At 40.9% G+C, this 56,968-nt stretch carries 62 protein-coding genes and 2 riboswitches (1 of these 64 cut by a window edge); of the genes, 16 read left to right on the forward strand and 46 right to left on the reverse strand.

What is annotated here, in order from left to right:
• Window positions 1-723: 723 nt before the first annotated feature.
• Window positions 724-1,620: a molybdopterin-binding domain-containing protein gene (locus K8O68_RS11345; protein ID WP_230897006.1), complete on the reverse strand. Its 897-nt coding sequence runs from the start codon at window positions 1,618-1,620 to the stop codon at window positions 724-726.
• Between the two features lie 242 nt (window positions 1,621-1,862).
• Here K8O68_RS11345 and K8O68_RS11350 point away from each other — a divergent pair, with 242 nt between their 5' ends.
• Complete coding sequence (locus tag K8O68_RS11350; protein ID WP_230897007.1) at window positions 1,863-2,453, forward strand: biotin transporter BioY; 591 nt, start codon at window positions 1,863-1,865, stop codon at window positions 2,451-2,453.
• Between the two features lie 73 nt (window positions 2,454-2,526).
• Here the strand turns inward: K8O68_RS11350 and K8O68_RS11355 are convergent, their stop codons facing one another.
• From K8O68_RS11355 to K8O68_RS11370, 4 genes are all read right to left on the reverse strand, one after another.
• The gene (locus K8O68_RS11355; RefSeq protein WP_230897008.1) at window positions 2,527-3,870 is read right to left on the reverse strand and encodes a Na+/H+ antiporter family protein; all 1,344 of its coding nucleotides are present in this window, start codon (window positions 3,868-3,870) and stop codon (window positions 2,527-2,529) included.
• Between the two features lie 170 nt (window positions 3,871-4,040).
• Window positions 4,041-5,144 (reverse strand): DctP family TRAP transporter solute-binding subunit, encoded by a 1,104-nt coding sequence (locus K8O68_RS11360; RefSeq protein WP_230897009.1) that lies wholly within the window; start codon window positions 5,142-5,144, stop codon window positions 4,041-4,043.
• A gap of 53 nt (window positions 5,145-5,197) precedes the next feature.
• Complete coding sequence (locus K8O68_RS11365) at window positions 5,198-6,469, reverse strand: TRAP transporter large permease (RefSeq protein ID WP_230897010.1); 1,272 nt, start codon at window positions 6,467-6,469, stop codon at window positions 5,198-5,200.
• A 55-nt stretch (window positions 6,470-6,524) separates the two neighbouring features.
• A complete protein-coding gene (locus tag K8O68_RS11370; RefSeq protein WP_230897011.1) occupies window positions 6,525-7,088 on the reverse strand; it encodes a TRAP transporter small permease in 564 nt (187 codons plus the stop codon).
• A 747-nt stretch (window positions 7,089-7,835) separates the two neighbouring features.
• Here K8O68_RS11370 and K8O68_RS11375 point away from each other — a divergent pair.
• Window positions 7,836-8,312: a divergent PAP2 family protein gene (locus tag K8O68_RS11375; protein WP_230897012.1), complete on the forward strand. Its 477-nt coding sequence runs from the start codon at window positions 7,836-7,838 to the stop codon at window positions 8,310-8,312.
• A gap of 45 nt (window positions 8,313-8,357) precedes the next feature.
• Here the strand turns inward: K8O68_RS11375 and K8O68_RS11380 are convergent, their stop codons facing one another.
• The 4 genes from K8O68_RS11380 to K8O68_RS11395 form a co-directional block, all read right to left on the reverse strand.
• Window positions 8,358-9,035: a 3D domain-containing protein gene (locus K8O68_RS11380; RefSeq protein WP_230897013.1), complete on the reverse strand. Its 678-nt coding sequence runs from the start codon at window positions 9,033-9,035 to the stop codon at window positions 8,358-8,360.
• Between the two features lie 84 nt (window positions 9,036-9,119).
• The gene (locus tag K8O68_RS11385) at window positions 9,120-9,440 is read right to left on the reverse strand and encodes a YuiB family protein (protein WP_230897014.1); all 321 of its coding nucleotides are present in this window, start codon (window positions 9,438-9,440) and stop codon (window positions 9,120-9,122) included.
• Window positions 9,441-9,644: 204 nt separating this feature from the next.
• A complete protein-coding gene (locus K8O68_RS11390; RefSeq protein ID WP_230897015.1) occupies window positions 9,645-9,773 on the reverse strand; it encodes a YuiA family protein in 129 nt (42 codons plus the stop codon).
• Window positions 9,774-10,029: 256 nt separating this feature from the next.
• Window positions 10,030-11,238 (reverse strand): NAD(P)/FAD-dependent oxidoreductase, encoded by a 1,209-nt coding sequence (locus tag K8O68_RS11395; RefSeq protein WP_230897016.1) that lies wholly within the window; start codon window positions 11,236-11,238, stop codon window positions 10,030-10,032.
• 440 nt (window positions 11,239-11,678) lie between these two features.
• Here K8O68_RS11395 and K8O68_RS11400 point away from each other — a divergent pair, with 440 nt between their 5' ends.
• Window positions 11,679-12,674, forward strand: a complete 996-nt coding sequence (locus K8O68_RS11400; protein ID WP_230897017.1) for an NAD(P)/FAD-dependent oxidoreductase — start codon at window positions 11,679-11,681, stop codon at window positions 12,672-12,674.
• A gap of 491 nt (window positions 12,675-13,165) precedes the next feature.
• On the opposite strand, the gene K8O68_RS11405 is transcribed toward K8O68_RS11400, so the two are convergent.
• Window positions 13,166-13,516, reverse strand: coding sequence for a HesB/IscA family protein (locus tag K8O68_RS11405; protein ID WP_230897018.1), 351 nt, complete (start codon window positions 13,514-13,516; stop codon window positions 13,166-13,168).
• A 267-nt stretch (window positions 13,517-13,783) separates the two neighbouring features.
• Here K8O68_RS11405 and mqnE point away from each other — a divergent pair, with 267 nt between their 5' ends.
• Window positions 13,784-14,878, forward strand: coding sequence for an aminofutalosine synthase MqnE (gene mqnE, locus K8O68_RS11410; protein WP_230897019.1), 1,095 nt, complete (start codon window positions 13,784-13,786; stop codon window positions 14,876-14,878).
• Window positions 14,879-14,994: 116 nt separating this feature from the next.
• Here the strand turns inward: mqnE and K8O68_RS11415 are convergent, their stop codons facing one another.
• The gene (locus K8O68_RS11415) at window positions 14,995-15,231 is read right to left on the reverse strand and encodes a hypothetical protein (RefSeq protein WP_230897020.1); all 237 of its coding nucleotides are present in this window, start codon (window positions 15,229-15,231) and stop codon (window positions 14,995-14,997) included.
• Window positions 15,232-15,363: 132 nt separating this feature from the next.
• Window positions 15,364-15,600 (reverse strand): YuzB family protein, encoded by a 237-nt coding sequence (locus tag K8O68_RS11420; protein ID WP_093055351.1) that lies wholly within the window; start codon window positions 15,598-15,600, stop codon window positions 15,364-15,366.
• A gap of 256 nt (window positions 15,601-15,856) precedes the next feature.
• On the opposite strand from K8O68_RS11420, the gene K8O68_RS11425 reads away from it, so the two are divergent.
• A complete protein-coding gene (locus tag K8O68_RS11425; protein ID WP_230897021.1) occupies window positions 15,857-16,930 on the forward strand; it encodes an NAD(P)/FAD-dependent oxidoreductase in 1,074 nt (357 codons plus the stop codon).
• Between the two features lie 56 nt (window positions 16,931-16,986).
• On the opposite strand, the gene K8O68_RS11430 is transcribed toward K8O68_RS11425, so the two are convergent.
• Entirely contained in the window at window positions 16,987-17,301 is a 315-nt protein-coding gene (locus K8O68_RS11430; RefSeq protein WP_342740480.1) for a YuzD family protein, read from the reverse strand.
• A gap of 163 nt (window positions 17,302-17,464) precedes the next feature.
• On the opposite strand from K8O68_RS11430, the gene K8O68_RS11435 reads away from it, so the two are divergent.
• Window positions 17,465-17,701, forward strand: a complete 237-nt coding sequence (locus tag K8O68_RS11435; RefSeq protein ID WP_093055345.1) for a NifU family protein — start codon at window positions 17,465-17,467, stop codon at window positions 17,699-17,701.
• A 52-nt stretch (window positions 17,702-17,753) separates the two neighbouring features.
• Here the strand turns inward: K8O68_RS11435 and K8O68_RS11440 are convergent, their stop codons facing one another.
• Complete coding sequence (locus tag K8O68_RS11440; protein WP_230897022.1) at window positions 17,754-18,728, reverse strand: 2-hydroxyacid dehydrogenase; 975 nt, start codon at window positions 18,726-18,728, stop codon at window positions 17,754-17,756.
• 85 nt (window positions 18,729-18,813) lie between these two features.
• Complete coding sequence (gene yutH / locus K8O68_RS11445; protein WP_230897023.1) at window positions 18,814-19,863, reverse strand: spore coat putative kinase YutH; 1,050 nt, start codon at window positions 19,861-19,863, stop codon at window positions 18,814-18,816.
• 135 nt (window positions 19,864-19,998) lie between these two features.
• Between yutH and K8O68_RS11450 the strand changes: the two genes are divergently transcribed.
• On the forward strand, window positions 19,999-20,493 hold the full coding sequence (locus K8O68_RS11450) for a phosphatidylglycerophosphatase A family protein (protein WP_230897024.1): 495 nt from the start codon (window positions 19,999-20,001) through the stop codon (window positions 20,491-20,493).
• Window positions 20,494-20,728: 235 nt separating this feature from the next.
• Here the strand turns inward: K8O68_RS11450 and K8O68_RS11455 are convergent, their stop codons facing one another.
• The 3 genes from K8O68_RS11455 to K8O68_RS11465 form a co-directional block, all read right to left on the reverse strand.
• On the reverse strand, window positions 20,729-21,499 hold the full coding sequence (locus K8O68_RS11455; protein WP_230897025.1) for a TIGR01457 family HAD-type hydrolase: 771 nt from the start codon (window positions 21,497-21,499) through the stop codon (window positions 20,729-20,731).
• 69 nt (window positions 21,500-21,568) lie between these two features.
• Window positions 21,569-22,210, reverse strand: a complete 642-nt coding sequence (locus K8O68_RS11460) for a helix-turn-helix transcriptional regulator (protein ID WP_230897026.1) — start codon at window positions 22,208-22,210, stop codon at window positions 21,569-21,571.
• Window positions 22,211-22,336: 126 nt separating this feature from the next.
• Window positions 22,337-22,783, reverse strand: a complete 447-nt coding sequence (locus K8O68_RS11465; protein ID WP_230897027.1) for a DUF86 domain-containing protein — start codon at window positions 22,781-22,783, stop codon at window positions 22,337-22,339.
• Between the two features lie 180 nt (window positions 22,784-22,963).
• On the opposite strand from K8O68_RS11465, the gene glpX reads away from it, so the two are divergent.
• The 3 genes from glpX to K8O68_RS11480 all read left to right on the forward strand — a co-directional run bounded on the left by glpX (window position 22,964) and on the right by K8O68_RS11480 (window position 24,562).
• Window positions 22,964-23,941, forward strand: a complete 978-nt coding sequence (glpX, locus tag K8O68_RS11470; RefSeq protein ID WP_230897028.1) for a class II fructose-bisphosphatase — start codon at window positions 22,964-22,966, stop codon at window positions 23,939-23,941.
• Window positions 23,942-23,963: 22 nt separating this feature from the next.
• On the forward strand, window positions 23,964-24,230 hold the full coding sequence (locus tag K8O68_RS11475) for a DUF3055 domain-containing protein (RefSeq protein ID WP_230897029.1): 267 nt from the start codon (window positions 23,964-23,966) through the stop codon (window positions 24,228-24,230).
• 80 nt (window positions 24,231-24,310) lie between these two features.
• Entirely contained in the window at window positions 24,311-24,562 is a 252-nt protein-coding gene (locus K8O68_RS11480; protein ID WP_230897030.1) for a hypothetical protein, read from the forward strand.
• A gap of 64 nt (window positions 24,563-24,626) precedes the next feature.
• Here K8O68_RS11480 and K8O68_RS11485 read toward each other — a convergent pair whose 3' ends face one another.
• Window positions 24,627-24,920 carry a YutD family protein gene (locus K8O68_RS11485; protein WP_230897031.1) on the reverse strand — a complete coding sequence of 98 codons (294 nt, stop codon included), beginning with the start codon at window positions 24,918-24,920 and terminating at the stop codon, window positions 24,627-24,629.
• Window positions 24,921-25,061: 141 nt separating this feature from the next.
• Here K8O68_RS11485 and K8O68_RS11490 point away from each other — a divergent pair, with 141 nt between their 5' ends.
• Complete coding sequence (locus tag K8O68_RS11490; RefSeq protein ID WP_230897032.1) at window positions 25,062-25,664, forward strand: YhcN/YlaJ family sporulation lipoprotein; 603 nt, start codon at window positions 25,062-25,064, stop codon at window positions 25,662-25,664.
• Window positions 25,665-25,736: 72 nt separating this feature from the next.
• On the opposite strand, the gene lipA is transcribed toward K8O68_RS11490, so the two are convergent.
• Window positions 25,737-26,615 carry a lipoyl synthase gene (lipA, locus tag K8O68_RS11495; protein WP_230897033.1) on the reverse strand — a complete coding sequence of 293 codons (879 nt, stop codon included), beginning with the start codon at window positions 26,613-26,615 and terminating at the stop codon, window positions 25,737-25,739.
• Between the two features lie 241 nt (window positions 26,616-26,856).
• On the opposite strand from lipA, the gene K8O68_RS11500 reads away from it, so the two are divergent.
• Window positions 26,857-27,864: a M23 family metallopeptidase gene (locus K8O68_RS11500; protein WP_230897169.1), complete on the forward strand. Its 1,008-nt coding sequence runs from the start codon at window positions 26,857-26,859 to the stop codon at window positions 27,862-27,864.
• Between the two features lie 264 nt (window positions 27,865-28,128).
• On the opposite strand, the gene K8O68_RS11505 is transcribed toward K8O68_RS11500, so the two are convergent.
• The 22 genes from K8O68_RS11505 to K8O68_RS11610 all read right to left on the reverse strand — a co-directional run bounded on the left by K8O68_RS11505 (window position 28,129) and on the right by K8O68_RS11610 (window position 50,829).
• Window positions 28,129-29,472 (reverse strand): sodium-dependent transporter, encoded by a 1,344-nt coding sequence (locus tag K8O68_RS11505; RefSeq protein ID WP_230897034.1) that lies wholly within the window; start codon window positions 29,470-29,472, stop codon window positions 28,129-28,131.
• Window positions 29,473-29,790: 318 nt separating this feature from the next.
• The gene (locus K8O68_RS11510) at window positions 29,791-31,356 is read right to left on the reverse strand and encodes a Na+/H+ antiporter NhaC family protein (protein WP_230897035.1); all 1,566 of its coding nucleotides are present in this window, start codon (window positions 31,354-31,356) and stop codon (window positions 29,791-29,793) included.
• A gap of 129 nt (window positions 31,357-31,485) precedes the next feature.
• A riboswitch (Lysine riboswitch) is annotated at window positions 31,486-31,667 on the reverse strand.
• Between the two features lie 76 nt (window positions 31,668-31,743).
• Entirely contained in the window at window positions 31,744-32,550 is an 807-nt protein-coding gene (yunB, locus tag K8O68_RS11515) for a sporulation protein YunB (RefSeq protein ID WP_230897036.1), read from the reverse strand.
• A gap of 105 nt (window positions 32,551-32,655) precedes the next feature.
• Window positions 32,656-33,141 carry a type 3 dihydrofolate reductase gene (gene folA, locus K8O68_RS11520; protein WP_230897037.1) on the reverse strand — a complete coding sequence of 162 codons (486 nt, stop codon included), beginning with the start codon at window positions 33,139-33,141 and terminating at the stop codon, window positions 32,656-32,658.
• Complete coding sequence (locus K8O68_RS11525; protein ID WP_230897038.1) at window positions 33,138-33,932, reverse strand: thymidylate synthase; 795 nt, start codon at window positions 33,930-33,932, stop codon at window positions 33,138-33,140. Before K8O68_RS11525 ends, folA begins: the two co-directional genes overlap by 4 nt.
• Window positions 33,933-34,083: 151 nt before the next feature.
• Window positions 34,084-35,490: a bifunctional metallophosphatase/5'-nucleotidase gene (locus K8O68_RS11530; protein ID WP_230897039.1), complete on the reverse strand. Its 1,407-nt coding sequence runs from the start codon at window positions 35,488-35,490 to the stop codon at window positions 34,084-34,086.
• Between the two features lie 36 nt (window positions 35,491-35,526).
• On the reverse strand, window positions 35,527-36,351 hold the full coding sequence (locus K8O68_RS11535; RefSeq protein WP_230897040.1) for a sulfite exporter TauE/SafE family protein: 825 nt from the start codon (window positions 36,349-36,351) through the stop codon (window positions 35,527-35,529).
• A gap of 86 nt (window positions 36,352-36,437) precedes the next feature.
• Window positions 36,438-37,298 (reverse strand): DUF72 domain-containing protein, encoded by an 861-nt coding sequence (locus K8O68_RS11540; RefSeq protein WP_230897041.1) that lies wholly within the window; start codon window positions 37,296-37,298, stop codon window positions 36,438-36,440.
• Between the two features lie 91 nt (window positions 37,299-37,389).
• Window positions 37,390-38,787 carry a Fe-S cluster assembly protein SufB gene (gene sufB, locus K8O68_RS11545; protein ID WP_230897042.1) on the reverse strand — a complete coding sequence of 466 codons (1,398 nt, stop codon included), beginning with the start codon at window positions 38,785-38,787 and terminating at the stop codon, window positions 37,390-37,392.
• Window positions 38,788-38,999: 212 nt separating this feature from the next.
• Complete coding sequence (sufU, locus tag K8O68_RS11550) at window positions 39,000-39,455, reverse strand: Fe-S cluster assembly sulfur transfer protein SufU (protein ID WP_093055305.1); 456 nt, start codon at window positions 39,453-39,455, stop codon at window positions 39,000-39,002.
• Window positions 39,442-40,665 (reverse strand): cysteine desulfurase, encoded by a 1,224-nt coding sequence (locus K8O68_RS11555; protein WP_230897043.1) that lies wholly within the window; start codon window positions 40,663-40,665, stop codon window positions 39,442-39,444. Before K8O68_RS11555 ends, sufU begins: the two co-directional genes overlap by 14 nt.
• Complete coding sequence (gene sufD / locus K8O68_RS11560; protein WP_230897044.1) at window positions 40,665-41,972, reverse strand: Fe-S cluster assembly protein SufD; 1,308 nt, start codon at window positions 41,970-41,972, stop codon at window positions 40,665-40,667. The genes K8O68_RS11555 and sufD overlap by 1 nt, the downstream gene beginning before the upstream one ends.
• Before the next feature lie 27 nt (window positions 41,973-41,999).
• Complete coding sequence (gene sufC, locus K8O68_RS11565; protein ID WP_230897045.1) at window positions 42,000-42,782, reverse strand: Fe-S cluster assembly ATPase SufC; 783 nt, start codon at window positions 42,780-42,782, stop codon at window positions 42,000-42,002.
• A 454-nt stretch (window positions 42,783-43,236) separates the two neighbouring features.
• Window positions 43,237-43,383, reverse strand: coding sequence for a YuzK family famiily protein (locus tag K8O68_RS11570; protein ID WP_230897046.1), 147 nt, complete (start codon window positions 43,381-43,383; stop codon window positions 43,237-43,239).
• Window positions 43,384-43,695: 312 nt separating this feature from the next.
• Window positions 43,696-44,064 (reverse strand): carboxymuconolactone decarboxylase family protein, encoded by a 369-nt coding sequence (locus K8O68_RS11575; RefSeq protein WP_230897047.1) that lies wholly within the window; start codon window positions 44,062-44,064, stop codon window positions 43,696-43,698.
• A gap of 113 nt (window positions 44,065-44,177) precedes the next feature.
• Window positions 44,178-45,062, reverse strand: a complete 885-nt coding sequence (locus K8O68_RS11580; protein ID WP_230897048.1) for a MetQ/NlpA family ABC transporter substrate-binding protein — start codon at window positions 45,060-45,062, stop codon at window positions 44,178-44,180.
• A 31-nt stretch (window positions 45,063-45,093) separates the two neighbouring features.
• On the reverse strand, window positions 45,094-45,723 hold the full coding sequence (locus K8O68_RS11585; protein ID WP_093055384.1) for a methionine ABC transporter permease: 630 nt from the start codon (window positions 45,721-45,723) through the stop codon (window positions 45,094-45,096).
• A gap of 49 nt (window positions 45,724-45,772) precedes the next feature.
• The gene (locus K8O68_RS11590; protein ID WP_230897049.1) at window positions 45,773-46,798 is read right to left on the reverse strand and encodes a methionine ABC transporter ATP-binding protein; all 1,026 of its coding nucleotides are present in this window, start codon (window positions 46,796-46,798) and stop codon (window positions 45,773-45,775) included.
• A gap of 191 nt (window positions 46,799-46,989) precedes the next feature.
• A riboswitch (SAM riboswitch) is annotated at window positions 46,990-47,102 on the reverse strand.
• 58 nt (window positions 47,103-47,160) lie between these two features.
• Entirely contained in the window at window positions 47,161-47,529 is a 369-nt protein-coding gene (locus tag K8O68_RS11595; RefSeq protein WP_230897050.1) for an SCP2 sterol-binding domain-containing protein, read from the reverse strand.
• A gap of 831 nt (window positions 47,530-48,360) precedes the next feature.
• Window positions 48,361-49,452 (reverse strand): class III poly(R)-hydroxyalkanoic acid synthase subunit PhaC, encoded by a 1,092-nt coding sequence (gene phaC, locus K8O68_RS11600; protein WP_230897051.1) that lies wholly within the window; start codon window positions 49,450-49,452, stop codon window positions 48,361-48,363.
• 34 nt (window positions 49,453-49,486) lie between these two features.
• Window positions 49,487-50,263, reverse strand: coding sequence for a 3-oxoacyl-ACP reductase family protein (locus K8O68_RS11605; RefSeq protein ID WP_230897170.1), 777 nt, complete (start codon window positions 50,261-50,263; stop codon window positions 49,487-49,489).
• A 74-nt stretch (window positions 50,264-50,337) separates the two neighbouring features.
• Window positions 50,338-50,829 (reverse strand): poly(R)-hydroxyalkanoic acid synthase subunit PhaE, encoded by a 492-nt coding sequence (locus K8O68_RS11610; RefSeq protein WP_230897052.1) that lies wholly within the window; start codon window positions 50,827-50,829, stop codon window positions 50,338-50,340.
• A gap of 248 nt (window positions 50,830-51,077) precedes the next feature.
• On the opposite strand from K8O68_RS11610, the gene phaQ reads away from it, so the two are divergent.
• The 3 genes from phaQ (at window position 51,078) to fabG (ending at window position 53,264) form a co-directional block, all read left to right on the forward strand.
• Entirely contained in the window at window positions 51,078-51,491 is a 414-nt protein-coding gene (gene phaQ, locus K8O68_RS11615; RefSeq protein WP_093055285.1) for a poly-beta-hydroxybutyrate-responsive repressor, read from the forward strand.
• A gap of 123 nt (window positions 51,492-51,614) precedes the next feature.
• Window positions 51,615-52,133, forward strand: a complete 519-nt coding sequence (locus K8O68_RS11620; protein WP_230897053.1) for a hypothetical protein — start codon at window positions 51,615-51,617, stop codon at window positions 52,131-52,133.
• Between the two features lie 390 nt (window positions 52,134-52,523).
• Window positions 52,524-53,264 carry a 3-oxoacyl-[acyl-carrier-protein] reductase gene (gene fabG / locus K8O68_RS11625; RefSeq protein ID WP_230897054.1) on the forward strand — a complete coding sequence of 247 codons (741 nt, stop codon included), beginning with the start codon at window positions 52,524-52,526 and terminating at the stop codon, window positions 53,262-53,264.
• 134 nt (window positions 53,265-53,398) lie between these two features.
• Here fabG and K8O68_RS11630 read toward each other — a convergent pair whose 3' ends face one another.
• The 3 genes from K8O68_RS11630 to K8O68_RS11640 form a co-directional block, all read right to left on the reverse strand.
• Complete coding sequence (locus tag K8O68_RS11630; protein WP_230897055.1) at window positions 53,399-53,731, reverse strand: DUF2553 family protein; 333 nt, start codon at window positions 53,729-53,731, stop codon at window positions 53,399-53,401.
• 306 nt (window positions 53,732-54,037) lie between these two features.
• On the reverse strand, window positions 54,038-54,421 hold the full coding sequence (gcvH, locus tag K8O68_RS11635; RefSeq protein ID WP_093055278.1) for a glycine cleavage system protein GcvH: 384 nt from the start codon (window positions 54,419-54,421) through the stop codon (window positions 54,038-54,040).
• 174 nt (window positions 54,422-54,595) lie between these two features.
• Window positions 54,596-54,952, reverse strand: a complete 357-nt coding sequence (locus K8O68_RS11640) for an arsenate reductase family protein (RefSeq protein ID WP_230897056.1) — start codon at window positions 54,950-54,952, stop codon at window positions 54,596-54,598.
• Between the two features lie 182 nt (window positions 54,953-55,134).
• Between K8O68_RS11640 and K8O68_RS11645 the strand changes: the two genes are divergently transcribed.
• Window positions 55,135-56,307: an FAD/NAD(P)-binding protein gene (locus tag K8O68_RS11645; RefSeq protein WP_230897057.1), complete on the forward strand. Its 1,173-nt coding sequence runs from the start codon at window positions 55,135-55,137 to the stop codon at window positions 56,305-56,307.
• A gap of 161 nt (window positions 56,308-56,468) precedes the next feature.
• Here the strand turns inward: K8O68_RS11645 and K8O68_RS11650 are convergent, their stop codons facing one another.
• Window positions 56,469-56,968: the 3' portion of an acyl-CoA dehydrogenase family protein gene (locus tag K8O68_RS11650; RefSeq protein WP_230897058.1), read on the reverse strand. It continues 1,282 nt past the right edge of the window; the window shows 500 of its 1,782 coding nt (coding positions 1,283-1,782); its start codon lies beyond the right edge, outside the window — the gene reads right to left on this strand; it ends in the stop codon at window positions 56,469-56,471.

The following is a 56,968-nucleotide window of genomic DNA, read 5'->3' on the forward strand; positions in this document are numbered from 1 at the left end:
GGATCAAACTCTCCATAAAAGAGTTCGATGTCTCTGACATCAAAATAAAAATAATTCATTGACGGGATATTTAAATATCCCTCTTCGCTTGGCTTTTTGTTTAGTTTTCAAAGGTCAAAAAATGTTGTTTTTGTCGTTTTTTAGCGACTTTTTAATCATAACATTTCATCATTCCGCCGTCAACAACTTTTTTAATGTTTTTTGCCGGCTTGGTTGCCGCCCTCAACGGCGACAAGTAATAATATATCAAAATAACAATCGGGATGCAATAGTTTTTTTGATTTTTTTATATTTTTTAATTTTTTCCCTTTGCGACTTGATCTATTATATTGACCTTTTCTCAATAGGTCAATAGCAAATATATATTTTTAAGTAAGAAACTTTAAGCGCTCGAATAGAAGCTTATCGCCCGGACGGAAGCTATAAAGCTTTGTTGTATTCTACTCCTTTCACGATCACTCTTTTATAAGGTTAAAATAGAGGCTAAGCAACCCACAGGCATAAGAGCAACATAAGTAACAGGAACTTCAGCTAACTACGCCGCAGCTGATGAAAAGCCCCTGGGCAGGCTTCCACCTGACAGTTATTAAAAGACATCCGAACAACATAGTGTCCGGATGTCTTTCAAAAATCTATTCTTTTATCTCAGTCTCTTCCAGCATCTCAAATATATTCGATTCCATTCTAATTAGTTCTTGATAACTCTTTCCCGTTTTAGTCTCATCACTCATAGTGGTCCCAGGAAGGAAGAGGATCGACATCAAAATAATCAGCAAAATCCCAGTCATAAAAAGAGACTAAACTTTTCTTTAAACCAGATGGTAAATTAAAATTTTCGGCGCTCCTTTTATTCTCTGATAAAAATAATTCAGATTTTGGAATAAGTTTATAGGGATAGCTCCCCTCCTTTGGAATAACCGCAAAAGCTTTTTCAAAAGGATCCTGTTCATAGGAAACAGGGATTTTAATATTTTCTTTTTCATTTAATTGAGCAGCAGGAAGTAAACAGATTGAGCGTATGGATTGAATTGTCCTCTCGTCTGATCTTTCGGATAAAGCCAGCCAGTGATAAGGGCGGAAGCCAGACTGGAAAATATTATAAATTGCAGTGATCTCTTTCTTAGTTAAGCCTGTTATTTCTTTCACTCTTTCTAAATTATAAGTTTTTATCATTTCTTTAAAAGTAAAGAAAGGTTTATCATGTTCACTGACAAAAGCAGGAATCAGCCCTTTTCTGTTGAATACTTCATTCATATATCCTAAAGCAAGAGCACCTTCCGTATGTTTCTTAATAAAGTATTCATGAACACCCGGTTCTCCAAAGCTGCTGTTTACGCCGCAATTAATAAGATGGATAGTCTTGCTGTTCTTTCGCCAGACGTTTACCTTATTTTGAAGGGATTTAGAAAAGGATTGATCACTGTACCATATAATTATATTCTGCGCTTCATGCACAGGCATAATTGAAGAGTTTTCAGGATAAATAGCCTGAAGAATTTTTTCCGGCAACAACTCTGGTTTCAAATTCTTATTATCTATCATGTCACTGGATGTCATTTCTTTTAAGGAATAATGCTGCACTTCTTCAACGAGATGATTGTTTTTCATTTGAGTAATCATCACGGCCTCCTTTCAGGACTTTCTGTACCTTTAGTATTAAGCAATTAATGAATAGGTATTCATTTGTTAATTATATTAGCACATATTTTCGCGTTGAAACGGAGATGAAATGACAAGTATGTGAAAACTTTAACTTTCCCGATTGTTAACTATTAAAATAATACGTTGACATTAAACATTAGCCTTCGTATGATAATGTTAACCATATTTTGATAAAAGTTAACATTACAAGGGGGATGTTTATGTCAGACAAAAAGCAATTTCAAATAGTGGATTTAACAAAAGGGGCCGTATTTATCGCACTAATGGCAATAGGGGCAAACTTAGCCGCTTTTATACCACTCGGTCCTGTGCCATTAACTTTCCAAACAGTGGTAGCTATATTAGCCGGTATATTACTGGGAAAAAAATTAGGCGCTTTTTCCATGATCGGGTATTTATTAGTAGGGTTTATAGGGGTTCCTGTTCTTGCAGGCTTTAGCGGCGGTTTTCATGTTATTGCATCTCCAACTCTAGGCTTTTTGATTTCTTTTGTAGTTCTTGCCTTTGCAGCCGGCGCTATAATTGAGAAATCTCCAAGGCCTACATTGCTGACATTTTTTATGGCAAGTTATGCAGGGCTGATTATTAACTATCTTATCGGCGTTCCTTATTTATACTTCCATAGTAACTTCATTCTAGGTTTAGACGGGGTACAGCTGCTTCCTATAGCGGCAGGTATGACCCCATTCTTTATTAAAGATTTAGTTTTGGCGACCTTCACTGCTATACTTGCTCCACAACTGCTGAAAGCAGTTAACCGTCAACCTCATCAGATGAAAGCCGCTTCTTAATACATCAAAAAGAGTGAATGCCGCTTATAAAGCAGGCATTCACTCTTTTGTAGTGAGGAGAAAACTCGTATATCTATAAAATCATCGCTGCGATCCAGCCGAAAATTATTAATGGGATATTAAAATGAAGGAATGTCGGTACACAAGTGTCCCAAATATGATTATGCTGGCTGTCTGCATTCAGTCCTGCTGACGGTCCAAGGGTACTGTCTGAGGCAGGTGACCCTGCATCCCCTAAAGCCCCGGCAGTCCCAATCAAAGCTATTGTAGCCATTGGTGATAAACCGATAGCGGCAGCAAGAGGAACATAGATTGCCGCAATAATAGGAATAGTAGCAAACGATGAACCGATCCCCATTGTGATAAATAAACCAATTATAAGCATTAAAATCGCTGCCAGACCGTGATTATTCCCGATCCATCCTGAAGTGGCTTCCACAAGCAAGTCCACATGACCTGTTTCCCTGATTACTTCAGCAAAACCTCCAGCAGCAATCATGACAAACCCTATAAATGCCAGCATTTTCATCCCATTTGTTAACAATTGCTCGGATTGGGAAATGCTAAGCTTCTTCCTGACATGAAGGTAGCCGAAATACAGGTATAAAATAATTAATCCTGTCAGGGCTCCAAATATCATAGAATCCGTCATCAACTGAGAGTAAAGAACAACTATAATTGCAAGTAAGCCTACAGCTATTCCCGCACCTGTATAATCATATTGATCTGACTCTTCCGCAGCAGTCAGCTCTACGTCTTCGTAATTTCGTTCTTTACGGTAAGTAACAAAAATGGCAACCAGCAAACCAAGAAGCATTCCTGCTACAGGAAGCATAAGCGCCTGCGGAATCATTGCCATCTCAACCTGCATACCACTCTCTTCCATGTTCGTTGCAACAATATCATGAAATATTAAACCGTATCCTGCTGGAATAAGAATGTAAGGAGCTTTCAATCCGAACGTTAAAGCTGTCGCGGCAGCCCGGCGGTCCATTCTTAGTTCGTTAAAGACTTTAAGCAGGGGTGGAATAAAAATAGGTATAAAAGCAATATGGACAGGAACGAGATTTTGAGAAAATGAAGCAATAATCGTGATAATAAACAAAAGTAAAACTTTGGTCAACGTTTTTTTCCGGGCTTCACCTTCGCGTCCCACAATTTTTATTGCAGCTTTCACCATAAGATTAGGCAAGCCAGTATAACTGATCCCCACAGCAAAAGCACCGAGCATCGCATAACTTAGTGCGACAGTTACATTAGAGTCCAGTCCGCCAGTAAAAATTTCAATTGTCTCTGTAATGGAAAAACCAGCGGCAAGCCCTCCGGCCATTGCACCAGTGATGAGTGCAATAACGACATGGATTCTCATTAAACTTAAACCGATCATAACTAATACAGCTATAATGACAGCATTCATTGTTTTATCCCCTTTAATTCTTTATTACTTTATTATGATAAATCGATAACGTGAAAACAGTTATTAATTTAACACCATTCAATACTGCTGTCAATTCAGTTTTGTAAATTAATTATTTTAGAAACCAATAAAAAAACCGGGAAAAAATCCCGGCTTTTGCGATATCTTAATTAGTTGCCCTGAGCTTCTTCAATTTCGTCAATGAGCATGTCAAGAATCATTTCAGCGTCGTCTCCGCCGTTTTCACGGAAGTAGTCGCGAGCTTCACCAGCAAGCTCACGGAACTCGTCACGCTCTTCTTCAGTAAGCTCAATAACTTCTGTAGGTGTATCTGTTGCTTCTTCAATCAGTTCAAGAGCAGCATCATTTTGTTCTTGTTGAATGTCAAATCCTCTGTCTCTCATTTCTTCAATTGCTTCATCAACAATATTTTGAGTCGCCTCATCTAATCCCTCATAGAAATCAGGGTTTACTGTGGTCATAGTCACATACATATTGTGGTTTGAAATAGTCAGGTAGTCCTGTACTTCATGGAAGTTGGCATCTTCGATAAAGAATAATGGGTTTTCCTGACCCTCAACTGCTCCCTGCTGCAGGCCAGTGTATAATTCACCCCAGCTCATGGCAGTCGGGTTAGCTCCATAAGCTTCATAAGAACGAAGAATTAAAGGAGATTCCTGTGTTCTCATTTGGAAGCCCTGGAAATCATCCGGAGTCTGTAAAGGAGAGTTTCCAGTCCACTGCATAGCTCCTTCTGTCCAGAATGCCAACGGCATAATACCTTGATCTTCATATTTTTCGGCTAAATGAGTATTGATTGCTTCACTCTCATTTAATACTTGCTGGTTTAACTCCTGGTCATCATCGAAAAGGAATTGGAGAGCAAAAATATTTCCTTCAGGGACCAGTGTACCGGTAAAACCTGGCGAAATAATTGCAAATTCAACAATTCCCTGTTGAAGCTGCTCTACCTGGTCTACCTCACTGCCCAGCTCACCAAAGCCGTAAACATCAATAGTAATCTGTCCATCAGATTTTTCATTGACGAGTTCTGCAAATTCTTCAGCATATACCATTTGAACCTGGCCTTCTGTTTCTTCAGTAACAAAACGCCATTCCTGAGCCTCTACCTGTTCTCCTCCATTGTTGCCGTTGCCATCAGGGTCATTATCTCCTCCGGCGTTGTTTCCATTTTCATTGTTATCCCCACCGCAAGCAGCAAGAACAAGTCCCAGTGACATGACACTGGCCAATAGACCTTTTTTCTTAATCATATGTTTATACCCCCAAATTTTTTATTTTAAAGACCTGCACCCTTATTGGAAACTTAGAAAAGCTTCAGTAAAAAGAGTGAGATGTCTTCAAAAACAATAACTAAAACTGAAACGATAAGAAGCATTACAATATACGGCGGCGTGCCCCGTATAACATCAAGATATGATTTATTAAACACCGCACTGGCCGTAAATATATCGACTCCAAACGGCGGCGTAGCAGATCCAAGTGCCGCCTGGAATACAATGACGACTCCGAGATGAACCGGGTCGATCCCTGCTGTTTCTGCAACAGGGGCAAATATAGGCGTAAGTATCAAAATCACGACAATAGGGTCAACAAACATACAGCCTACAAAGAAGAATACCGCCACAATAAATAACACATAAAGAGCTGTCGGATCAGTACCCATAACTGCATCTGTCAGCATTCTTGGAATTCTGGCAAAAGAGATTACCCAGGAAAAAGCCTGGCCCCCCGCCACCAGAACGAATACGGCAGAAGTTACGATCCCTGAGGATAACGCAATTCCTGGGATCTGGGATAATTTCAGCGACCTGAAAATAAATACTTCAAGAATTAAGGCGTACAAAACAGAAACCCCGGCCGCTTCAGTTGGTGTAAACTGTCCTGTATAAATACCGCCGATAATAATAAATGGAAACCCTAACGGAAGCAAAGCTTTGATCGTTACATCTTTACGTTCTTTCCATGACATTTTAGGCGCCAATGGTATGTTGTGTATTTTCGCGTGAATATAAGCATATGTTGCAAAAAATAAAAATATAAGTACACCAGGTCCAATACCTGCGATAAACAGATCACCAACAGAGGCATTCGATACCAAAGCATAGATGATCATCCCGATACTTGGCGGAATAAGAAGCGCGACATCACTTGAATTAATAATAAGTGCAATAGCGCTGGAATCTTTATAACCGACTTTTAATAATCTTTCCCGCATCGGTTTACCGATTGCTACCACTGTCGCCTGGGTGGAACCGGAAATTGATCCGAAGAGTGTACAGGCGGCAGCCGTGGTTATAGCATATCCTCCCCTCAGGTGCCCTACAAAAGATCCTACAAAATCAAGAAGCTTGCGGGACGTTCTCCCAGAGGTCATTATATCTGCGGCAAAAATAAATAAAGGCACCGCAATAAGTACATATGATGAAATTCCTTCTACCATCTGCTGAACCATGATGGTCGGGTCCATGTCCATAAAGAAAAATAGCATAACAAGCGGCCCGGCAATTAAAGGAATCATCATTGGAAAACCCATTAAGAGCAAAATAATCATAATGCCAAGTAGTGTCCAAACCATAGCAGATTCCTCTCAGTCTAATTTTTTTACGTCTTATAAATATTAAAATTTATTATTACTGTTCATCATAATCCTTTTTATCTTCCGCCAAATAGACTTCTTTATTAGCAATATTCATCCACATATTTCTTAAAAACTGGATACCGCCAATAAAACAGCCTACAGGAATGGCTACAACCATAAGCCAGAAAGGAAATTCCAAAGCTGCTGTCGTTCTGCCTGTTTCATAAATGCCGTAAGTATAAATAGCAGCATAGTAACTGACTATAAAAAGAACCAAAGCTGTTATGAGAGGATTTATAATCGATAATGCTTTCTTTACCGGTTTAGGAGATAAATCAAAGAACGCCGACATACTTATATGCCGCCCTTTTCTGGCTGCATAACTAATCCCCATGAAGCTGGCTACAATAACTGCAAGCCGGCTGATTTCTGCTGCGAAATGCCAGCTCGAACCGGTAATCATCCGGGTAAGCACATTTCCAACGGTCATAACTGAAATAACAATAATAGACCAGCTTAGAATAAATTTTTCCACTGTATGCAAAGTGGCATCAAGGAACTTAAAAACTTTGTTCTGTTTTTTCTTAGATGAACTTTTTGCCTGAGTATTTTCCAATCTTACTCTCCCCCCTTTTGTTGTTTAAAAGTTATCCCTATTGTAAAATAAGTATTTTTATAAAAGCTTTGTAATAAATCAACTTAGTATTAGAAGAAATCGGCACGCCAGCGGGAAAAGCAATGAGTGAATCTCTCATGAATAAACTGCGAGATACTTCGACGCACAGGATACCACCTTGAGTAACCTGAAATCAGCATAATATTAAAAATGATGTTTTATTAATAAAACTATTTTAAAACCCTTTCCTTTTTTAAGGACAAAGACGGCTATTAAATAGCTTATAGCAATCCTACTTTATTCACAAAACGGATAGTCTGACATATACCTCAAAATAAACCAATGAACAAGGCTCACCTTGTATAACATTAAGACAATGCCATTATTCTCTGCAAACCTCGCTATAAAAGCCAATTTCGCACAGTTGAGGTTGATATACTATATACCCCGCCCGTAAACTAATTAAACATTCTTTTAGATTTTTGCGGTTTTTTCCCATATTTAATCTGATAAATAGTCCTGTTTAGGTCATTTTTTATGATTATAATCTTTCTCGTATAAATCCTCAACAGCTTATATGAATGTTGAACTATAAAGCAGTTTTATTAACATCCAGCTGACCGGGTTATTAAGCTCCGTTTACATTTATTAATGAAAGGGAAAATATGTGGTATAATAAAGCTCCCCTTAACTTAGAAATTATTTTTGCACTCATAGAGTTTACTGAAGAAAGGATATCAAAAACATATGGAAGTATTTCATAATTTTCCTTTATGGGCTGCTCTTTTTACGATTGGTTTCGCCCAGTTCATTAAAGTTCCGCTTCATTTTATTGCTTCACGCAAGTTTGACTGGACCCTTCTTACAAGTACAGGAGGAATGCCAAGTTCCCACTCAGGTGCCGTAACTGCTCTTGCTACGGCAATAGCATTGGAATATGGATTAGACTCCTCTCTTTTTGCCATCTCTGCAATTTTAGGGATTATCGTGATGTTCGATGCCACTGGAGTGCGCCGTCATGCCGGAGAACAGGCTACCGTTGTAAACCGTCTGGTAACAGACTTTAACAAAGCGGTAGCTGAAATGAAGCACTGGCCTGAAAAAAAGGAACAGGAAAAACGAAAAGAACTAAAAGAATTGCTCGGGCATCAGCCGATTGAAGTATTTTTTGGCGGACTCCTCGGGATTATCCTCGCCATCGCTATGCATGCCCTAATTTATTAATTGCCAAAAAAGTTGCTGACGATTTACCGTCCAGCAACTTTTTCTTTATGAAGCCTGGAGGGAAGTAAACTCTTCTCTGTAAGTTTGAACTTCCTCAGCCTCATTCAATCTCTTTATATCTTCGTCTGTTATATATCCATTACCTTCTTCAATTACAAAAACTTCTACTGATTTTTTCCCCCATAGATCATAGACGTCTTTTACTGTATCGAAATATAAATCAATCTTATCTCCTTTAATGGCAGAACCGGTGTCTGCTACAACCCCGTAGCCGTAACCGGGTATAAATAAAATTGTACCCAGAGGAAAAACTTCCGGGTCTGCTGCAATCGTTGAATACAAATCTCTTTTAACTTTAGCGCCTGAATAAGTAATGCCGTATTCGGGATGGTCTTCCGTTTTTCCGGTAGACTCATAGCCCGCTGTATAACCGGTAGCTACGACTTCCTTAACAGGGTAATTTGACCAGTCTTCCGCATCGTCTATTGTTACAGGGCTGGATTCCATTTGTAAAGTCCTTGGACTGTCTGCTTCAAGCGACACTAATTCATCTGCCATCCCATGATGGCTTTCTTCAACTGCAGGAACGGCTCTGTAATCGTTCCACCACTCCAGCAGATCGTCAGCTTTAATATTTGAAATATGCGAATAGGTCGTAAAAAGCGCTCCAGCAAACAGTACAGTGAGGGCTAACCGTTGTATTTGTGTTTTGACGAAAGCCATGAGTCACACACCTTTCATCATTTAAGGATGCCCTTAACCTTAAAAGACTATACAAAAAACTCCCCTTTTTTTCTAAAAGGAGAGTTAAAACATCTGATAACCTCTATTCCTTAACATACGGTTGGCTACCCCGGACAGCACTGCTCCGACCATGCCGGCTATCAAAATGATAATATCGGCAGTGGTGAGCGCTATCAGGTTTTCTGCCAGCGAGGAAAAAGACTGTGAGGGATTGGTAAAATAGCTGAAAAATCCTGATTGGTCAACTATAAAGAAAATAACGACAGGGTAAATAACAGCCATTGTCCAAGTAGAACGCAGCAGCATATTCAGAATAAACCCTATTCCAAAAAATAGCACAAAATATAATAAAATGGCAATAATTAATTGCGGCAAATTTAACAAGTGGTTCACCCCCATAAGATCAAACTTTAGTTTACTTAATTCTTATAAGAACGTCAATCATCTTTTCTCCGCTTGCATGTCTTAATTACCAGCTTATAAATGTTTAGCGGTTCTGCTCTGCCTGAATCTGTTTAAGCAAAAAAAAACTTCCAGAGCGGCTCTGGAAGTTTAAATTCAGCAAATTATAATCATTTTATACTTTTATCAGTGTTTTCTGCCTGATCCTTGGCAGTGAAAGCACGTTTCAGAGCCACCCAACAGCAGCTGGAAATACCCTTTCCCAGTACAATAAGGGCAATCGGTTAACTTTAATTTCTTCTTGGAAAACGCCATGATGACTCCCCCTTTAATTTAATTATAGTATTCAGAACTTTCAGATAACAATATCAGAAAAAATCCATTTTGAAAACTGTTAAATTACCTGACAATCCTTCGTGTAAGCGTAAACAAGTTGTTTTCACTCTGTATTTCTTCTATTATGATATATTTCCTGTCTATTTTAATTTTTTGCTTTTAAACGATAAAGCAATAAAGAAACAGAACAATAAAACTCACCGGAACAGCTATTGTCCGGTGAGTTGTGGCACTTTTAAAAAATGTTTAATTTTCCTTTTTTAAGGACTAGCGGCATACCTCCAAGAAGGAAAAGGTAACGGTTATCAATGATTTTCTTTACAGCTGAAGCCGAGTTGCCGTATAGCTTTCTGTCTCCTACTTTACCGATCGCTTCTTTTCCGCCAAGAGAAGCTACTGTACCTTTGATGTCAGGCTTGAACTCTTCCATGTCTGTTTTACCAGCCAGCAGCGCTTTCAGATTATTGGCGCATGTGTAAGCCTGCTGAATTGCAATTTGTGCGGTAGGAGGATAAGGTCTGTTAATTTCCTCATTAATAATGAGTGCGCAGTCACCGATAATGAAGACATCATCATATCCTGGGGCTCTCAGATCTTTTTCGACCTTTACACGGCCCCGCATAGCTTCAAATCCAGACTTTTCGATAACAGGGTTACCGCGTACCCCAGTCGTCCAGACAATTGTCTGAGATTTGATCTCTTCTCCGTCAGCAAGAAGAACTGCCCCGTCTTGCACTTCTTTTATAGGAGTGTTAATTTTGAATTCAACCCCTCTGCTTTCAAGCAGATTCATTGCATATTCCACAAGCTCTTCGTCAAATCCCGGAAGAGCTGTCGGAGCTGCTTCCACAGAATAAAGCTTTACTTTTTCCCTTGCAATATCATATTCTTCACAAAGCTCAGGGATGCGCTCAGATAATTCCCCAACAAACTCGATGCCGGTAAAGCCTGCACCGGCTACCACGAATGTCAGCAGATCATCATGTTTTTCTTCCTGCTTATTATAATTGGCAAACATATATTCAATATGCTCGCGAATTAAACGAACAGAGTTGACACTGCGGATTGAAAAAGCATGTTCTTTAACACCCGGGATTCCGAAGGTTTCAGGTTCAGACCCGAGACCAATCACGAGATAGTCGTAGTCCAGTTCCCCTTTTTCCAGGATCACTTTCTTTTCATCCTTTTTAATCTCAGCCACTGAGTCTTTAATAAACTGAATTTTGTTAGTATCAATCACCTTGTCAATCTTCATCCGGGTTCTGTCATGATGCAGCGTTCCTGCGGCCGGCTCATGCAGCCATGTGGTCTGGTAATGATAATTATGCTTATTGACTAATGTAATATCAGCATCCTGATAAGCATTCGCCTTTTGAAGCCTTGAAGCTGTCATCATTCCGCCATAACCAGCACCTAAAATCACTATTTTGGGCTTTTTGTTCATTCTTCTCACTCCAGTCTTAATCTTAATCTCCATTTTTCCCGTTTAACCACAATGTCAACCTCTTTTTCACCAGAGACACTTTGTGATAAAATTCACGTACCAAGATATAAAAAAATTATTTTATAAAAGATTGCAGATAATCCTATCAGCACGGAGACTATGTTGTATTCCCTATATCATCATATGGGTTAAGTGAAGAATTTTCAACTATTTTTCGACGATTTTTCGAACTTTTTTAGAGAAACGTTGCAATTAATTTCATTTTGTATCTCCTTAATACTATTATAATGTTTTTTAACTTAAAAAGCTTCTATAAAGTATTATTTTAAGAATTTTTTGATTAATTTGATTTATTAAAGTGGGGGTCTTTCTTTCCTGCCGGTTAAAGATTATAATGTATAAAGGAACAACTGTCTAATATAAGTGTGGAGGTGTGAGGTTTGTCAAAAGAGAGAGAAGTATACGATATTACAATTATCGGGGGAGGCCCTGTCGGCTTATTCACAGCTTTTTACGGAGGTTTACGGCAGGCAAAAGTTAAAATTATTGAAGCAATGCCTCAGTTAGGGGGACAATTATCAGCGCTGTATCCTGAGAAGTACATATATGATGTCGCTGGGTTCCCGAAAGTGAGGGCACAGGAATTAGTAGACAATCTTGAAGAGCAAGCCAAACAGTTTGACCCAACGGTTGTGTTGGAGCAGGCGGTTGAAAATGTTGAAAAGGGAGATGACAACATTTTCACGTTAACGACTGAAAAAGAAAAGCATTATACTAAAACGGTGATAATTACAGCAGGGGTTGGAGCATTTAAGCCCCGCCGATTAGATATTGAAGGTGCTGAACAGTTTGAGGGTAAAAACCTTCATTACTTCGTAAGCGACTTGACTAAGTTTGCAGGAGACCGCGTTGTTTTAGCCGGGGGAGGCGACTCAGCTGTTGACTGGACTCTGATGCTTGAGGACATAGCCGAAGAAATTACAATTGTTCACCGGAGAAATAAGTTCCGTGCCCACGAGCACAGTGTTGAACAGCTAATGAATTCTGATAAAATAAATGTCCGTACACCTTTTGTAGTTAACGAATTACACCATGACGGCGATAAAATAACAGCCGTTACACTAAAAGAAAAGAACGGTGAAAAAACACATAAAGTAGATATTGATACTTTAATTGTTAACTATGGATTTATTTCTAACCTGGGGCCGATTAAAGAATGGGGTCTGGAAATCGAAAAAAATTCAATTAAGGTCAATTCAAATATGGAAACTAACATCGAAGGTATTTATGCCTGCGGGGATATCGCGACTTATGAAGGTAAAGTAAAACTGATTGCGTGTGGATTTGGTGAAGCACCTACCGCTATTAACAAAGCCAAAGTTTACATTGATCCAACGGCCAGCGCCACAGCCGGTCACAGTTCCAGCCTATTTTAAAACGGCTGTCCAGAAGAATGAAACATCAGACAGTTGTTTCCAGAGAGAGTTTTATCTGGTAAACGAGACTATACAGACCGGAGCATGCGATTGCATGCTCCGGTTTTTTGTATAAAAGAGGCCGGGCCAAAACTAAAGACAAGTTTGTAAAATACGAACAATATTTTTTATTAGACATCTTATAACATGGGTACTTTTAGTTTTACCACATATTAAATAGCCTCAGCTTTTTTATTGAAGGCCAGAAGGCGGCGACGCCCGAAGGAGTAAGCGCAGTCTGAAGATCCAATTCAACGAAGCTCCCGGCTAAGTTAAATTTAGCTGAAGACAAGCCCCTGGGCAAGCGTCCGCTGGCGGACTGAAATTACTGCTATTACTATTTATCAGAGCTAATTTTGTTAAGTAAAAAAGCGAAAAACCGAACAAAAATCATAAGATTTGTTCGGCTTTCTTTATAATGACTATTCTTTTGTCCTGGCCTCTTTAGATAATTAGCAATCTTCAGGTGTACCCGCATTCGTGGCAGTACGGAATGAGGAACCGCACCCGCAATTTGCAATGGCATTGGGATTATCAATGGTAAATCCGCCGCCCATCATATTCTGTTTATAATCGATCTTAACGCCTTCAAGCATTGGGATATTTTCTTTTTCTACTACAACATCAATGCCTTCAATTTCCAGCTTTTTGTCTTCATCGCCCGCTTCTTCAGCAAAGCCCATAACATAAGACAGACCGCTGCAGCCTCCGCCTTGAACTCCAATACGCAGATACTTTGCCTCTTCTTCATCAGCCATCATCTGTTTAACCTGGCTTGCTGCGGCTTCAGTAATTGTTAACATGTGTCAAACCCTCCTGTCTCTGTGAATCTTATATCCATTATAACGGCTATTAATGTGACCTTCAAGAAACCGGATTGTAATTAGTGTTCTGCCCACTTTCTTCAAAAAACCTGTAAATGGCCTTCTGAATTTATTTTTGGCAAGCTTGTCAAAATGATGGTAAGATAAAAGGAGTTTCGGGAAACGAAATGGGCTTATGCTCCTTTTTAAAACTATTTAATCACATATAGTCAGACTATTAACACTTTTACAAAGGCGGGGATTGAAATGAGTTCGGTTTTGCTAGACCAGAATCTCGAAGAAATTAAACAGAAAGTAATGAACGGTGAACGGCTGACGATAGAAGATGGCCTGAAGCTTTATGAAACAACAGATTACCTCACCGTCGCCCAGCTTGCTAATCAGGTGAATGAAAATAAAAACGGTAAAAATGTTTACTTTATTCAGAATATGTATATTAACCCTACAAATGTGTGTGAAGCCAGCTGCGGCTTTTGCGGTTTCAAACGTAAGCCTGGTGAAGAAGGCGCGTATACAATGAATGAAGAAGAGTTATTGAAATATGTGGAAGAGCGCTGGAATGATAATATCCGTGAATTCCATATTGTCGGCGGCCATAATACAGACGTTCCTTTTGATTACTACTTAGATACGATCCGCACGCTGAAAAAGCATTACCCTCAGTGCACGGTAAAAGCATATACAGGAGCTGAAATTGAGTTTTTTGCCCGACACGCGGGTTTAACCATGAAAGAAGTTATGGAAGAGCTAATTAAGGCCGGGCTGGACACGCTCCCTGGCGGCGGTGCAGAAATACTGACGGAACGTTACCGGGCTAAGATGAGCCCTGACAAGGCTTCAACTTACGAATGGCTTGAAGCTCACGAAATCGCCCATGACCTTGGTTTAAAAACACATGCTACTATGCTTTATGGTTCAATTGAATCAAAAGAGGAGCGGTTAATCCATATGGACCGGCTAAGACAGCTTCAGGATAAAACAAACGGCTTTATGGTTTTCATTCCTTTAGCTATGCAGCCGAGAAGTGTCAATGCCGGGCTGAAAAGACGGACTTCTGCTTATGATGATTTGCGTACGATTGCCATCAGCAGGCTGATGCTTGATAACTTTGACCACATTAAAGCCTACTGGATCAATATTGGACCGCAATTAACACAGATGGCTCTTTCATTCGGAAGTTCCGATATTCATGGGACGCTGATCGAAGAGCGTATTTCCCACTCTGTCGGTGCGTTAACTTCTCAAGGCTTAACTCGTGAGGAACTGATTCATCTGATAAAAGGCGCCGACAAGAAGCCAGTCGAGCGTGACACTTTCTACAATGTGATTAAAGAGTATTAAAAGTAAAACCGAAGCTGCGCGTGAAGGCGTGACTTCGGTTTTTTGTATGTTTGTCTGTTGGTGAAGTCCGGCTGATCAGGGGTGGTCAAGTAAACTGCTGGATCTTAAACGGGCTGCTACCTGAGCTTCTCACTTGTCCAAAGGTAGTCTTCATCTGCTTCAATGATAATCATTGTTTTTCTGCAGCAAGGCATGTTAACCCTCGCTTTCACCCCTTCTTTAGCTCGTTTCAGGGCCTCTAAAGACATATTTGTCATCACATTATCATTACCGCAATATGGACACGAAGGTAAGTATATATCACCCATCTGAAGGTCATAAGGCCATGTATGGTCAAAAGGTATTGGTTTCATATAATAACTCCCCCGGATTTAATTCTGATTATTTATATGTTAATGGAGACTGCAGAGGAATACAACAAAAACCGATCAGGAACGTATGTTCTCTATTAACAAAACCCGACCTGCAAAGGGCCGGGTTTTACTTTAGAACATTGGGTTTTCTTCTAGATATTTGTAAATGTTTTTGAGGAGTTCCTCATTTGTTTCCCCTGTAACCACTTCTCCGTTCACTAGAGCAAATTTACTTCTTGCGCATTGTCCGCAAAAACTGAGGCAGCCGTATTCCAGCACATCAAGGTCAGGGTCTTTTTCAAGTTCTTCTTTTACTTTTTGCGTACCGCTCGCCAGATTGCTTACACAAAATTCAATAATTGGATTCATTTATATTCACCTCTGGGTATATACAGAAACTTTCCCGTTTATGCTACCTTCCCCATCTGCCATTGTCAACTGCTAAACAGCCCAACAATTATACTAATATATATAAGCGCTTTCATTTTACGTTGTAGAATTCCTGAAAAGCTGATATATTTAAACTGTCACTAATTTGTCATAATATATCGTAGGAAGCAAAGGTAAGCGTTGTCGTTATTTCAGCGGTTTACTCTCCTTTGCACGATTAAAGGGGGTTGATCCCGTGCGAAACCTTGTTATTTTAGGTGGAGGCTACGGAGGGCTTCGGGTAATCCAGAAGCTTTTAAATGAAAAAGATGTCAAAGATGTATCGGTTACATTAATTGAGAAAGAAGCCTATCACAGTTTAAAAACAGAGTTTTATGCTCTTGCGGCAGGAACAGTTGCTGACCGCCACTTACGTATTTCTTTTCCAAACGACGTCCGCCTCGAACTAAAGTTTGAAGTGGTGACGGATATTCATTTAAATGATAATAAGGTGGAACTTCAGTCAGGAGAGTTTATCAACTATGATGATTTAATTATTGGTTTAGGGTGTGAAGATAAACATCATGGGGTGCCAGGCGCTCAGGAAAATACTTTAAGCATCCAAAGTATGCGACGTGCCAGGAAAACCTACCAGGTGCTCCAGAGCGTCAGGCCAAACGGCAGAGTCTGTATTGTAGGTGGAGGACTTAGCGGGGTCGAATTAGCGAGTGAATTACGGGAAAGCAGACCGGACCTTGAAATTATGCTTTTCGACAGAGGAGAAAACATCTTATCTATGTTCCCCGCTAAATTGTACAATTATGTCACCGACTGGTTAGTTGAAAACGATGTGAAAATTATTAATAAAGCTAACATCACCAAGGTCGAGAGACACACTCTTTATAATCATGATGAACCAGTAGAAGCTGACGCTATTATCTGGACTGCAGGGATTCAGGCTAATAAAATTGTCCGAAACCTTGAAAATGTAGAACAGGACCACATGGGGCGGTTACACACTACGAAGTACCACCACCTTCACAATTATGAGAATGTATTTGTAATTGGCGACTGTGCATGCTCCACTCACGCTCCCAGTGCGCAGCTTGCTGAAGCTCAGGCTGAGCGGGTTGCCATGCTATTAAACAAAAAATGGAAGGACGAACCTTACCCTGAAGAAATGCCTAAAATTAAACTTAAAGGAACGTTAGGCTCGTTAGGAAAAAAACACGGTTTTGGCCTGATGGGAGAAAAATCGCTTACTGGCAGAATTCCCCGGGTTCTAAAGTCTGGAGTTTTGTGGATGTACAAGCATCACTCAGGTTCTTGATTTTATGATCTTCCTAATACTTATAAACAAAAAAGTAGCGCCAGCCACTGCCGGAGCTACTTTTTTTGTTCCTGTTCAATTAACCCGTAAATAGCAGATAGCCTAGGATTTCCTTCTCCTGCAACTTCCCCGTTCAGAACGACGAGTGGATAAAAATATTCATCTTCGAGAATTTTTTCAGAAAAAGATCTTTCTTCTTCCGTCTTTGGCTGCTTAATGTCGCAATATTCCACAGTTATCGGATAATCAGGAAATTTACGTGTGATTGCTGCCTCGAGCCATTCTTTTGTTTCAAGGGCACTTGGTAAATGGATACAACTCGCGCATTTCTGCTCTGCGCCATAAACAGTTATATAAACCGGGTTCATCATTCCCACCTCCTGCTATTGTTATTTTATCACATTAGCAGGCGTTAAATGAGATTACCACTATACACACAATGTTCATATTAATTACCGAAAAAATTAACCCCTCCCCATGGATTTTTTCCGTGAAGAATATTATAATAATTGTAAAGAAAGGAGTGTTTAGATTATGGCAACAGAAACAATGGAAGCCCAAGTGCAAGAAGTGCTCGATAAATTGCGTCCGTTTTTACTTCGTGATGGAGGGGACGTTGAACTTGTAGATATTGAAGACGGCGTGGTTAAAGTTCGTCTTATGGGAGCTTGCGGTTCATGCCCAAGTTCAACAATTACTTTAAAAGCAGGTATTGAGCGTGCTTTGTTGGAAGAGGTTCCAGGAGTAACAGAATTAGAACAAGTATTCTAATTTTCTTTAAACACAAAGGAGTTGCAGATATCTGCAACTCCTTTTTTTATGATCAGACATCTTCGTTTACAAGGGCTTCAGGCGTGTCCCCTTTTAATACGCTGGCAATATTCCGGCTTACTAACGCTGCCATTTCATGGCGGGTTTCTGCACTCGCACTTCCAATGTGAGGAAGTGCTACAACATTTGTTAGACTTAACAGCGGATGATCAGCTGGGATCGGCTCTTTACGGAACACATCGAGCCCTGCAGCAGCAATAGTTTCTTCTTTTAACGCCCTTTCCAAATCCTCTTCAACGACCACCCCTCCTCTTGAAGCATTCACAAAGACAGCCGATGATTTCATTTTATTAAAGACGTCATACGTAAATAAATCTTTCGTTTCTTTCGTTAATGGCGCAAGACATACGACATAATCAGAACGCTCAATTAATTCTTCAAAAGGTACATAAGAAGCGCCTAATTCTTCTTCAGCCTCTTTTTTTCTTGAACGATTATGGTAAAGAATCTCCATTTCAAAACCTGTTGCCCGTTTAGCTACAGCAGTTCCTATCCTTCCCATACCAACAATCCCGATTGTTTTATGATGGATATCTGTTCCTGCTAATAACAGCGGTGCCCAGTTCTGCCATTTGCCGTCTTTCACGTATTCTGCTGCTTCAACAATTCTTCTTCCGGCAGCCATAAGCAGTGCAAACGCCAAATCTGCAGTTGTATCGGTCAGGACATCCGGCGTGTTACATACCGATATTCCTTTTTCTGTTGCCTTTTCAACATTAATGTTATCAAAGCCGACAGCAAGATTAGCCACTACTTTTAAATGAGGAGAATTATCTAATAATTCGTCATCAATTTGATCAGAAAGCATGGTATATAACCCTGAAGCTTTCTTCGCTTTTTCCAACAGGACTTCTCTTGGGACGGGTTCCTCTGCTTTCGGCCACATTTCCACTTCTGCTACTTCCTGGAGAGCAGTCAGACTTTCTTCCGGTACTTTGCGTGTTACATAAACATAAGGTTTTGACATAATAAATAATGGCCCCTTTCATGATTGTTAGCGCATACAGTACAAGTATATACGTCAGGTGACCGTATCATCAATCAAAGAGCCATTACTTCTTATTTGATAACCATTCAGGAAGCACAAAAATATTTTTACTATCTGGAAATAACGATGCCACAAAGCGGATAGTGTGCTCGTATTCCTCTGCTCCTGTAAACAGAAGGCTTAAATCTTCTTCCAGTACAGCTTTTCGTTCATCATCAACTGTCCGGTAATACTCTTCAACAAGCTCGAAATAATGAACTGGAAAAGCGAGCCTGGCAATTAAGAGCTGAAAGTCTACACCGTCAAAAGGTTTAATAGTCTGGTACCTGTGCAAAAAACGCTCTATCCTTTTCGTTTTTTTATTAAAAGAGCCTGGTTCTGCAGTTAGATGCCTGATATATTCAGTTGTATCTCTTGTAAAATGATCATAAGTAAAATCCGATGGTACTTTTACTGCCCCTACATGGCGCTCATCCACTGTCAGCCAGCACCCTTCATGAAACCGCTGGTGACAAATGGTGTTTCCCTTACCTTCTCTGATTAAAAACGGGTTATTCGTCTGGATCGTATTCATCATTTGAACAGCATTTTCAGTTACTCCTAAAAAATATGGAAAGCTTAACAGAAACCATTCATCCCCTGGTGTTTTGTAGGGATCTTTCTGTTTTTTCACATACCAGTTTTCCAATTGATCCAGCCTCTTTATCCACCGGTCCTGCCACGCATACCATGTGCCATTCCATACAGAGTGTGAGGCCTCAAAGGCTTCCCCCTTAAGATGAAATCTTGCAAGCTTTCTCCCGGCGGATTGATCTGTTTGGAATCGCTCCTGTGAAAGATCGCTGGTAATATCGTAAATAATGGCGCTTTCTCCATCTATAACTGATATATAGCTTTCTCGCTGAGAAAGAACGGGCCTTGCAATATGAGGCTCACCATTATAAATTAAATACTCTGCCATAAGCATTTGTTCCTCAATTTTTTTAGCTGGCAAATGGCCGCTGTTTCTTAATAAATAACTTTTTCCGTCAGCATTTATAACCGCATCTTCCCCTATAAATGAAACCTGCTCCACGCTTATCCTGTAATTCTCATATAACTGCCGCTCCAACATCGATCCCGCTCCTTTTCGTACGCCTTCTGTCTTCAGTTTATGAGTGAAACGCCCAAATCGTGCCTTAAGGGGGAATATCTTTAGACCCGGTGAATACACTAATCGAAACAAATAAGATAGGAGCAGGTGGAAACCATGATGAAAAAGCAGAAAGGTTTAATTGAGGACACTGCTAAAAATTGGCTTTCGGACCGCGGAGTCTCACTTCGGGACATTGGGGAATTGGTTTATACTCTCCAGAAATCCTACTACCCTACACTTACTATAGAAGACTGTCTGGAAAACGTGGAAAGAGTATTATCAAAGAGAGAAGTGCATAATGCCATACTCACAGGAATCCAAATCGACAGGCTGGCTGAGGAAGGAAAACTGGAACCGCCTCTTCAGGGAATAATTGAAAGAGATGAAGGCCTTTACGGAATCGATGAGATAATCGCCTTATCTATTGTCAATGTCTACGGGTCGATCGGTTTTACTAATTACGGTTATATTGATAAGGAAAAGCCGGGAATTTTAAAAAAATTAAATGATAAGAATAACGGCTGCCATACTTTCTTAGATGATATTGTCGGAGCAATTGCTGCAGCTGCTTCAAGCCGGCTCGCACACAGAGAGGCAGGAGAATATTAAATTTATTTTAAGAGAACCTCTTTAACACGTTGAAAAAACCATTTTCGTTTATTTTAAATTATAATAAAGATAAGAAAGACCTTCTCACCCAATTGAGAGAAGGTCTTTTCTGAATTTGCAAACGAGAGAAACGGACGGTAACCCTCAGACAGTTCCTCGTGGCTCTCTGCGGACTTTCCGTAAAGTGAGTGCAACTCCAGCGCTTAACCATGTCGCTGCGGAGACTTCTCTCCTTTTAAATTTTCCAGTCCCACTCATCCAATGTATGAATGGCATAGGTTGGCTGGATTTTCTCTTCAGCCAGCTGCTCAACTGAAGTCACACCGGTATGGACAATAAGCGTATCCATTTTAGCATTGATCCCAGCCATAATATCTGTCTGGTAATTGTCCCCAACCATTAACGTCTCATTTCGTTCAGTCCCCAACACGGCCAGCGCCTGATCAACAATCACCGACTCAGGTTTACCAATAAACTTTGGAGTGACGCCTGTAGAGACGTGAACCACCGAAGTTAAAGACCCGTTACCAGGCATAAGTCCACGTTCTGTCGGTATAGCTACATCGCCGTTTGTTGAGAGGAAAGCCGCCCCATCTCTTACAGCAAGGCAGGCTACAGCCAGTTTCTCATAATTTATCTGCCGGTCAATTCCCATCACGACTGCTTCAATTTCTTTATCTGTTAAGTTAAGTCCTTGTTTAACTAAAGCGTCTTCCAGTCCTCTCTCCCCAATCATATAGACGTTTACTTTCCCGTACGCCTGTTCAATGAATTGGGCAGTCGCCATGCTCGTCGTGAAGACGTGTTCCTCTGTCGCCGGTATATCCATGGATACCAGTTTTTCAGCCACTTCCTTAGGGGTTCGTGAAGAGTTGTTTGTTACAAAAAGATACGGAAGATCTTTTTTCTCTAACTGTTTAACGAAACGGGATGCTGCATCGATTTTTTCTTCTCCACGGTACATAGTCCCGTCTAAATCAATTAAATATCCTTTATATTTACCCATGTGAATCCTCCTCAATGTCTTTCATAAATCTCCAAAAAAAGAAGCGCCACTCAGGAGAGAGTGGCGTGTTTAAAAGCCTTCTGACTGTTTGATTTTATAATAGCAGTGCTGCTCCTGTCCAGCAGACATACATCTCTCGCATTGAATATCGCCTGTTTCAAGCAGCTCTTTAAACAGCTGCATCTCAGCGGCACATACGACAGGAAATTCTTTTGCTACAGCAGCAATCGGGCAATTAAACTGTTTAAACGTATAACTTCCGTCCGGTTCCTGGTTCACTTCTGCCATAAATCCTTGTTCGTTTTGTATTTTCTGCAGCTCCAGTACCTTGCTTTGGAAGTCTTTTAGAAACATTCTTTTTTCAAATCGGAGTTTCAGCTTATCCTTCCGGTGATCAAACAACTCTTTTACTTTAGCCAATCCTTCTTTTTCCTGAATCGTCCTCAGCAAATCAATCGTCAGCTCCCCATAATTTCTGGGAAACAGCTCTTGACCGGAGGTGGAAAGCTGATAAACATTTGTCGGCCTTCCCATTGCCTGCCTTAATAAAGTCGTCTCAACTACATTATCTCTCTCTAAAGTGTTCAGATGCCTTCTGACAGCCATTTCTGTGATGGAAAGCTCTTTTGCAATGGTTGATACTGTCATTTGTTTCTTCTTTTTTAATAAGCTTAATATTTGGTCCCTTGTTGAGGTGGTCTTCGTCGCCATTTACCTCACCATCCTTCATCCTTATTTTAACGAAGGTTACCGTGACAGTAAATTTAATAAGTATAAAGTTTGAAAAATTGACTTAATCTCTCCATAATTTGTTCACTTTTTCACAAACTTTCACTTTTAATCTTTTTGAGGCAAAAAGGCAGACACTGGCCCCAATTCATTTTCCAGATATTTACGTATTTTTCCCGGGAAATTAATTAATGCCTCCGACTTGTTTTTAAAATCGTCATACATACCGGTAACATTTATAGTTGTATAATTTTGAAGAAGTTCTTTTCTCCAGGGAATAAGAGCTTCCAGGGCATCTGCTTCCTCTTTTGATAAAACTTTTTCATCAGCCAGGATATGAATAATATCTTCATAACTTCCCGGGTCTCTCATAATAAACCCATCAATCATCTGATTGCCTACGTCCATAATTACTTCAATCATCATATGGCATATTCGTTCAACAGCTAATCTGGTTTCCGCTGTATCAGTGGATTTTATTTTACTAAAGTCTCCCATTATTTCCTCATAATAATTCAATCTTTTTTCCATCAGCTTCCGGTCTACAAAATACATATGCTCAACTCCTTTAAAAAATAAAAAGTATGACACATTGAAAGGGTTTACTTTTAAAAACGAGTGTCAAATTTAAAAATATGATTTATTTTATATGCTTTTTTTGTTATTATGATGAAGGATTTATCGACGATATACTTATTATAACCCGAATCAAACAACTATTGGAGGAGAATCATTGTGGATCGAGAACTGGCGATGGAAATTGTAAGAGTGACAGAAGCAGCTGCTTTAGCTTCTGCACAGTGGATGGGAAGAGGTTTAAAAAACGAAGCTGACGACGCTGCTACAACAGCTATGAGAACAATGTTTGATTCTGTCAGTATGCAGGGGACAGTAGTGATTGGTGAAGGCGAACTTGATGAAGCCCCTATGCTTTATATTGGAGAAAAACTAGGCTCAGGAGAAGGCCCTGAAGTCGATATAGCTGTAGACCCTTTAGAAGGTACAAACATAGTAGCAAAGGGCCATCCTAATGCTATGGCAGTCATAGCAGTGGCAGATAAAGGCACGCTTCTGCATGCGCCTGACATGTATATGGAAAAGCTCGTAGTAGGGCCTGAGTCTGCAGGGTTAGTCAGACTGGATGATCCGATAGAAAAAACGATTGATATTGTTGCTAAAATGAATAATAAACGCGTCCGTGATGTGACTGTCATCATCCAGGAGCGGGAACGCCACGAGGAATTAGTTGAACGTGTTCAAAAGAAGGGTGCCCGTGTTAAACTGTTTGGAGACGGAGATGTAGGTGCCTCTATTGCGACTGCATTGCCGCGGACAGGTATTGACTTATTTGTAGGCACTGGCGGAGCTCCTGAAGGCGTCATTTCAGCTGCAGCTATTAAAGCGCTGGGCGGGGATATGCAGGCTCGGTTAGTGCCAATGAATGACGACGAGTACAATCGTTGTAAAGAAATGGGGCTTGAGGAACCAACAAAATTCCTCTCTCTTGATGACCTGGTGAAAAGTGATGATGCTATTTTTGCCGCAACAGGGGTCTCTTCCGGTGAGCTTCTTGAAGGTGTCCGCTTTCTAGGTGGCGACCTTGTTGAAACCGATACGATTGTCATGCGAGCTAAAACAGGGACCGTACGGTATATTAAAGCACACCACCAGTTAAACCAGAAACCTCATTTAGTCATGCCTGAACACACTTAATCAGATAAGGGAGCGATCAAGCATGTCTGAACGTTTTTTTCTGTATGATGAATCAGAAGATACAAAGACCCGTTTCGTCAGTTTTATGGGCGAATCGCAGCGTTTTGATTTAGCTATTACGACCACAAACCGCTATTACGGAAAAAAGCTTGTGTTAAATATGCAATCCAGCCGCTATGCGATTATCGGGACCGATGACCTTGACGAAGAAGGATACGTGGAGCATGCTTTTCAGCTGGACGAGGAAGACGCACAGGAACTTCGTGAATTTTTATATGAAGTCATTTAAAGCGCAGGGCTTTTATTAAAAAGCTGCTTACATGGAAAAGCACCTCTTTATCACATAATAGTGATAAGGAGGTGTTTTTTATGGCTGGTAAAAAGAAACAATATGAAGATTTTACAGCTGTAGAAAAATACAGAGAGGAAATCCTTCCGGAAATAACTCCTGAAGGGGCTTACGGGGCACCTTTTGAGCCGCCGTTAGGTAAAAGCACTCCCTGGCAGCCGGGCCAAAGGGCAATCAGTGCTTTCACTTATGAAAACCGGCACTTGCATGAAGGAATGCAAAGAAAAGACCCCGGTTCCCATCCCCCTCACGATGAACCGGAGGAAAGGTAAAAAATGGGGGGACAGTCCCCCCATTTTTTACCTGAAAAAACAAGTCATCCAATGAATGACTTGTTCAGCTTTCCTTTGTTGCTTTTTCTTTCACTTTTTTGACGACGAAATAAGCGCAGCCAAAATTGCAGTACTCATACAAATATTCGGGCAGAAAGCTGATTTTAGCTTCAGGTGAGGTTTTGCGTGTTTTATCTTCAAAAAAACCTTTCAGCCTTAGCTGCTCATAACCCCAGTCCCCTACAATATAGTCGTATTTATTTAATACATCGCTGTATCTTTCTTTAAAAGCTTCTTCAGACCACCCGTTTTTAACCTCTTCCACCAGTTCATATGTATTTCCCTGAATACGGATCATTGTGAAACACCTGCCTTTAGTATCTCTTTCTATATTGCCTCACTTCACTTAAAAATTCAATCTTTACCTCACTTAACGTCCATAATTTACCTTAAAAAAATAACAAAATCCTGAGCATCCTATAAAACAGGAGGTGTTTTGATGATTAAAAAATCGACAGTCGTTGTGGCAGGATTAACTCTCTTATTAAGCCTGAATGCTACTGGGTGCGGAAATGCCGGGAATGAGGGCCAGGCTTTTGATTTTATGCGAGGATATAAAATGGAAGAGCCAAGCCAGGCAATTAATAAAAGTAATATAGAGAATAAGGACCAATATTTACAATTTGGTTATAATCGCCAGACAAAGAATGCAGCCCAGGACCTTGAGATGCCGGGCTATGCCGTTTATGACAGACCTTTGCTGGCAGAAAGCATCAGTGAAATGGCTGCAGTCATTCCTGAAGTACGCGATGCGGGCGTGCTGGTAACCGACCAGTATGTTCTGATTGCTTATGAAACAGCTACAAATGACCGTGAAGCAGTTGCCGATCAGGTTAAAAAGACAGCTATGTCTGTTGTACCTTCTTATTATGAAGTGTATGTAGCCGACGACCCAATCATGATGGATGAAATCGAACGCTTTGGAGGCCAATATTCAGAAAACCGTGCAGAAATGAACGCTTTACTGCAAACTATTGACCAGATGAAAACATACCCACAGGGCGAAACTGACTCCCCAAAACCTGCAGAAACGATGGAGTAAACCTGTATAAAAAGGTCCCCGATACAAACTTATTTGTAATGGGGACCTTTTTTGGTTAAGCGGCAGCACTATTTATTTCTCAGCCGCGTTTACTTGTTCATCTGCATGGTAAGAGGAACGTACCATAGGGCCTGATTCACAGTGTTTAAAACCTTTGGACATGGCGATTTCTTTTAACTCTGCAAATTCTTCAGGAGTCCAGTACTTGACTATTTTTAAGTGGGATTTCGTCGGCTGCAGATACTGGCCGATTGTTAAAATATCTACGTCCACTGCACGTAAATCATCCATCGTTTCAATTATTTCTTCTTTCGTTTCTCCTAATCCAATCATCAGGCTGGATTTTGTAGGAATGCGCGGCTTCATTTCTTTGGAACGCCGGAGTACTTCCATTGTCCTTTCATATGTAGCTCTGGCCCGGACAGTTGGTGTTAACCTTCTGACTGTTTCCACATTATAATTAAAGATATTTGGATTAGCAGCGAGCAATGTTCGAATGTTTTCTTCTCTTCCTCCCATATCTGAAGGAAGTACTTCAATAGTAGTAAAAGGGCTTTTTCTTCTTACAGCTCTTACAGTTTCAGCAAAAACACCCGAGCCGCCGTCTTTTAAATCGTCTCTCGCCACTGCTGTAATGACGACATGTTTTAAACCCATAATTTTCACCGAATCAGCTACCCGTTCAGGCTCCTGCTCATCGAGTTCAGTCGGCAGGCCTGTTTTTACAGCACAGAACCGGCAGGCTCTTGTACAAATATCGCCCAGAATCATAAAAGTAGCCGTTTTACGCTCAGCCCAGCACTCATGGATATTCGGACATTTCGCTTCTTCACAGACCGTATTTAATTTTTTATCTCTCATCAGCTTTTTTAAGCCTTTATATGAATCATTCGTATTCAATTTAATTTTAAGCCATTCAGGTTTACGTACATGTTCTTCCTGTTTCGCCATATAAGTCCACTCTCCCTTTTTGTTCCTGAATACACGTGTCGAAATTCCACTATCACGCTAGTTTTTACTTTAACATGATATAGAAGATATCTCAAAGACCTTTGCTTTCAATAAAGGCGTATGAAAAAACGTGTTTTATCACAGCATATTAAAGAATCACTCCAAAACATCTGGTCAATAGATCTAACAACGATAATGATACCATTCCAGCCAGAAAATCTGAAGGGAGATTACAATTGTGCTGAATAAAGTAACCGCCAGTATACTGCTCATATTAACCATTTTACTCGTCTTTCCTATACCTTCAGAAGGTGCAAAATCTGATGAACTCTCTTCTGAACAGTTATATAACGAGAGGATGGCTTTATACTTAAAAACTGAAGCTGAGACATCTATTCCCTGGTATTATTTTGCTGCGGTGGACAGCTACGAACGCGGACTTCGTCAGGCCAGAAAAGATTTACCTGAAGAAGAAGGCCTGATCGGCATTTATTTTCCGGCTGAAAAATGGTCAGGGCATATGAACCCTGACCAGGAAGACAACGATCCGGAATCAATTAATTTTTTTCAAGGGCTTGGAAAAGACGGAGATGGTGACGGAAAAGCCGACATTACTAATGACGAAGATATCTTATGGACATTTGCGTCATACCTCTCCTCATATGGATTTAACAAAGAAGATATTCGTATAGGGCTGTGGGATTATTATCAGAGAGATAAAGCTGTTGAGCTGATACTTGGCCATGCCGAAACCTATAAAACCGTCGGCTCACTGGATTTAAGCAAAAGAGCATTTCCTGTGCCATTACATGCTAATTACAGCTACAGAAGCACTTGGGGGAACGCAAGAGGGTGGGGCGGCCGAAGAATCCATGAAGGAACAGACATTTTTGCCGGCCACGGGCTTGCAGTCCGGGCAACCACCTATGGTATAGTCGAACTAAAAGGATGGAACAAATACGGAGGATGGAGAGTAGGAATAAGGGATACAAATAATGTCTACCATTATTTTGCCCACTTGAGCGGCTTTGAAAAAGGCATCGACAGAGGAACTGTGGTAAAGCCTGGGGACGTCATAGGCTATGTCGGCAGCTCAGGCTACGGCAAAGAAGGGACTCAAGGGAAGTTTCCTCCTCACCTTCATTACGGGATGTATAAAGATAACGGTTTTACTGAATGGTCATTTGACCCTTATCCTTCTTTGAGAGCCTGGGAACGGGCAGAAAGAAAAGCGAAGAAAAACAGCTGATATTTGGATGCCCCCAAGTTTTAAAGACATTCTAAAACTTGGGGGTGTTTTTTTTAGGATGAAGATGACAGCTGCCTTCACCCTCAGTGAACTGGCAGTTAGAAAACACAAGCCCTGGGCAAGCGTCCGCCTGCCGGACTGAAATCACTGCTTTTATCACCAAGAAATCCGAACAAAATTTTGTTCGGATCTCTTTATGCTTACTTTTTTTTTGTCAGAGCCTCTTCTATGGTTACTATTGTGTCATTTGAATTTTATTATTTTTTAAGAGAAAAGGTTTAAAAGTAAAATCCAGGCAATACCGGCAGGTGCAATAATACGGATGAACCATAGCCAGACTGTTCCAATGGTAGTGTCAGTTAAACCAGTCTCTTTTAAAGCATCAACTTTATTCCATCCCCATCCAACAAACAGTGCAATAACCATACCTCCAAGAGGCAGTGTGTACTGGTCAGTGACCGTGTCTATTAAATCAAGGAAAGGCAGCCCGAATAATGTAAATTCACTTAAAGGTCCACCTTGGCTTAATGCAGATGGTATCCCGAATAACGTAACAACGAAACCTGCAAGCAAAGTTGCTTTGCGTCGGTTCATATTCATTTGGCGCATGACATACGACACACTTACTTCCAGCAGCGAGATTGCTGATGACAATGCTGCTATTGCAACAAGGAAGAAGAAGAGAATAGCAAACACTGTACCTCCAGTACCCATCTGGTTAAAGACTTCCGGAAGCACTATAAAGATTAAGGCTGGACCAGCATCAGGCTCAATAGCAAATGTGAATACAGCCGGGAAAATCACAATACCTGCGATGATCGCAAATAATGTATCAAGAACCACAACATTACCTGCAGCATTCGGCAACTTTGTCTCTTTAGGCAAGTAACTGCTGTAAGTAATCATAGCCCCCATACCTAAAGACAATGTAAAGAAGGCTTGACCGACGGCTGCAGCATAAACTGAAGGTTCACCGAAGGCACTCCAGTCAGGAGTGAAAAGGAAACTCAACCCTTCTCCTGCCCCGTCAAGTGTTAAACTGTAACCTGCCAGAACAATTAAAATTATCGCTAATAATGGCATGAAAATACGATTTGACAGTTCAATACCTTTTTTAACACCAAAGAATACAATTCCAATTACGATCGCCATAAATAAGAACTGCCAGAAGACCGGCCCTGTGGAACCTCCGATAAAGTTCACGAAGAAATCAGCATAGCCTCCTTCTTCGACAGCTCCTGCAGCACCTGTTAAGTAACTGTAAAGGAAATAGACAACCCATCCCGCAATAACCCCGTAAAAGGATAAAATCAGGAAAGAGGTTAAAACTCCCAAAATACCTCCAATTATCCACGGTTTTCCTGGGGCAATATTATTAAAGGCGCCCACGGCATCTGCCTGTCCCCGTCGTCCAATTGAAAATTCGGCAATTAATACAGGAAGACCTACAAGAAAAATACATAAAACGTAGATTAATAAGAACGCCGCTCCGCCACTTTCCCCTGTCACATAAGAAAAGCGCCAAATATTTCCTAACCCTACCGCGGAACCCACTGCGGCTAAAATAAAGCCCATTTTAGTAGCCCATCTCTCTCTTCCGTTACTCATCGTGTTATCCCCTTTCCGTCCCTGTTCCTAGTAATATTATTTGATCTTTTTCTACATAGGTATTAGTGACTACTCCCCTCCTCCCTTATTTCAGCCTTCTATTAATTTATATTCTCACTTTACTATCTTATTATAATTATCTGACAATTGAATGTAAAGTATTTTCGGAATATTCTAGAAAAATCTGAATATATGCTATGGACGCATTTATATTAATTAAATATGAAAAAATTTAATGTTAATTTCTCTAATAACATTTTACACTTATAATTTATACTTAAAAAAAGCCGCACCCGGGAGGTGCGACTTTTATCTATATTATTGAGCGGCTCTGTATAGCTTCGATACTGCAAATTTTAATATAAACACTGATAAAGCAAAAACAGCAAAGCCTGTCAGCAAGCCGGCCCACACACTTCCTGTAAACCCTAAAGCAAGGAAAGACAGAATAGTAATTAAACCAACAATTAAAGCATAAGGAAGTTGGGTAATCACGTGATCAATATGATGGCTGCCTGCCCCTGTAGAAGATAAAATTGTAGTATCTGAGATAGGCGAACAATGATCACCGAATATAGCTCCGGCAAGTACCGCTGCTAACACCGGCAGCATAAGCGAAATATCCGTGAGCGCTGCAATTTCACCTGCAATTGGCAGCATAACGGCAAACGTCCCCCAGGATGTTCCCGTGCTGAAGGCCATGAACCCTGCAATAACAAACAATAATGCAGGCAGAAAAGCGAGTGGGATATGCTGGTCCACAATACTTGCTAAATACTCTCCTGTACCAAGTTCCCCGATAATTTCTATAATCGTCCAGGCAAAAATTAGAATATATATCGCAGGAAGCATGGATTTAATTCCTGCCCACAACCCTGTGCTCAAGTTTTTTACAGGAATGCTTCTTAACAATGAAATAACGATCGTAACTGCTAAACTGATTAACCCCCCGTATAAAAGGGAAGCAGCTACATCAGTATTTTCAAATGTGGCTAATAAGCCTGCCTGGCCTTCTGTAGCCTGTACACCAGTAATCACCATAAACAATACTGTACCGGCAATTAATGTTGCAATCGGCCAAATCAGGTCGCCTGCATGTCCTTCTCCCACCGGTTTTGCATCTTCACTTTCTCCCGGCGCCGGACCTTTATCTGTATCAGTCAGTTCTCCAGTTTCTATTGCTCGATTCTCATGAATACGCATTGGTCCAAAATCGAGTTTGAAATAAGCCACAGCGAACACTAAAAGAACGGCAAAGACAGCATAGAAGTTCATTGGTGCTATCAGAAGAAAAGCCTGCAGGGCTTCATACTGAGTGACTCCGTGAGCAGCCAGGATCCCGCCGATAATTGTAATAATGTATGCGCCCCAGCTTGAAATTGGGGAAACCACACAAATAGGTGCAGCTGTTGAATCTACAACATACGCCAATTTAGCTCTGGAAACTCGGTGCCTATCAGTAAATGGGCGGCTGACGTTCCCTACAGTAAGACTGTTAAAATAATCATCTATGAATATAATTAGTCCTAAAAATCCTGAAACAAATTGGGCACCTGTTCTTGTTTTAACCTTAGTCAATGCCCATTCACCAAATGCTCTGCTTCCCCCGGTGACAGTAATAAGTGAGGCTATCATTCCTAAAATAAGTAAAAATAAAATAATGTAAAATTCCCACGTGTTAATTCCCCCATCAGCGATAAATATCCCTGATACGATGGTAAAGACCTGTCCTATGGCTTCGTTTACAAACATTTCTTCCGTCTGGTTAACCATAAGAGCCCCTACAATAATCCCTATTCCCAGGGAGAACAGAACGCGTTTAGTAATAATAACCATAAGCAGCGCCAGCACCGGCGGCAGCAGCGATAATATGCCGTGTTCCATTTTCATTCCTCCTAAATAAAAATATTTCCCAATTTATGGGGGTCTGTCCCCCCACAAATTGGCATAACAAAACGGCAAGGGAAATCTCCCTTGCCGCTTCCTATGAAGTCAAGAACAGATTCCTCTCAAAAGATCAGTAGTCCTCCACTAAGGTCTCCCTTTAAGTGACAGTGCTGCATTTATTCAATACAGCCCCAGCTGCCGGGTTTCGGACAAAACACCAGCGCTTCGGCAAAATATCCTTTCAAAGACTTTCATGGCCGTCCCGGCTCCTGTCTTTTACTCTTACATTTTGCGCCTCTACCTCATCTCTGATGAGGCACTCTGATACTTATTAATTTTTAAACCGAGAGTTAGCATAACAAAATCCTATTTACATTGCAAGCATTATTGTACAGAAAAATCTTCGTCAAATTCTTTCGGGCGCTGAATCATAGCGGGTGTCATTCCTCCTTCACCTCCCTGGCCTCCATAGAAGTCAGGAACCTCACCAGGAATCCACACCATGGCTACTGGAATAGATGTTCTTACAACTTCCGTCTCTGTCGCAAATGGAATAACCACTTTAACATCCACTTCAATATCTACAGACACACTCATATAAGTATTGTTAATTCCAACATGCACGATGTTCTCCTTCAGCTGGGATTTTACGTCCCCGATAGCAGACAGGCGGACAGGGACACGAGGTCCGAGGTGGGCCAGTAGCGCATTATTGGTAGCCTGGCCTAATGGAATCATGTGGATGATACCATCTTCAGAAAATGTTGCTCCTTCTCTATCTACGTCAACTTTATTAGGGATACGAATATCTTTAACACGCCCATGTTCAATATCGTTTAAATAGTTTTGTACCCGCTTTGTCGTCTCCTGTAACACGCGGTTATAAATGACTGGATTGTATTGAACAAACATGACCTTTCCATTTTCGTCCCTTTCGAACTCAACCAGATCCTCCATATCCGTATCCTCAAGAATATGTCTGGAAATAGCATCGTTAATGGCAAGTGTCCCTATTCTTTGAGTTTCTGTTTTAGCAATTGCAATCAAGGTAGGACGGACTCCTTTTTCTACCACAATTAATCCCTGAATCGTTAAGAGTACGAAAATGAGTAAAGATATCATAAACACGTATTTAAAAGGAAGAGGCCCTTTTTTCTTCCGGCGGGGCCGGACGGTGCGGAAAGCTTTCACTGGTCAATTCCCCCCTTCCTCCTATTCATATGCAGTGTAATCGGGAGATTGTACCAATAAAAAAATCTTCAGGACAATTCCTGAAGACTTTTAATAATATTAATATTATTTTTTCCGTTCATAAACCAAAAATGTATGCGGATGAGGGTTCTTCTGATCCACTGTGCCTTTTTCAGAGGAGACTGTTTCCCACTCATCCCCGTTTATTTCCGGGAAAAATGTATCGCCTTCAAAAGACGCATGGATATGAGTAATGTAAAGACGGTCGGCTTTCGAAATCAGTTTCTCATAGATAGTCGCCCCTCCAATTACAAAAAACTCTTCCTCTTCTGCCATTAAAGAACGGATATCAGCTAAGTCATGAATGGCTTCCACTCCTTCAGCTGAAAAAGTTTTGTCTCTTGTCAAAACAATGTTTCGCCTGTTTGGAAGCGGCTTGCCGATGGACTCAAACGTTTTTCTTCCCATAAGAATCGGATGCCCGCTCGTTACTTTTTTAAAATGCCGTAAATCAGCTGGTAAATGCCAGGGCATATCCCCGTCTTTTCCTATCACTCTTCCCTCTGAAAAGGCTGCGATCATGGAAATCATACAGATACCTCTCCTTTAATATGAGGGTGAGGATCATAACCTGAAAGCTCAAAATCGTCAATTGTAAAATCTTCAATTTTTTTCCGTTCAGGATTCAGTTTCATTTCAGGTAAAGGACGCGGTTGCCTCGTCAATTGAAGTTTAACCTGCTCAATATGATTTTTATAAATATGCGCATCTCCAAACGTATGAACAAAATCCCCCGGTTTAAGACCGCACTCCTGAGCAATCATCATAGTTAACAGCGAATAAGAAGCAATATTGAATGGCACGCCTAAAAAGACGTCTGCGCTCCTTTGGTAAAGCTGGCAGGATAATTTTCCATCAGCCACGTAAAATTGAAATAAACAATGGCAGGGGGACAGAGCCATCTTGTCTAAATCGGCCACGTTCCAGGCGTTGACGAGCAGCCTTCTTGAATCCGGATTTGTTTTAATCTGTTCGATAACTTGTCCCAGCTGATCAATAGACTCCCCGTCCGGGGATGGCCAGGACCGCCACTGCTTCCCGTAAATCGGCCCTAAATCCCCGTTATCATCTGCCCATTCGTTCCAGATTCTTACGTTATTTTCTTTCAAATAACCTATGTTTGTCTCTCCTTTTATAAACCAGAGAAGTTCATGGATAATAGCTCGCAGAGCCAATTTTTTAGTTGTCAGTACTGGAAAGCCTTCTGCCAGATCAAATCTCATCTGATAGCCGAAAGTACTGATTGTTCCTGTTCCCGTCCGGTCATCTTTTTCAACACCATTTTTTAAAATATGTTCACAAAGGTCTAAGTAGGCCTTCATTTAATTCCCTCCATTTCACAATTTTTCCCTAGCTGATAATAGCTGATAAGAATAATGCAGCCTATCACCAGGAAACATATGTCAGCTGGTTTTTATCAGGCGCTGAACCAATTCTCGCACTCGCCCGCTGTCCCTCTTTTCAAATTTCTTTTTATGAGGGCGAGCCATTTATTTTATTTAACTTCCATGCCAGAAGGTCTCTTAAAAATTCAGGCATATAATACTTTTTTTCATTAATTGAACTAATAGCAGGGTAAAGCTGGCCAAACGTAAACATATCCAAAGTAGCCAGTTTGTATTTCCGGTCCCTCTGTAAGGGCTCCCCGTCTATTAACACATTCTTTTCATTAAGATACCGGGAATTATCACTGATTGTTAAATTATCAAAAACCATATAGCCCAGCACTTTACCGCGGAAGCCAAAACCTTTCAAAGCAAAGGTAATCATCTCTTCCTGTCTGGACTGGCGGATGGTTTCAAGAAGCCGTTCACCTGAAATCATGACCGTCGCCGGGTTAATTGGATGAGGGCAGATTTCATGTAAATCCCTGACAGTCACCGGCCCTTTTGGCAGGCTTTTTAAAAGGACTCCTGAATTAACCATGGAAATCTCTGCCTCACACCATTCCCTTAATGTTTCCGCAAGCATAACCGGAAACTTGCTTTTTTGATACCACTCTACATCAAGGGGGGATTCCAGCACAGTTATTTGTTTATTCAGTTCGGTACTGCTGGATAAGATTAAATGATTTAATGATTTTTCTGTTTCCTCATCTCTTATCCCTTCATTGACTTTAATTGATTGGACATTTTGAACAGACACCTGGAAACAGCCTTCTGTTTCTTTTTCAAACTCCATACATACTTCGCCTATGAACGCCCCGGATCGTCCAGACTGATTAATCCACGTGTTGTTTACCTTTTTTCCTTTTTCAAGAACATGGTGTGTATGAGCGCCCAGAATAACATCAAAGCTTGGAAAGTCGTCGGCCATTTTTTCGTCTTCGCTAAACCCTAAATGGGAAAGGCAGATAAGAATATCGACTTTCGGACGAAGCTCGTTCACTGTATCTTCCAGTTCACTGAAAGGGTCTGTCACTTTCCATCCGAGCGTTTCATAAAATAAGCGAAAAGGTGCGGTCACACCTGTTACTCCAACCTTTAAACCGGACTTTAAAGTGAAAATTTTATATGGATGTGTCCACTCCGGCCTGGTTCCATCTTTGTTCTTTAAGTTGGATAACAGCACCGGAAATTGAGCCTGGTCATATAAGTCATCTAACTGATCTTTTGAAAATGTGATTCCTTCATTATTTCCAATGGTCACTGCGTCATAGGCCATGTCATTTAATAATTGGACATTTCCTTTCCCAAGCAGGGCATCAGTCATTGGATGAGCCCTGTCACAATGGTCGCCAATATCAAACAAGAGCACTTCTTCATTCTTCCTGTATGCTTCGTTCCTCCGTTTATTCAGAAGCTGTGTAACAGCCGGCCACTTATCCAGCTGGCTATGTAAATCGTTTGTATGCAATATTCTAAGGGTTTGCTTTGCCAAGGACACCACACCTTCTCCTTGGAATCTGTCTTCAGATTAGAGACTCATGATTCCTTGATAAATTAAACGTATACCTACGATAATCAAAAATACACGCAATAATATGACAACCGTATCACTGGCCAATCTTCTGTTAATCGCTGCGCCCAGCTGACCGCCAATCCAGGCCCCCGGAATCAAAGCCATCGCATAGTACCAGTCTACGTTTCCTAAACTGATATGCGAAACAGAACTGATCAGCGCAGACAAAAAGACGAGAAACATGGAAGTTGCGACTGCCAGATGGGGCGGAAAGGCAAAAAGTAAAATCATAGCCGGCACCATCAGGGAGCCGCCGCCGATACCAAACAAGCCTGAAAACATCCCTACAAAAAAAGCAATTGTAATCCCCACTGCCGGATGATAGCCATAGTGAACAGTTTTTCCGTATTCATTCACATAGCTTCGTTTTATGCCTTTACTGCTGCGCTTTAAAGGTTTAATGTGTTTCCTGACCATCAATACAAATGAAACAAAAATGATAAAAGCACCAAATGCAATTAAAAAAACGTCCACATTAATATCTTGATTGAGCCAGACTCCGAACAGCGCGCCAGGCCCGCTTCCTGCAAAAAAGATTAAACCGCTTTTGACATCTACTTTTTTCTGTTTCAAATAGGCAAGTGTCGATGATAACCCCGTAAATATCATAATTAACAAAGAAGTTCCCACCGCCACCTGGGGCGTAATACCGCTTAAAAGCTCAGAATAATTGCTTAAAATCATTAAGGCAGGCACGATAATAATACCGCCGCCCAACCCCATTATACTGCCTAAAATAGCAGCCGCGAGCCCTAATAAAAGTAATAAAATCCATTCCATTCAAATGCCTGCTTTCTAACTTTCAATTTAATACTACCTACATCGAATATTACGGAAGTTGGCTAAGGATTTCAATCCTGCTTTTTTTACTCGTCAAATAAATTCATTTGCCTCGGTGCCAGACCTTCGTATGTTATTCCTAAATCGCTTATAAATGTTTTGGCATTTCCGGCCGCATGCCCGCCTGAATTATTGTTAAAAACGACATACGTTTTATTTACCTCCTGGGAGATGCTTTTTACCTTCTCTTCCAATTCTTTTAACTCATCTTCAGAATAATCATATAAGTACCGGACTTCCCGCCAGCCTTCACCTTTAACAGGTTTATTCCATCCTGCTGTGTTACGCCCGTGGAAACGTACAAAAGCTTTTTCATCATGTGTTGTCACCGGCACAAAAGGAATAGAACGTTCTCCTGCCTGAGGTTCATCGCATATACTGTGGATCCAGTCATCTTCTTTCATATACTCCAGTGTTCTTTCCTTATAATCCTCGCTGTACCAGGATTGATGGCGAAACTCCAGGGCAGCATCAAATTCTCTTAACTGCTCACGCACAAATTTTATATAATCCACATATTTTCTCTGACAGTCAAACCAGGGAGGGAACTGGCATAAAACCATTGCCAGTTTACCCGTCTCTTTAAACGGGCGTATCGCATCATTAAAAGCTTTGAACATCTCTTCCTGGGTTTTAAACGGATTCTCTCCCCGCTGATGGCCTGTCATTCCCTGGTAAGCTTTCACGACAAACTGGAAAGATGCAGGTGTTTCATTAATCCATTTTGTTATATTTTTCTCAGGAGGCACAGCGTAAAAAGAGGAATCGAGTTCAACGACAGGAAAATGCCCGGCGTAAGCTTCAAGCTTTTTTGATGGTGAGCTAATCCCTTCGTATAATATTCGGTGGTCTCCCCAGCCCGTTACACCTACATTAATCTGACCCAATTTTCTTTCACCTCTCTCATCCAATTTAAAAAATGGTAAAAAACATAAAGGCGAACCCGGCCCGGCCGGATTCGCCTTTATTATATCAGTATTAGCCGATAGAACCTTCCATTTCGAACTTAATCAGTCGGTTCATTTCAACAGCATATTCCATTGGCAGTTCTTTCGTAAATGGTTCAATGAATCCCATAACGATCATTTCAGTCGCTTCCTGCTCTGATACTCCGCGGCTCATCAGGTAGAAAAGCTGCTCTTCAGATACTTTAGATACTGTCGCTTCGTGTTCAAGCGTAATGTCGTTATTAAGAATTTCATTATAAGGGATCGTATCTGATGTGGATTCATTATCCATAATCAGAGTATCACACTCAATGTTTGCCTTGGATCGCTCTGATTTCCGTCCAAAGTGGCAGATTCCGCGGTAGGTTACTTTACCACCCTGCTTGGAAATAGATTTAGAAACGATTGTAGAGGAACAATCAGGCGCCAGATGGTGCATTTTAGCACCGGCATCCTGGTGCTGGCCTTTTCCTGCAATCGCAATGGAAAGAACGTTTCCACGTGCTCCACGGCCTTTCATCACAACTGCCGGATATTTCATCGTAAGCTTGGATCCAATATTTCCGTCTACCCATTCCATAACGGCGTTTTCTTCAGCTACCGCACGTTTAGTAACAAGGTTAAAGACGTTAGGTGCCCAGTTTTGAATAGTGGTATAACGGCAATAAGCATCTTTTTTAACAATGATTTCAACGACCGCACTGTGAAGCGAGTTCGTTGTGTATACCGGTGCCGTACACCCTTCAACATAATGGACAGAGCTGTCTTCATCCGCAATAATCAGCGTACGTTCAAACTGTCCCATATTTTCGGAGTTAATTCTGAAGTAAGCCTGCAACGGCTGCTCCGTCTTAATACCTTTAGGCACATAAATGAAAGAACCGCCGGACCATACGGCTGAATTTAAAGCAGCAAATTTATTATCGGAAGGAGGAATAACAGTTCCAAAATGCTCTCTGAAAATTTCCTCGTCCTCTTTTAATGCAGTGTCTGTATCCTTGAAGATGATACCAAGATCTTCAAGATCTTCCTGCATGTTGTGGTAAACCACTTCTGATTCATACTGCGCTGAAACACCTGCGAGATATTTTTGCTCTGCTTCAGGAATACCTAATTTATCAAACGTATTCTTAATCTCCTCAGGAACTTCATCCCATGAGCGCTCAGATTTCTCTGATGGTTTCACGTAATACGTGATCTCGTCAAAATCCAGCTCAGCTAAATTACCGCCCCATTGAGGCATAGGCATTTTATAAAACTGTTCTAAAGATTTCAAGCGGAAGTCGAGCATCCATTGAGGTTCTTCCTTCATACGGGAAATTTCCTCAACGATTTCACGAGTCAACCCTTTTTTAGAACGGAATATCGAAACGTCTTTATCTGAAAAGCCGTATTGATATTCACTGATTTCCGGCATTTTTTTAGCCATGTGAAACCCTCCTTGTAGAATAGCGGCAACAAGAGCCGCCTTCAAAAACTTTATAAAATAAACGGTTGCGAACGATTGACTGCACTTTAATGATCTATTACTTTTATCAGCGATGGCATGCCACTTTTTTAAGTGATCATCTATCACTGGTAAAAAGTTTATATATCTATTTTACAACACATCGGTAGTAAAAACCAAGTGTAAACCTTCACTTACTCAGAATCTTCGTCCTTTTCTTCATCAAGACCTTTTTCCATCGCTTTCCAGGCGAGGGTAGCACATTTTATTCTGGCAGGGAACTTGGCAACTCCCTGAAGCGCTTCAATATCGCCCAGGTCAAAATCCCCTTCTGTGTAATCTTTCCCAAGCATCATATCGGAAAAGATCCCTGACAGCTTTAAAGCATCCTCTACCGGAAGACCTTTCACTGCCTGAGTCATCATTGAGGCAGAAGATAAACTGATCGAACACCCTTCACCTACAAACTTGGCATTGGCAATTTTCCCGTCCTCAACCTGCATTTGCAGTTGAATGCGGTCTCCGCATGTTGGATTATTCATATTAACTTTTAAGGAGTCACCCTCAATTTCTCCGCGGTTCCGAGGGTTTTTATAATGATCCATAATCACTTGGCGGTACAGTGTGTCCAGTTGATTACCCAAAGACATCTCCAAAATACTCCTTTGTTTTTATTAATGCTTTTACAAAAGCATCGACATCCTCTTCATTGTTATAAAGATAGAAACTGGCTCTTGCCGTAGCAGTCACATCCAGCCATTTCATCAGCGGCTGCGCACAGTGATGGCCTGCCCTGACAGCCACTCCTTCAGCATCAAGGACCGTGGCTACATCGTGGGGATGGACATCGTCACAATTAAACGTTACGACGCCTGCACGCTTTTCCGGTCCGTAAACAGTCACGCCGTCAATATCCTTCAATTGGGCGATCGCATAGTCAGCAAGTTTCTGCTCATGCTGTTTAATATTCTCAAGCCCTATTTCTTCAAGAAAATCAATGGCCGCTCCCAGCCCGATTGCACCAGCAATAATAGGGGTGCCGCCTTCGAACTTCCAGGGGAGCTCTTTCCACGTTGAGTCATAAAGGCCGACAAAATCGATCATTTCTCCGCCGAACTCAACCGGCTCCATATTTTTCATTAATTTCTTTTTACCGTACAATACCCCGATTCCTGTTGGCGCACACATTTTATGCCCGGAAAAAGCATAAAAGTCAGCATCAAGTGCCTGAACATCTACTTTCATGTGAGGAACAGCCTGAGCCCCGTCAACGACCATCACAGCGCCATTTTTGTGGGCAATTTCAGCTATTTCCTTCACAGGATTGATCGTTCCAAGCACGTTGGAGACGTGCATCACAGATACAATTTTGGTATTTTCAGTGACTGTCTCTTCAACATCGTTTAAATCAATCGTTCCGTCTTCCTTTAAAGGAATATATTTTAATGTGGCGCCTGTGCTTTTCGCCAGCTGCTGCCACGGAATGATATTACTGTGATGCTCCATCGGCGTAATTACAATTTCATCACCCTGTTTGACATTAGCTCTTCCATAGCTGGCAGCCACTGTGTTAATTGCTGTAGTCGTCCCACGGGTAAAAACGATCTCTTCCATACTCTTGGCGTTAATAAAGCCGCGGACTTTTTCTCTCGCCCCTTCATAGCCGTCGGTAGCAAGTGACCCAAGGGTGTGAACCCCCCGGTGCACGTTGGAATTATACCTTTTGTAATAGTCCTCAACCGCATCGATTACTTGCTGCGGTTTTTGCGAAGTAGCTGCGCTGTCAAGGTAAACGAGCGGATGCCCGTTTACCTCCTGATCAAGGATTGGAAACTTCGAGCGGACTGTTTTTACATCCATTAGTATACTTTCCTTTCAATCACATCATACAGCTGTTCTTTTACAGACTCGATCGGCAGCGCGCTTACCACCGGTGCAAGGAACCCGTGAATAATTAACCGTTCCGCTTCACGTTTGCTAAGCCCCCGGCTCATTAGATAGAACATTTGAATAGGGTCTATTTTCCCTACAGAGGCCGCGTGGCCTGCTGTTACGTCATCTTCATCGATCAGCAGAATCGGGTTAGCGTCACCGCGCGCTTTCTCACTAAGCATTAACACACGTTCTGTCTGCTCCCCGTTCGCTTTTGTCGCTCCGTGCTCGATTTTAGAAACACCATTAAAGATGGATGTCGCAGAATCTTTCATAACGCCATGCTTTAAAATCTGACCATCTGAGTTTTTCCCGTAATGGATCACGTTTGTAGTGAAGTTTTGAGACTGCTTGCCGCGTCCGATAGACACGGTTTTAGTATCCGCATATGACCCTTCACCTACAAGGTATGTTGTATTTTCAGAGACGGTATTCCCATCATTCATTTGTCCAAGCGCCCAATAAAGACTGGCATCCCTGCCGGTTACCTGCCCGCGGCGGTTTACATACGTCGTTACTGTTTCGGAGAGGTTATCAACCGCACCATAACGCACAGACGCTCCATCAGCAACGTATACTTCAGAAACAATGTTAGCTACTGCTTCTGAATTTGAACCTTCTGACAGATAATTCTCTACATACGTTACAGAGCTGTTCTCTTCAGCAACAATAAGGACATGGTTAAATAAACCAAAGCTGCCTTCATGTGAATAAACAGCCTGAAGCGGCAGCTCCACTTCAACATTTTTTGGCACATAAAGGAAAGTTCCGCCATTGACGAGTGCCGCATGAAGAGCAGTCAGACGGTTTTCGTCCAGAGAGACAGCATCTTGCATAAAGTAATTTTTCACAAGATCTTCATGGTCAGTTAATGCTGTTTTCATATCAGTAAAAATAACGCCTTTGTTTGTAAGGTCATCATGAAGAGCCTTAAAAGTGGTTACACCGTTTTTCTGGGCAATTAAATTTTGAATATTGTCTTCTTCACCGATAAGTGATTTCACACTGTCGGAGAGCTTTGAAAAGTCTTCTCCCCCAGCTGTTTTCGCATCAAAATCAAAAGATGTAAAGTTCCATTTATTAATTCGTGATTTATCAGGTTTTGGCAATTCCAAGTTTAATGCTTTCTCTAAAGACGAAAGGCGTAGATCAGCGAACCATTTTGGCTCATTGCGGTCTTTAGAGAAGCTCGTAATATCTTGTTGATTTACTGGAAAAGTAATTTCCGTCGTCATCTTCATTCCTCCTCTTTAAACCGTCTCTTATTCCTGGCCTACAGTTTCGTCTTCGATTCCAAGTTCTTCTTTAATCCAGTCGTAACCCTGTTCTTCAAGCTTTTGAGCAAGTTCAGGCCCGCCGGATTTAACGATACGTCCCTGCATCATTACATGGACGAAGTCCGGTTTAATATAGTTTAGTAAACGCTGGTAGTGGGTAATAATCATACAGCCGAAGTCCTCGCTGCGAAGCTCATTAATACCTTTAGCCACTACTTTTAATGCGTCGATATCAAGACCAGAGTCGATTTCATCAAGGATCGCAATTTGAGGCTGAAGCATAAGCAGCTGGAGAATTTCATTACGCTTCTTTTCCCCGCCAGAGAAACCTTCGTTTAAATAACGGTGCTGGAATGACTCGTCAATTTCCAAACTACCCATTTTTTCATCCATTTGACGGATGAACTTCATTAGAGACACTTCGTCTCCTTCTTCACGGCCTGCATTCATCGCTGAGCGGATAAAGTCTGCATTTGTGACACCGGATACTTCACTCGGATACTGCATTGCGAGGAATAAACCTGCACGCGCGCGCTCATCTACTTCCATTTCAAAAAGGTCCTCTCCGCCTAAACTGGCTTCACCTTTTGTCACTTCGTATTTCGGGTGGCCCATTAAAGCAGAAGCAAGGGTAGATTTACCTGTTCCGTTCGGTCCCATAATCGCGTGAATTTCTCCGCCATTCACCTCAATGCCGAACCCTTTCAGAATTTCTTTATCTTCAATTGATACATGAAGATCTTTTACAGTTAAATTTGGCTTGGTCATGATTCATACCTCCATTTATTTTTGAAAGTTTCATTAAAAACATGTTAATATGAGAAAAGTGATCTTTAATCACATTCTCAATTTATTCTCATTACAATCTTATATCAAATGAAATTTGAGTTCAAGGAAAATACACAATTCTTTTCATCTTTCCTTCATATTATCCTCGGAAGTTATTTATATACAAATAAAGACAGTTTTCCTTAGAAAACCTAAACATTTCACCTAATCTTCGTTGTAAATTTTTACCAAATAATTCGTTTAAGAATGTTTGTGTCATCTCTTTTTCGGAGGAAGTCTTTTTTTCTTGAAAATTAATTCTCAATACCTTGGTCTTTTTTCATTCTAATTGAGAATGAATCTTAATTATATAATATACAAAGCGAAAAACAACCCCGCTGAATTAAAATCCACGCGGGGTTGTTTTTTTCTTCTCTTAAGGAAGTTCTTTTTATTAAATACTATATTGCAGCTGTCGGTTGTGCTCATTGACCATCTTCAGGCTTTGCTGATGATCTTTATCTCGTTCCTGTTCCACTTTCATACGGTTATCTAAATCTCTGTTATACTCCGCATAACCTATACCGTACGACTGGAACATTGCTTTTTCCATCTCAGTCGTATGTTTCGTCTGAATCTGATGGATAATAAATCACATTCCTTTCTGGATTGTTTTGATCACATTTGCTGCGTTAAACGGCATAAAGCCCGCAACGTTTGTAATGGGATCACCTTCAACATGATTTATTTTAGCATTTTGGAAGTGTATAACCAATTCGCGTATAAGGGGATATTTTCTGACAATTACTATTGTGCCGGTGTCAAAAAAACTGACAGTCAGATTTTCTACTATCTCCCCCAATTACTCCGTTATGCTCTTTATCTGAAAATTCCGGCTATTTTGTAAGCCCTTTCATGAAACGATGTCTCCTGAAAGTTCACTTACCGCTTCTTCTATTAATGTAACTCCCTGGCTTAAGGCGGCTCCTCCTCCAAAAGCTCCTGTGACCGCTACCGCCTCAAGAATTTCTTCCCTGCTTGCCCCCTGGTCAAGACAGCCTTTTACATGGTATATCATACAGTACTCATCCTGGGCATTCATACTCAGGGCTAAAGCGATAAGCTGTTTTTCCTTTTTAGAAAGGCTTCCTTCTTTGAAACATGCTTCTGTAAACTCATGATATTTATGGGCAACCTCCGGCATTTGTTCAGTAAAATATCCCATGCCCTCTTTATAATGATGCAAAGCTTCCTGAATATAAGGTGTGTGCTGTTCGTCCATTGTGTTCTCTCCTTTTTACATGTTTACTTTTATAATGCGTAAAAAAAAAGTCTCTATGTATTCATAATAGGAAAGAAAAATGCACCGGCTTTTCGCCGGTGCAGGAAAAACGCTTATTCACTTACTGGTACGACAGAATTATCATACGTCTCTAGAATATAATCGCGCACTTCTTCAGAACGAAGGACATCAATCAATGCAGTGACTCTCTCATCGTCCTCATCACCGCTGTTTACAGCAATGACATTCACGTAAGGATTGTCAGCATCGGCATCTTCAGTCGCAATGGCATCTTCAAGCGGATTTAGTCCGGCATCAAGCGCATAATTGGAGTTAATTAACACAGCATCTCCTTCATTGTTTTCATAAGCTGTTGGAAGTAAGGCAGCTTCCACATTATCTGAAAACTCGAAGTTATTTGGGTTATCTTCAATATCATTAATTGTAGCTTCAACGCCCGCACCTTCTGCGAGGGTAATTAACCCTTCATCTTCAAGCATCATCAGGATTCGACCGTGATCTGCAACTGAGCTACTCATAATTATTTCAGCACCTTCAGGAAGTTCATCCAGGCTGCTGTAGTCTTGAGAGTAAATACCGATTGGTTCAATATGAATACCGCCGGCGTTTACGAAATCATAGCCGTGTTCTTCGATTTGTGATTCAAGATAAGGCACATGCTGGAAGTAGTTAGCATCCAGCTCACCTTCAGCTAACGCTTCGTTTGGCAGGACATAATCGTTAAACGAGACAATTTCAAGTTCTACGCCTTCCTCTTCAAGAAGCGGCTGCGCGAACTCAAGAATTTCCGCATGAGGCACGTTTGATGCCCCCACTACAAGCGGTCCTTGCTCTTCATTATTTTCAGAAGCGTTATTTCCGTTTCCTTGATTGGAACCGGCATTATCTGTTGTATTGTCATTATTTCCTTCACCGCAAGCAGCAAGGACTCCTAATGATAATGTTACGGCAGTTGCTGTTTGTAAAATCTTCTTCATGGTGTTACCCCCTTGTTTTTTTAAAAGCGGATTACCGCTTATCTAATTTATTTGTTAAATAATCGCCTATAAACTGGAATATAAAAACGATTATTAAAACAACAATAGTAGCTACTAAAGTAATATCTGAATTATTCCGCTGGAAGCCGTCTCTGTAAGCCAGGTCACCCAAGCCTCCTGCGCCTATGACTCCTGCCATAGCCGTATAACTGACCAGGGCAATGGCCGTAACCGTAATACCTGACACAAGCGCCGGCATGGATTCCGGCAGGAGCACTTTAAAAATAATCTGCCGGTTGCTGGCCCCCATTGATTTAGAAGCTTCTATAACCCCTTTATCAATTTCTCTCAATGCAATTTCCACCATTCTCGCATAGAAAGGCGCAGCTCCTATTATAAGCGCTGGCAGCGCCGCGGATGGTCCGAGCATCGTGCCGATTAATGATCGTGTGAAGGGGATCAGCAAGACAATCAGAATAATAAACGGAATAGACCTGAAAATATTCACGTAAGCTGCTGTCACAGCATGTACCGCTTTATTTTGCCATAACTGCCCCTTATCAGTTAAAAACAGAAGTAAACCTAATAAAATTCCGAAAATAAAGGTAAAAGCTAAAGCAATAACTGACATGTAAATCGTTTCTCCGGTGGCGTCCCACATATTCTCCCAATTCACGTTGGGAAAGAGCCATCCGTTAGCGGCTAGAATCTTATTCACCGTGGATCACCTCCACTTCTACTTGCTGTGACCGGATAAATGCAATCGTCTCATCAATCAGCTGGTTGTCACCAGTCACACTAACAAACAAAGACCCGTATGAACCGTGCTGCGTCTGGGATATCTTCCCTTGGAGAATACTTACAGAGACATCATACTTTCTTACAACATCAGTAATAAGCGACCTTTTTGCATCACTGCCTGTAAAAGTCAGCTGCAGAACCCGGCCAATTCCGTCATCTTTAAATAAATGTCTGATGGCTTCTTCCGTTTCTTCAGGCTCTGTCACCTGTTTTACAAACTCCTTTGTCATCTCTTCTTTAGGGCGCTTAAATATATCGAGGACAGGACCTTGTTCTGCAATCCGTCCATTTTCCATTACGGCTACCCTGTGGCAGATTTTCCTGATCACGTGCATTTCATGGGTAATAAGTACAATCGTTAAATTCAGTTTCTTATTAATATCCACTAACAAATCAAGGATCGAGTCTGTCGTTTTAGGATCCAGAGCTGAGGTAGCCTCATCGCACAGAAGGACTTTCGGATTATTGGCAAGGGCCCTGGCTATGCCGACCCTTTGTTTCTGGCCTCCGCTCAACTGGGAGGGGTAAGAACCTCCGCGGCCTTCAAGGCCTACAAGCTTTATTAATTCATTGACCCTTTTTTTCTGTTCACTTTTAGGCATTCCTTTAATTTCAAGCGGGAAAGCAATGTTATCGGCTACTGTTCGTGACCAAAGCAGGTTAAAGTGCTGGAAGATCATTCCTATCTCTTGCCGCGCCTGCCGTAACCCTTTTCCCGATAGTTCATTCATATTTTTTCCAGCGATAGTGACTTGTCCTGAACTAGGTGTTTCAAGCATATTTAACAATCGGATGAGTGTACTTTTACCAGCCCCGCTGTACCCTATTACTCCAAAAATTTCTCCTTTTTCTATGGAAAGATCGATATGATCAACGGCAGTAACCTGACCGTCACGTGTCTGAAAGGTCTTTGCCAGTTTAGATAAGGTTATCAACTTAATCCCTCACTTTCTATCCGTCCCCTAAGACGCCACAACAATAGTTTTCGATTAGCTTTAAACTTATAAATTAGTAAACTGATAAGTTTAGTTCCTTTAAAGCACGAAAGTTTCAAATTAAATAGAGAAAAACCTTTCGGCTCACCTAAGATAAGCAGAAAGGTTTAGAACATTACTAAAAGGCCTTTCTCTCATCTTTCAAAGCATTGACTGCTTTGTTGGATTTGGCACCTTCCAGATCGTTACATCTGGTGGTTGCCGGGCTTCACAGGGCCATTCCCTCCGCCACTCTGGATAAGAGATACAGTTTATTCGTTTTTGAAATCTGATATGGATATTATCACTATACTATATGCTTGTCAACTGATTATACTCTTTGGATACGATTTCCTGCATGATGACGTGTGGCATAAGTAAAACAATGACTCAAGCCAGAGGAGGTATTTTAAGGATCCTTCTGCTTCCAATTCTCCCCTGCGCCTCATAGTGAGAAGAAAATCTTCTCCCTGAAACAGCAGTTTTAAAGAATCTTCGTCCCCTTTAATAATGACATCAGGTGCTGCCCCGTTCCCGCTTACAAAACCAGTGTCTAATCCAGTAAATGCAATAAACCAGTTCTCTGAACCGCAGCTGATCAACAGAGTCATCTCATATTTTTTTACCAGCTTACGAATTCTGTCTGTCTGTTTCATGTCATTAATTGCTGAAGCAAGCAAAGTTCCCGCCACGCTAATCACGCCCTTGGATACGCCGTTTAATTACTACCTTCTTTATTCGGTAACTGGAAGCGAATTTCCTTTAACCAGTTTGAGAAACTTGATTTGTCTCCGTCCGGGTATTGAGAGGCTTCCTAAAAACAATAAGGAAGGCAAAAATAATAAGAAGAGGCCGAGATAAAACTAAAGACAAGTTTGTAAAGAACGAACAATAATTTTTATCAGACATCTTATAAGACGGGGTACTTTTAGGTTTACCAGTTATTAAATAGCCTCTGCTTTAGTCAAAAACGTTACCCTAATATTAAATCAATAACCTGCCGTTGAACGAAGGCGAGAACACCCAGAGGATAAGCGCAGTCTGAAGATCCAATTCAACGAAGCTCCAGGCTGAGTTGAATTTAGCTGAAGACAAGCCCCTGGGCAAGCGCCCGCCTGGCGGACTGAGATTACTGCTTTTATTCCACAGCTTTAAATCCTGTCATTGAAGGACAGAAGGTGGCGACGCCCGAGGGATCAAGCGCAGTCTGAAGATCCAATTCAACGAAGCTCCAGGCTGAGTTGAATTTAGCTGAAGACAAGCCCCTGGGCAAGCGTCCGCCTGGCGGACTGAGATTACTGCCCTTACTATTTTTATCAGAGTTAATTTTTTATTAAGCACAAAAGCGAAAAGCCGAACAAAAATCATAAGATTTGTCCGGCTTTCTTTATAATTACTATTCTTTTGTCCCAGCCTCTTAATAATTTTAATGACATCACAGGTCCAATCTATACTTTCGCATTTTAACTCGGTGGGGTTTAGGTACCACACTGCCGAACTTTAACGCTTTAACTTAGCGGGGGTCAGGCACCTGAGTGCTCCCTCACCCATGTCTCGATCAACGGATAGGTATTTTTAACGGCACCTTTCCCTACAGTCACAGAAACATGGCCAGCCGAAACTAATTCAAATGTTTTATCTTCACTTGAAATCTTATCCATAAGTCGTTCTGTCTGTTCAGGAATAGCTATATGGTCACGATCTGCTGCAATGTTTAAGACATTTGCTTTAATATTGCTTAACTTCACTTGTTGTCCTCGAATATATAACTCATCATTAATTAACTTGTTTTTTTGGTAAAATTCACCAATCCATTGTCTGTATGCTTCACCAGGGAATGGGACCCCGTCAGCTACCCACTTCTGCAGAAGGGTCCAGTTTTTAACAAATTCTTCATTATCCGCTCGATTGGCGAGAGAGACATAAGGGCCGATATAATTGGTAATTGGTTTTAATAATTTATTCCCAAAGTCAATTGTTTCTGGAGGAATGTTCCCATACGTATCAACCATGAGATCTAAATTAAAATATTTTTCGTCTACCCACTTTGTAAATAACCCTGAATCAGAAAAGTCAAACGGACTCGTCAAAAAGACAAGATTGCGGATGGGTAAGTTTGGATGAAGAGCCGTAAATATTGCTGTTAACGTCCCCCCAATACAATAACCGAGTATGCTGAGTTCATCAGCTTCAGATTTCCGAAGGACTTTTTTCACTGCGCGAGGAATATAATCGAGCACATAGTCATCGAATTTCATATGTCTATCTTCGTAACCAGGTGTACCCCAATCAAGTAAGTAGACATCATGGCCTTTATCTGTTAAATACTCAATTAAACTGCTCCCAGGTGATAAATCTAAAATATACGGTTTATTAATCAAAGCATAAATGATTAATATTGGTACTTTGTTTGTCTTCACTTTCGCTGGTTGATACCGGTAAAGTTTTGCCTTATTCTTTGTCCAGATTAGTTCCTTTGGAGTTTGCCCTACTTTCGGTTCAGGCTCTTTAGTGAGAACATCTATGGCTCGTTTAAAACGTTTATAGTCCTTCTGATAATCTTCAGGCAAAGAGTCTACCATTGCATCTAGTGATCTTGTTGTAGTGAAATCCATCCACCATCCTCCTTATGATTTTTCCTGTAGATAGTTACATATATACTCCACCATTTATATTCAGGCATTGGCCTGTCGTATAACTGTTATTAGCTAAAAAAAGGACAGCATCGGCTATTTCAGAGGCTTCTCCTAACCGTTGCATCGGTATACCAGAAATAATTTGATCTTTTGCATCTTCCGGAACACCTGCAAACATTTCAGTCTCAATATATCCAGGACAAACGGCATTGACTGTTATGCCACTTCTTGCTGTTTCTAAAGCAAGAGACTTGGTAAAACCAATCATGCCCGCTTTGGCAGCAGCATAGTTCGTTTGGCCAAAACCACCTTTTTGACCGATAAATGAACTAATATTGATAATACGGCCAAATTTTTGTTTGAGCATGAGATTGATTACTGCTGAAGTTGTATGATAAACACTATTTAAGTTCGTGTCTATGACCTCTCTCCATTCACTCTCGCTAAGTTTTTTGAAAGTGCGATCTCTTGTTATCCCTGCATTATTAATAAGAATGTCTATTTTCCCAAAATGATCGATGGTCTGTTCCACCAAAGCACGAGATTGCTCCAAGTTAGAAACATCTGCTTGAAAGGAAACGGCTGACCCGCCAAATTGTTCAATTTCATCGATAACTTCATCGGCAGCCTCTTTGTTTGAATTATAGTTAATCGCAACTTCTGCCCCTCGTTTAGCTAATTCTTTTACAATACTTGCACCAATTCCGCGGGATCCGCCTGTAACAAGCGCCACTTTTCCTGCTAAACTTTGGGATTCTCCCTTAACTGCCGATACTTCATTTGAAATCATTCCCATTTAACATTCCTCCTAATATATTTTTCATTCGAATATAAGGCCTGACATAGTCCTTTTAAAAATATTGATTATTTCTTATCTTTAGGCTGTGACGAAGTCGTTTCAGCAGGTGTTTCTTTTTTATTACTGGTTAATACTTCTAAGATTTGATGCATATTTTTATCCAGTTGATCACTTGCCTGTAAAACTTGATTCATTTTTTTATCCAGTTTGGAGACGCTTACCTTTAGTTTTGTTATTTCTAAAGATACTTCCTTACTTGAGAGCTCGTCCTCAATTTTTTCATCAATACTATCTACTTTTTCCTCTAAATTAACAATAAGGGAAGCAACGCTTGACATTTCTTCATTTGTAGGGACATTGATTTGCTTTAAATACATGTCGGTCGTACTCCGGACTAATTGTTGATATTGAAGAAAACTATTTTGGACCTGCCCTAACATCTCAGCATATTCATCTGTTTTTAATGTTTCATGAATGGCCTCGCTAAAATGTGATTCTGTTTGTTCATACATACTTTTCCATAGTGCCAATGGATCCAATGTGTTCTGTTTTGTCATACTAATAACCCCTAACCTTTGGATTTGATAACTGTCTTATAACAATTTTAAAGGATATTGGCTAAAATTGGACAAAGAAAAAACGTAAAATTACCATAATTTTCAACAAATACAGATTATTTGAACGTGTTTTTTAGAAGAACATGGTAGTTTTTGGTGATTTATGTAAACCAAATGGAGTTGACTTTTTTTACTTATAGGTGTAAATTACACATATAGACATTATTACTTGATTAGAAGGTGATAGGATGACTCCTAAAAACGGTAAGGACAAACCCAAAACAGAACCTATAGCGAAAGCACAAAAAAATTTCATTATTCCCGTACTCCTGTTGTTATTAAAAGATTGGAACGCACATGGATATGAATTAATGCAAAAACTTACCATGTTTGGCTTTGAATATGTTGATCAAGGAAACTTCTATAGAATCCTCCGTCAACTTGAAAAGGATGAATTAGTCGTGTCTGAGTGGGATACATCCACATCAGGACCAGCTAAACGAATTTATTCGATTACTTCAGCAGGAGAACAATATTTAGATCTATGGGCAAATTCACTTGGACAATATCAGAAGATGCTTGATCAATTTTTCAATATGTATAGTAACTTTTTCGTCCCGCCTGGCTTCACATCCAAGAAGGATGATAAAAAAGATGAATAGTTGCACCTTAAAGACAAGTCACTGAAACACTTTAATACCATAAACAGCGGTATGAACTATTGTTGTTTATGTTACTAATAAAAGGTCAGATTTTGGCTTAAAAAAACTCATGGAGGGATTTAGATGGCAGTTAAGAAAGAGACTAATAAGACAGCAAATGAGAATGTCAACGATTTTTTTGGGGCAGGTATGTGGAAAGAAGTTATGGAAAGAATGGAGCAACAATCCATGTGGGCTTTAAAAACTCAAAAAGAATGGATTGACGGAACACGAGAACAATTTTCTCAGTTTGAAGAGAATTCCAAAAAATTTACGACTGAGTGGAAAACGAATGCTCAAACAGCCGTTGGAAATGTTAATCAGGAACTTGAAGGTGACCAAAAGTATCATGAATTGTTAAACAAAATTGAAGAAATTGGACATAAGTCTCAAACAATCGCTACTCTTCCTGGAAAGGCCTCTCTTGACATTATGGCAAGATCAAATGCTCAAATCACAGCTACTGTTGGGAATACCTTCCAGCAAAATAAAAAAATAGCTGAAAAAACAACGGATACATTGGTAAGTGCTTTTGACCAAATGAGACAAACACAAATGCAAATGTTAAATATGTTTCAAACGAATTCTGTCATGTCGAAATAACTTGGCAACAAAGGGAGCGAAGCCTATTCATGCAAAAGAGGATTTTTCGTTTGGTGATAACTATTACCTGAATAAATCCTGCTTGTTCATATGCATGGGCTATCGCTCCCTTTCCTTGTTTTATTAACAAGGGTAACAATGTTTCCTATTTTTTTAACGATGATGCAATTACTCCGCCCTAATGTTTTATAGGCAGACCAACCAATTGCCTTTGATCGTTGCTTCCTCATTGAACTAATACCTCCTCCTTTCTCCGAATATACTTTAGCTGGAACGTCCATTCACTATAAATTCGCCATTGATTTAAACGCTTAACAAAGACACTGGATTTTTGTGTAGAAAGAGGAATGCTGAACACCATGAAAACACGAAAAGGAAGGGGAAATGACGATGAAATTAAAAGATAAGGTGGCAATGATAACAGGAGCCTCTCGCGGCATAGGTGAAGCAACTGCAAAAAAATTTGCATTAGAAGGGGCAAAACTTGTTTTAGCAGACTTGAATAAGAAGGAGATTGATGAGACTTCGAATCGAATAAAAAAACTAGGTGGGGAATGCATTGGTATCGAAGCTGATGTAACAGATCGTGAACAAGTAGAACAATTAATTAAGGCCTCGACGGCTCATTATGGACAAATGGATATTGTCATTAATAATGCGGGGATCACACAGGATGCAACGTTAGTGAAAATGACAGAACAGCAGTGGGATCGTGTGATTGACGTCAATCTCAAAGGAGTATTTAATGTCTCGCAGGCTGCTGCAAAAGTGATGATTGAGCAAAAAAGCGGTGTGATCTTAAATGCGTCTTCAATTGTCGGTCTCTACGGAAATTATGGTCAAACGAATTACTCTGCATCTAAAGGTGGAGTTGTTATGATGACTAAATCATGGGCCAAGGAATTGGGGAAGCACGGGATCCGCGTGAATGCGATTGCCCCAGGCTATATTTCTACTGCGATGGTAGATAAAGTGCCTGACAAAGTAAAAGAAATGATCAGGAGTAAATCCGTATTAAAGCGACTGGGGAACCCCGAAGATATAGCCAATGGCTACGCCTTTCTCGCTTCTGATGAGGCGCAATATATTACAGGTACGGTTTTAAATATCGATGGCGGGACGGTTATTTAACACACCAGGGGGGACTGTTCTTCCGGTTCGTAATCAGAAGAACCGTCCCTCCGCTCTTTGTGCGTGCTTATCCTCCATAAGAAAAACGATCTGAACGTAATCAACCGTCACGTCCAGATCGTTTTTATAATCAGTCAGCACCATCCCATGTCGCAACCTTCCACGTACGATTCAGGATACTGGCTGCTTTCTTTCTTATCCGTATGCTTATAAAACTTTTCATCTTTAAACTCAAATCCTTCAGCCATTTCATACATTTGCGCTGATCCTTTTTGCTTTATACGCCCCACTTTTTCCGCCTGGTAATACAACCCGGTTTCGCCGGGGCTTTCTTGCTTTTTCTCAATCTGTCCTGATATCTCAATACGGGATTCAGGTTTGCGGCTGGATGTATCACTGTTACTATTATCATCAGAAGGTTTCTTTACATCATCACCCATCACGTGGAAAAAGTCATCGTTAGCCATATACTTGCCCTCCATTTTTGATATTAGTTTGAGGCTTATGTGCCGGTGTTATACACGATTATGGGCGGGCTTATATGTTGGGATTCTGTATTAAATGAGGGCAGATAGGAGTATGAATTAAAAATATTGGGTCAGCATGATGGTCATGGTTCGGCCTTGTAACTAATTCCGCAAATACTCTGTCAGGTTTCTCCGTGTCCCTGTCCGTCTAAGGGAGCACCTTTACCTTTTCCCCCGTCCCGATCGCAAAAAAACTCTCCTGCAAGCGTAGGAATTACGCCTCCAGGAGAGTTGATTTTTCTTGCATTAGTCTTCTGACGTCATTTCCTCATATCCTGCTGCATCCATGAGGTTGTCCATTTCCGATTTGTCAGATGGCTCAATGATAACCATCCACGCTTTTTCATACGGAGATTCATTTACAAATTCCGGAGAATCTTCAAGTTCTTCGTTTACTTCTACAACTTTCCCGCTGATTGGCGCGTATAGTTCAGAAACTGTTTTAACAGATTCCACGCTGCCGAAAGGCTCGTCTGCTTCAAGTTCGTCGCCTACTTCCGGAAGTTCTACGAAAACGATGTCCCCCAGCTCGGATTGTGCAAAGTCAGTAATACCGATACGTACTTTGTCTCCTTCTTCTTTCACCCATTCATGTTCTTCTGAATACTTTAAGTCCTTTGGTAAGTCCATGTACTGATCCCTCCGTATTCTTTCGAATAGTATTGAAAAAGCGGTTACTGATTCTGACGCTTTTTCAAGTAGAATAACTGCCTTTAAAACTTATGTACAAAGCAGTCTAATTCCCTCTCCTTAACTATAATACACATGAAGAAACTTCGGCAACACTAGTGGAATAATTATTATTTACTTCCAGGTGTTTTCAAAGGTCTCCTCTTTAAATCCGACGGTTACCTTATCTCCATCAGTTGTAATGGGCCGTTTAATAAGCATGCCGTCAGAAGCGAGAATATTAAGAAGCTCTTCATCAGATGCTGTTTTCACCTTATCTTTTAAGCCAAGTTCCCGGTATTTTTTCCCGCTTGTATTAAAAAACTTCTTGAGTTCCAAACCGCTTTTCTCATACATGCTTCTAAGTTCGTCTTTAGACGGCGGGTTGTCAACGATATGAACGGCCTCGTAGGAAACATTATGATCGTCAAGCCATTTCCCGGCTTTGCGGCATGTCCCGCATTTCGGATAATGGTAAAAAGTAATTCCCATGGGATTCCCCTCCTCTTTTCATAATTTACCTTACCTTACTATCATATACTAAATCGCCATAATTCTTCATTCGTCTTGCTCACAAATTTTATTATTGGCAAAAATAACAATATGCGCTACAATTTAAACCGTAATAATTACGTTTTATTATTAATAGTATAGAAAAAAAAGAGGTGTCTCATATGGAAGATTGGGTGATTATAGGCGGCGGTATTCAGGGAATGACAGTAGCTGTCCATTTAATAGAAACTGAAAAAACATCGGCTGAAAAAATGACCATCATAGATCCGCATGATAAACCATTAGCAAAGTGGAAACAATTAACCGGCAAAATCGATATGCCCTATTTAAGGTCTGCTTTTGTGCATCACCTGTCTTCTTCCCCGTTTGCACTTGAGAAATTTGGAAAAAAGGACACCGGTTATACAAACCCCTTTCTAGGACGGTACAACCGGCCCAAACTGTCGTTATTTAATGAGCATTGTGAGGAATTATTTCATCAGTGCGAGCTTCATAAATCCTGGGTAAAAGGATCAGTCAACGGGCTGACACGCACAAATGGGGCATGGTCTGTTTCACTCCATTCAGGAGAAGTGATTAAAGCTGCGAAAGTCGTTCTCGCTATAGGTTTAAGCGGACAGCTTCACCTCCCACCTCTGTTTGATAAGATGAAAAAAGATGGACACCCGGTTAATCATATATTTGACGAGAGTTTGGATATCAACAAACTTAAGCCTCCTGTCGCTATTATCGGAGGAGGTATAACCGCTGCGCATACTGCTTTAAAGCTCAGTGATTTATTCCCCGGGCAGACGGCTATGCTGAAACGCCATCCATTCAGAGTACACAATTTTGACAGTGACCCTGGATGGCTCGGCCCCAAAAATATGCATTATTTTACTAAATTAACCGATTATAAGGCCCGCCGAAGCTGTATTCACAAGGCCAGACATCGCGGATCTCTTACCAGGGAGCTTTATCTAAAGCTTCAGAAACAAGAAAGGCGCCAGCTTCTCACTATTAAAACTATGAATGTTAGCAATATTAAAGAGGACAAAAATCATCAAATGGTACTGACAGAGGAAGAGAGTGATTATACCCACACTGCTCACAGTATCATTTGCTGCACCGGGTTCCAGCCGCAATTACCAGGAGGCGACTGGCTTAAAGAGTTAATTGCCAGCTACTCTCTGCCTTGTGCTCAATGCGGCTACCCTATTGTCGATCGCTCCCTTATGTGGACCGATAATTTATATGTGACTGGTGCATTAGCTGAACTTGAAATAGGACCTGTTGCAAGGAACATATCAGGGGCACAAAAAGCTGCTTCGCGAATTGCTTCAGCCGTTAAATAAAAATGAACATGCAAAGGAGCCTCATCAAAATGAGGCTCCTTTGCGTAGAGAGGAGAATGCCTTCCTTTAGAAAGAAGGTTTATTATTATTTTTGGGGCAGGGGAGTGCCCCAAAATTGAAAACTGGATAGCATTTTACGTCTGACCGGGAATTTCCCCCGGTTATACTACATATTTTTCCTGTTCAATGATGCTTACCGCAAGTTCACGCTTTTTAGCAATCATGTTGATTGGCGTATGACGAGTCAGCTTTTTAAGAATAGACAGCATCGTACGGAGACTGTCACCGTCATCCAACGCTACGAGAGATTCTTTCGCAATAGCCTCGATGCGGTTGAACGCTTCCTGAGTATAAACTTCTGTCATTAGAAGCTTTTGGTTTGCTTTCTCTAAACCATCTTTATTAATAGCTTTTTCAGTACGGAGGATGCATGACTCAATGTTAAACACTTCATTTACAAGGTCTGCTACATTAGCGAGCATTTCCTGTTCTTTCTGAAGTTTTTCACCGTATTTTTGTGCTGCTGTTCCAGCGATCATTAAGAAGATTTTCTTAGCATTTTCAAGGAGATATCTTTCCTGTTCAAGCGGCTCATCACCGACTTCTTCAGGCATCATCATCATTAATTCTTCCTGAAGGCCGCCTGCTTTTTCAAGCAATG

The organism is Salipaludibacillus sp. CUR1, from assembly GCF_021028955.1.
GTDB lineage: Bacteria > Bacillota > Bacilli > Bacillales > Salisediminibacteriaceae > Salipaludibacillus.

Bases quoted from the DNA above. Each gene is read 5' to 3' on its own strand.
- fabG (WP_230897054.1), top strand. From the start codon at position 52,524: ATGAAATTAAAAGATAAGGTGGCAATGATAACAGGAGCCTCTCGCGGC.
- yutH (WP_230897023.1), bottom strand. From the start codon at position 19,863: ATGTTGGAGCGGCAGTTATATGAGAATTACAGGATAAGCGTGGAGCAG.
- K8O68_RS11455 (WP_230897025.1), bottom strand. From the start codon at position 21,499: ATGGGTAAATATAAAGGATATTTAATTGATTTAGACGGGACTATGTAC.
- sufC (WP_230897045.1), bottom strand. From the start codon at position 42,782: ATGACCAAGCCAAATTTAACTGTAAAAGATCTTCATGTATCAATTGAA.
- K8O68_RS11420 (WP_093055351.1), bottom strand. From the start codon at position 15,600: ATGAATCCAATTATTGAATTTTGTGTAAGCAATCTGGCGAGCGGTACG.
- K8O68_RS11510 (WP_230897035.1), bottom strand. From the start codon at position 31,356: ATGGAACACGGCATATTATCGCTGCTGCCGCCGGTGCTGGCGCTGCTT.
- K8O68_RS11630 (WP_230897055.1), bottom strand. From the start codon at position 53,731: ATGGCTAACGATGACTTTTTCCACGTGATGGGTGATGATGTAAAGAAA.
- K8O68_RS11575 (WP_230897047.1), bottom strand. From the start codon at position 44,064: ATGGACGAACAGCACACACCTTATATTCAGGAAGCTTTGCATCATTAT.
- K8O68_RS11480 (WP_230897030.1), top strand. From the start codon at position 24,311: ATGGCTGGTAAAAAGAAACAATATGAAGATTTTACAGCTGTAGAAAAA.
- K8O68_RS11390 (WP_230897015.1), bottom strand. From the start codon at position 9,773: ATGGCGTTTTCCAAGAAGAAATTAAAGTTAACCGATTGCCCTTATTGT.
- K8O68_RS11580 (WP_230897048.1), bottom strand. From the start codon at position 45,062: ATGAAGAAGATTTTACAAACAGCAACTGCCGTAACATTATCATTAGGA.
- K8O68_RS11380 (WP_230897013.1), bottom strand. From the start codon at position 9,035: ATGGCTTTCGTCAAAACACAAATACAACGGTTAGCCCTCACTGTACTG.
- K8O68_RS11350 (WP_230897007.1), top strand. From the start codon at position 1,863: ATGTCAGACAAAAAGCAATTTCAAATAGTGGATTTAACAAAAGGGGCC.
- K8O68_RS11605 (WP_230897170.1), bottom strand. From the start codon at position 50,263: ATGATTTCAAATGAAGTATCGGCAGTTAAGGGAGAATCCCAAAGTTTA.
- K8O68_RS11505 (WP_230897034.1), bottom strand. From the start codon at position 29,472: ATGAGTAACGGAAGAGAGAGATGGGCTACTAAAATGGGCTTTATTTTA.
- K8O68_RS11430 (WP_342740480.1), bottom strand. From the start codon at position 17,301: ATGATGAACCCGGTTTATATAACTGTTTATGGCGCAGAGCAGAAATGC.
- K8O68_RS11440 (WP_230897022.1), bottom strand. From the start codon at position 18,728: ATGTCAAAACCTTATGTTTATGTAACACGCAAAGTACCGGAAGAAAGT.
- K8O68_RS11460 (WP_230897026.1), bottom strand. From the start codon at position 22,210: ATGGCGACGAAGACCACCTCAACAAGGGACCAAATATTAAGCTTATTA.
- K8O68_RS11465 (WP_230897027.1), bottom strand. From the start codon at position 22,783: ATGTATTTTGTAGACCGGAAGCTGATGGAAAAAAGATTGAATTATTAT.
- K8O68_RS11395 (WP_230897016.1), bottom strand. From the start codon at position 11,238: ATGAACAAAAAGCCCAAAATAGTGATTTTAGGTGCTGGTTATGGCGGA.
- lipA (WP_230897033.1), bottom strand. From the start codon at position 26,615: ATGGCGAAACAGGAAGAACATGTACGTAAACCTGAATGGCTTAAAATT.
- K8O68_RS11365 (WP_230897010.1), bottom strand. From the start codon at position 6,469: ATGGTTTGGACACTACTTGGCATTATGATTATTTTGCTCTTAATGGGT.
- sufD (WP_230897044.1), bottom strand. From the start codon at position 41,972: ATGACGACGGAAATTACTTTTCCAGTAAATCAACAAGATATTACGAGC.
- K8O68_RS11585 (WP_093055384.1), bottom strand. From the start codon at position 45,723: ATGTGGGACGCCACCGGAGAAACGATTTACATGTCAGTTATTGCTTTA.
- sufU (WP_093055305.1), bottom strand. From the start codon at position 39,455: ATGTCTTTGGGTAATCAACTGGACACACTGTACCGCCAAGTGATTATG.
- K8O68_RS11490 (WP_230897032.1), top strand. From the start codon at position 25,062: ATGATTAAAAAATCGACAGTCGTTGTGGCAGGATTAACTCTCTTATTA.
- K8O68_RS11360 (WP_230897009.1), bottom strand. From the start codon at position 5,144: ATGATTAAGAAAAAAGGTCTATTGGCCAGTGTCATGTCACTGGGACTT.
- K8O68_RS11450 (WP_230897024.1), top strand. From the start codon at position 19,999: ATGATGAAAAAGCAGAAAGGTTTAATTGAGGACACTGCTAAAAATTGG.
- K8O68_RS11640 (WP_230897056.1), bottom strand. From the start codon at position 54,952: ATGGGAATTACTTTTTACCATTATCCGAAATGCGGGACATGCCGCAAA.
- K8O68_RS11535 (WP_230897040.1), bottom strand. From the start codon at position 36,351: ATGGAATGGATTTTATTACTTTTATTAGGGCTCGCGGCTGCTATTTTA.
- phaC (WP_230897051.1), bottom strand. From the start codon at position 49,452: ATGGATTTCACTACAACAAGATCACTAGATGCAATGGTAGACTCTTTG.
- K8O68_RS11375 (WP_230897012.1), top strand. From the start codon at position 7,836: ATGGAAGTATTTCATAATTTTCCTTTATGGGCTGCTCTTTTTACGATT.
- K8O68_RS11345 (WP_230897006.1), bottom strand. From the start codon at position 1,620: ATGATTACTCAAATGAAAAACAATCATCTCGTTGAAGAAGTGCAGCAT.
- K8O68_RS11525 (WP_230897038.1), bottom strand. From the start codon at position 33,932: ATGAAGGCCTACTTAGACCTTTGTGAACATATTTTAAAAAATGGTGTT.
- K8O68_RS11555 (WP_230897043.1), bottom strand. From the start codon at position 40,665: ATGGATGTAAAAACAGTCCGCTCGAAGTTTCCAATCCTTGATCAGGAG.
- K8O68_RS11645 (WP_230897057.1), top strand. From the start codon at position 55,135: ATGGAAGATTGGGTGATTATAGGCGGCGGTATTCAGGGAATGACAGTA.
- gcvH (WP_093055278.1), bottom strand. From the start codon at position 54,421: ATGGACTTACCAAAGGACTTAAAGTATTCAGAAGAACATGAATGGGTG.
- K8O68_RS11485 (WP_230897031.1), bottom strand. From the start codon at position 24,920: ATGATCCGTATTCAGGGAAATACATATGAACTGGTGGAAGAGGTTAAA.
- folA (WP_230897037.1), bottom strand. From the start codon at position 33,141: ATGATTTCCATGATCGCAGCCTTTTCAGAGGGAAGAGTGATAGGAAAA.
- K8O68_RS11435 (WP_093055345.1), top strand. From the start codon at position 17,465: ATGGCAACAGAAACAATGGAAGCCCAAGTGCAAGAAGTGCTCGATAAA.
- mqnE (WP_230897019.1), top strand. From the start codon at position 13,784: ATGAGTTCGGTTTTGCTAGACCAGAATCTCGAAGAAATTAAACAGAAA.
- sufB (WP_230897042.1), bottom strand. From the start codon at position 38,787: ATGGCTAAAAAAATGCCGGAAATCAGTGAATATCAATACGGCTTTTCA.
- K8O68_RS11570 (WP_230897046.1), bottom strand. From the start codon at position 43,383: ATGTTCCAGTCGTACGGTATAGGTTATGCGGAGTATAACAGAGATTTA.
- K8O68_RS11475 (WP_230897029.1), top strand. From the start codon at position 23,964: ATGTCTGAACGTTTTTTTCTGTATGATGAATCAGAAGATACAAAGACC.
- K8O68_RS11610 (WP_230897052.1), bottom strand. From the start codon at position 50,829: ATGACAAAACAGAACACATTGGATCCATTGGCACTATGGAAAAGTATG.
- K8O68_RS11405 (WP_230897018.1), bottom strand. From the start codon at position 13,516: ATGTTAACAATTACTGAAGCCGCAGCAAGCCAGGTTAAACAGATGATG.
- K8O68_RS11620 (WP_230897053.1), top strand. From the start codon at position 51,615: ATGGCAGTTAAGAAAGAGACTAATAAGACAGCAAATGAGAATGTCAAC.
- K8O68_RS11355 (WP_230897008.1), bottom strand. From the start codon at position 3,870: ATGAATGCTGTCATTATAGCTGTATTAGTTATGATCGGTTTAAGTTTA.
- phaQ (WP_093055285.1), top strand. From the start codon at position 51,078: ATGACTCCTAAAAACGGTAAGGACAAACCCAAAACAGAACCTATAGCG.
- K8O68_RS11415 (WP_230897020.1), bottom strand. From the start codon at position 15,231: ATGAAACCAATACCTTTTGACCATACATGGCCTTATGACCTTCAGATG.